The organism is Cerasicoccus frondis, from assembly GCA_031296915.1.
Lineage (GTDB): Bacteria > Verrucomicrobiota > Verrucomicrobiia > Opitutales > Cerasicoccaceae > Cerasicoccus > Cerasicoccus frondis.
Map to the genome: position 1 here is coordinate 115,344 of JAVDPC010000010.1, position 57,671 is coordinate 173,014.

47 protein-coding genes (2 of these 47 cut by a window edge) are annotated in these 57,671 nt (G+C 55.4%); 20 read left to right on the plus strand and 27 right to left on the minus strand.

Going from position 1 to position 57,671, the window contains the following annotated elements:
* The 6 genes from RBB63_RS10310 to RBB63_RS10335 form a co-directional block, all read right to left on the minus strand.
* Positions 1-761 carry the 5' portion of a glycoside hydrolase family 5 protein gene (locus RBB63_RS10310; protein ID WP_309383845.1) on the minus strand. It extends 1,435 nt beyond the left edge of the window, so only the first 761 of its 2,196 coding nucleotides appear in the window; its start codon is at positions 759-761; the stop codon falls past the left edge of the window.
* A gap of 159 nt (positions 762-920) precedes the next feature.
* The gene (locus RBB63_RS10315; RefSeq protein WP_309383847.1) at positions 921-2,054 is read right to left on the minus strand and encodes a glycoside hydrolase family 5 protein; all 1,134 of its coding nucleotides are present in this window, start codon (positions 2,052-2,054) and stop codon (positions 921-923) included.
* Positions 2,051-3,811: an SGNH/GDSL hydrolase family protein gene (locus RBB63_RS10320; protein ID WP_309383849.1), complete on the minus strand. Its 1,761-nt coding sequence runs from the start codon at positions 3,809-3,811 to the stop codon at positions 2,051-2,053. Before RBB63_RS10320 ends, RBB63_RS10315 begins: the two co-directional genes overlap by 4 nt.
* Positions 3,812-3,929: 118 nt before the next feature.
* Positions 3,930-6,569 carry a hybrid sensor histidine kinase/response regulator gene (locus RBB63_RS10325; RefSeq protein ID WP_309383851.1) on the minus strand — a complete coding sequence of 880 codons (2,640 nt, stop codon included), beginning with the start codon at positions 6,567-6,569 and terminating at the stop codon, positions 3,930-3,932.
* The gene (locus RBB63_RS10330) at positions 6,562-6,984 is read right to left on the minus strand and encodes a response regulator (protein WP_309383853.1); all 423 of its coding nucleotides are present in this window, start codon (positions 6,982-6,984) and stop codon (positions 6,562-6,564) included. The genes RBB63_RS10325 and RBB63_RS10330 overlap by 8 nt, the downstream gene beginning before the upstream one ends.
* Positions 6,985-7,017: 33 nt before the next feature.
* Positions 7,018-9,444, minus strand: a complete 2,427-nt coding sequence (locus RBB63_RS10335; protein WP_309383855.1) for a sensor histidine kinase — start codon at positions 9,442-9,444, stop codon at positions 7,018-7,020.
* A gap of 277 nt (positions 9,445-9,721) precedes the next feature.
* Here RBB63_RS10335 and RBB63_RS10340 point away from each other — a divergent pair, with 277 nt between their 5' ends.
* Positions 9,722-10,363 carry a response regulator gene (locus RBB63_RS10340; RefSeq protein ID WP_309383857.1) on the plus strand — a complete coding sequence of 214 codons (642 nt, stop codon included), beginning with the start codon at positions 9,722-9,724 and terminating at the stop codon, positions 10,361-10,363.
* 48 nt (positions 10,364-10,411) lie between these two features.
* On the opposite strand, the gene RBB63_RS10345 is transcribed toward RBB63_RS10340, so the two are convergent.
* Positions 10,412-10,906, minus strand: a complete 495-nt coding sequence (locus tag RBB63_RS10345) for a S24/S26 family peptidase (protein WP_309383859.1) — start codon at positions 10,904-10,906, stop codon at positions 10,412-10,414.
* Positions 10,907-11,189: 283 nt separating this feature from the next.
* Between RBB63_RS10345 and RBB63_RS10350 the strand changes: the two genes are divergently transcribed.
* Positions 11,190-11,585: a S24/S26 family peptidase gene (locus RBB63_RS10350; protein ID WP_309383861.1), complete on the plus strand. Its 396-nt coding sequence runs from the start codon at positions 11,190-11,192 to the stop codon at positions 11,583-11,585.
* A gap of 7 nt (positions 11,586-11,592) precedes the next feature.
* Here the strand turns inward: RBB63_RS10350 and RBB63_RS10355 are convergent, their stop codons facing one another.
* The 17 genes from RBB63_RS10355 to RBB63_RS10435 form a co-directional block, all read right to left on the minus strand.
* Complete coding sequence (locus RBB63_RS10355; RefSeq protein WP_309383866.1) at positions 11,593-12,705, minus strand: polysaccharide biosynthesis/export family protein; 1,113 nt, start codon at positions 12,703-12,705, stop codon at positions 11,593-11,595.
* Positions 12,705-13,667 (minus strand): polysaccharide biosynthesis/export family protein, encoded by a 963-nt coding sequence (locus RBB63_RS10360; protein ID WP_309383868.1) that lies wholly within the window; start codon positions 13,665-13,667, stop codon positions 12,705-12,707. The genes RBB63_RS10355 and RBB63_RS10360 overlap by 1 nt, the downstream gene beginning before the upstream one ends.
* Entirely contained in the window at positions 13,667-15,634 is a 1,968-nt protein-coding gene (locus tag RBB63_RS10365) for a GumC family protein (RefSeq protein ID WP_309383870.1), read from the minus strand. Before RBB63_RS10365 ends, RBB63_RS10360 begins: the two co-directional genes overlap by 1 nt.
* 39 nt (positions 15,635-15,673) lie before the next feature.
* The gene (locus tag RBB63_RS10370; protein ID WP_309383872.1) at positions 15,674-16,813 is read right to left on the minus strand and encodes a glycosyltransferase family 4 protein; all 1,140 of its coding nucleotides are present in this window, start codon (positions 16,811-16,813) and stop codon (positions 15,674-15,676) included.
* A complete protein-coding gene (locus RBB63_RS10375) occupies positions 16,810-18,138 on the minus strand; it encodes a glycosyltransferase family 4 protein (RefSeq protein WP_309383874.1) in 1,329 nt (442 codons plus the stop codon). Before RBB63_RS10375 ends, RBB63_RS10370 begins: the two co-directional genes overlap by 4 nt.
* A 26-nt stretch (positions 18,139-18,164) precedes the next feature.
* Entirely contained in the window at positions 18,165-19,667 is a 1,503-nt protein-coding gene (locus tag RBB63_RS10380) for a hypothetical protein (protein WP_309383876.1), read from the minus strand.
* Positions 19,655-20,251 carry an exosortase-associated EpsI family protein gene (locus RBB63_RS10385; RefSeq protein WP_309383878.1) on the minus strand — a complete coding sequence of 199 codons (597 nt, stop codon included), beginning with the start codon at positions 20,249-20,251 and terminating at the stop codon, positions 19,655-19,657. The genes RBB63_RS10380 and RBB63_RS10385 overlap by 13 nt, the downstream gene beginning before the upstream one ends.
* Entirely contained in the window at positions 20,248-20,727 is a 480-nt protein-coding gene (locus RBB63_RS10390) for a hypothetical protein (RefSeq protein ID WP_309383880.1), read from the minus strand. Before RBB63_RS10390 ends, RBB63_RS10385 begins: the two co-directional genes overlap by 4 nt.
* Positions 20,724-21,527 (minus strand): archaeosortase/exosortase family protein, encoded by an 804-nt coding sequence (locus RBB63_RS10395; protein ID WP_309383882.1) that lies wholly within the window; start codon positions 21,525-21,527, stop codon positions 20,724-20,726. Before RBB63_RS10395 ends, RBB63_RS10390 begins: the two co-directional genes overlap by 4 nt.
* A complete protein-coding gene (locus RBB63_RS10400; RefSeq protein WP_309383884.1) occupies positions 21,524-23,422 on the minus strand; it encodes a tetratricopeptide repeat protein in 1,899 nt (632 codons plus the stop codon). The genes RBB63_RS10395 and RBB63_RS10400 overlap by 4 nt, the downstream gene beginning before the upstream one ends.
* 88 nt (positions 23,423-23,510) lie before the next feature.
* Positions 23,511-24,320: a DUF4114 domain-containing protein gene (locus RBB63_RS10405; RefSeq protein ID WP_309383886.1), complete on the minus strand. Its 810-nt coding sequence runs from the start codon at positions 24,318-24,320 to the stop codon at positions 23,511-23,513.
* Between the two features lie 59 nt (positions 24,321-24,379).
* On the minus strand, positions 24,380-25,891 hold the full coding sequence (locus tag RBB63_RS10410) for a lipopolysaccharide biosynthesis protein (protein WP_309383888.1): 1,512 nt from the start codon (positions 25,889-25,891) through the stop codon (positions 24,380-24,382).
* Positions 25,884-27,068: a glycosyltransferase family 4 protein gene (locus RBB63_RS10415; protein ID WP_309383890.1), complete on the minus strand. Its 1,185-nt coding sequence runs from the start codon at positions 27,066-27,068 to the stop codon at positions 25,884-25,886. The genes RBB63_RS10410 and RBB63_RS10415 overlap by 8 nt, the downstream gene beginning before the upstream one ends.
* Positions 27,010-28,461, minus strand: coding sequence for a WecB/TagA/CpsF family glycosyltransferase (locus tag RBB63_RS10420; RefSeq protein WP_309383893.1), 1,452 nt, complete (start codon positions 28,459-28,461; stop codon positions 27,010-27,012). The genes RBB63_RS10415 and RBB63_RS10420 overlap by 59 nt, the downstream gene beginning before the upstream one ends.
* Positions 28,458-29,672: a glycosyltransferase family 4 protein gene (locus tag RBB63_RS10425; RefSeq protein WP_309383895.1), complete on the minus strand. Its 1,215-nt coding sequence runs from the start codon at positions 29,670-29,672 to the stop codon at positions 28,458-28,460. Before RBB63_RS10425 ends, RBB63_RS10420 begins: the two co-directional genes overlap by 4 nt.
* A 4-nt stretch (positions 29,673-29,676) precedes the next feature.
* Positions 29,677-30,768, minus strand: a complete 1,092-nt coding sequence (locus tag RBB63_RS10430; RefSeq protein WP_309383897.1) for a hypothetical protein — start codon at positions 30,766-30,768, stop codon at positions 29,677-29,679.
* A gap of 4 nt (positions 30,769-30,772) precedes the next feature.
* Complete coding sequence (locus RBB63_RS10435; RefSeq protein WP_309383899.1) at positions 30,773-31,084, minus strand: STAS domain-containing protein; 312 nt, start codon at positions 31,082-31,084, stop codon at positions 30,773-30,775.
* A 95-nt stretch (positions 31,085-31,179) separates the two neighbouring features.
* Here RBB63_RS10435 and RBB63_RS10440 point away from each other — a divergent pair, with 95 nt between their 5' ends.
* The 14 genes from RBB63_RS10440 to RBB63_RS10505 all read left to right on the plus strand — a co-directional run bounded on the left by RBB63_RS10440 (position 31,180) and on the right by RBB63_RS10505 (position 50,611).
* Entirely contained in the window at positions 31,180-31,908 is a 729-nt protein-coding gene (locus tag RBB63_RS10440) for a sugar transferase (RefSeq protein ID WP_309383901.1), read from the plus strand.
* A complete protein-coding gene (locus tag RBB63_RS10445) occupies positions 31,909-33,060 on the plus strand; it encodes a hypothetical protein (RefSeq protein WP_309383903.1) in 1,152 nt (383 codons plus the stop codon).
* Entirely contained in the window at positions 33,057-33,590 is a 534-nt protein-coding gene (locus RBB63_RS10450) for a heme NO-binding domain-containing protein (RefSeq protein WP_309383905.1), read from the plus strand. Before RBB63_RS10445 ends, RBB63_RS10450 begins: the two co-directional genes overlap by 4 nt.
* A 10-nt stretch (positions 33,591-33,600) precedes the next feature.
* Entirely contained in the window at positions 33,601-36,009 is a 2,409-nt protein-coding gene (locus RBB63_RS10455) for a PAS domain S-box protein (protein ID WP_309383907.1), read from the plus strand.
* 2 nt (positions 36,010-36,011) lie between these two features.
* On the plus strand, positions 36,012-37,112 hold the full coding sequence (locus RBB63_RS10460; RefSeq protein ID WP_309383909.1) for a sensor histidine kinase: 1,101 nt from the start codon (positions 36,012-36,014) through the stop codon (positions 37,110-37,112).
* Position 37,113: 1 nt separating this feature from the next.
* Positions 37,114-38,829 carry a SpoIIE family protein phosphatase gene (locus RBB63_RS10465; protein WP_309383912.1) on the plus strand — a complete coding sequence of 572 codons (1,716 nt, stop codon included), beginning with the start codon at positions 37,114-37,116 and terminating at the stop codon, positions 38,827-38,829.
* A gap of 2 nt (positions 38,830-38,831) precedes the next feature.
* On the plus strand, positions 38,832-39,200 hold the full coding sequence (locus RBB63_RS10470; RefSeq protein ID WP_309383914.1) for a response regulator: 369 nt from the start codon (positions 38,832-38,834) through the stop codon (positions 39,198-39,200).
* On the plus strand, positions 39,197-40,345 hold the full coding sequence (locus RBB63_RS10475) for an alkaline phosphatase family protein (RefSeq protein ID WP_309383916.1): 1,149 nt from the start codon (positions 39,197-39,199) through the stop codon (positions 40,343-40,345). Before RBB63_RS10470 ends, RBB63_RS10475 begins: the two co-directional genes overlap by 4 nt.
* A 3-nt stretch (positions 40,346-40,348) precedes the next feature.
* Complete coding sequence (locus RBB63_RS10480; protein ID WP_309383918.1) at positions 40,349-41,947, plus strand: DHHA2 domain-containing protein; 1,599 nt, start codon at positions 40,349-40,351, stop codon at positions 41,945-41,947.
* Positions 41,944-43,191 (plus strand): glycosyltransferase family 4 protein, encoded by a 1,248-nt coding sequence (locus RBB63_RS10485; protein ID WP_309383920.1) that lies wholly within the window; start codon positions 41,944-41,946, stop codon positions 43,189-43,191. Before RBB63_RS10480 ends, RBB63_RS10485 begins: the two co-directional genes overlap by 4 nt.
* Entirely contained in the window at positions 43,188-44,078 is an 891-nt protein-coding gene (locus tag RBB63_RS10490; protein WP_309383922.1) for a glycosyltransferase, read from the plus strand. The genes RBB63_RS10485 and RBB63_RS10490 overlap by 4 nt, the downstream gene beginning before the upstream one ends.
* Positions 44,075-45,316: a glycosyltransferase family 4 protein gene (locus tag RBB63_RS10495; protein WP_309383924.1), complete on the plus strand. Its 1,242-nt coding sequence runs from the start codon at positions 44,075-44,077 to the stop codon at positions 45,314-45,316. The genes RBB63_RS10490 and RBB63_RS10495 overlap by 4 nt, the downstream gene beginning before the upstream one ends.
* A gap of 484 nt (positions 45,317-45,800) precedes the next feature.
* A complete protein-coding gene (locus RBB63_RS10500) occupies positions 45,801-49,019 on the plus strand; it encodes a HEAT repeat domain-containing protein (protein WP_309383926.1) in 3,219 nt (1,072 codons plus the stop codon).
* A 674-nt stretch (positions 49,020-49,693) separates the two neighbouring features.
* Positions 49,694-50,611 carry an HU family DNA-binding protein gene (locus RBB63_RS10505; protein ID WP_309383928.1) on the plus strand — a complete coding sequence of 306 codons (918 nt, stop codon included), beginning with the start codon at positions 49,694-49,696 and terminating at the stop codon, positions 50,609-50,611.
* Between the two features lie 178 nt (positions 50,612-50,789).
* On the opposite strand, the gene RBB63_RS10510 is transcribed toward RBB63_RS10505, so the two are convergent.
* Entirely contained in the window at positions 50,790-52,256 is a 1,467-nt protein-coding gene (locus tag RBB63_RS10510; RefSeq protein WP_309383930.1) for a leucine-rich repeat domain-containing protein, read from the minus strand.
* A gap of 345 nt (positions 52,257-52,601) precedes the next feature.
* On the opposite strand from RBB63_RS10510, the gene RBB63_RS10515 reads away from it, so the two are divergent.
* Together RBB63_RS10515 and RBB63_RS10520 are read left to right on the plus strand one after the other, a co-directional pair.
* The gene (locus RBB63_RS10515; protein WP_309383932.1) at positions 52,602-53,210 is read left to right on the plus strand and encodes an RES family NAD+ phosphorylase; all 609 of its coding nucleotides are present in this window, start codon (positions 52,602-52,604) and stop codon (positions 53,208-53,210) included.
* A gap of 57 nt (positions 53,211-53,267) precedes the next feature.
* A complete protein-coding gene (locus tag RBB63_RS10520; RefSeq protein ID WP_309383934.1) occupies positions 53,268-53,708 on the plus strand; it encodes a hypothetical protein in 441 nt (146 codons plus the stop codon).
* A 101-nt stretch (positions 53,709-53,809) separates the two neighbouring features.
* Here RBB63_RS10520 and RBB63_RS10525 read toward each other — a convergent pair whose 3' ends face one another.
* On the minus strand, positions 53,810-54,574 hold the full coding sequence (locus tag RBB63_RS10525) for a hydroxypyruvate isomerase family protein (RefSeq protein ID WP_309383936.1): 765 nt from the start codon (positions 54,572-54,574) through the stop codon (positions 53,810-53,812).
* A 382-nt stretch (positions 54,575-54,956) separates the two neighbouring features.
* On the opposite strand from RBB63_RS10525, the gene RBB63_RS10530 reads away from it, so the two are divergent.
* Positions 54,957-55,910 carry a metallophosphoesterase gene (locus tag RBB63_RS10530; RefSeq protein WP_309383938.1) on the plus strand — a complete coding sequence of 318 codons (954 nt, stop codon included), beginning with the start codon at positions 54,957-54,959 and terminating at the stop codon, positions 55,908-55,910.
* A 19-nt stretch (positions 55,911-55,929) separates the two neighbouring features.
* Here RBB63_RS10530 and RBB63_RS10535 read toward each other — a convergent pair whose 3' ends face one another.
* Positions 55,930-56,706 (minus strand): hypothetical protein, encoded by a 777-nt coding sequence (locus RBB63_RS10535; RefSeq protein WP_309383940.1) that lies wholly within the window; start codon positions 56,704-56,706, stop codon positions 55,930-55,932.
* A 119-nt stretch (positions 56,707-56,825) separates the two neighbouring features.
* Between RBB63_RS10535 and RBB63_RS10540 the strand changes: the two genes are divergently transcribed.
* Positions 56,826-57,671: the 5' portion of a LacI family DNA-binding transcriptional regulator gene (locus RBB63_RS10540; protein ID WP_309383942.1), read on the plus strand. It continues 216 nt past the right edge of the window; 846 of the gene's 1,062 nt are visible here — the first part of the coding sequence; it begins with the start codon at positions 56,826-56,828; the stop codon falls past the right edge of the window.

Genomic DNA, 57,671 nt, shown 5'->3' on the forward strand with positions numbered 1-57,671 from the left:
AGGCGCAGGTAATGATTCCCCCCCTCTTCGACAATGTTCTTTTTGCCAGACCAGCGTCCTTCAAAATCCCAGCCTGGAATCAACGATCCGGTTTCCGACAATAGCCTGTCAGCCTTAGCTTGGCGACCAGCCATTTTTTCCTGATCCTTGCGCGCACGCTCAAGCTTAGCCTGCTCCGCAGCAGCGCGCAGCTCCTCTGCGTCTGTTGGCATCAGCACGATGTCGTCCAGATCATAAGTGCCCGCGTTCACCAGGAAAAGACTCGGCATGAATTTCAACGTGACAGCATCCGCGGGCACCAAAAAACATGTCTTCTTTTCCACCCATCCATCGGTGTCCTTGCGCGTATTGGGAGCCCTGGGAGTTGGGGCCACCTTCGTGCGCGAAGCGTCCATGAACTCCATCATGATGCGTGCATCGTACCAGGATTTTTCACCAACTTGCAGCCCGGAGATGCGTTGCTTCCAAGTCATCTCGATCGCCTCAACGCCAGGCGGTATCTCAATCTCCTGATAGAGCATGACAGTTTCGCCTGGCTGCTGGCTTTGCATGCGGATAAAGTGGTTGCCATCCTCGACTTCCCAACTACCGCCAGTCTTCAGGCGAGCCCAACCATCGGGCCAACCGTCCAGATTGGCGTCGACTTCGAGATCGGAGTTTGCGACGAGTGGCGTTGCGCTCGTTTGCGCGGAGGCGTTGTTCGCCCACAGAGCGCAACTCGCAAGTAACAGCGACAGGGTTTGAGATAACTGCTTCTTCATACCAATGGGGGATTTAAGCTGATGCGGCCATAATAGGTTGGTGACCGATACGAAAGTTATAACACAGGGAAGATGTTCGCAAACGACAAGATATCGGCAGCGCAATATGTTGCGTGTAAAGTTCTACAGTTCATACTTTGCATTGCAGAGTTAGAATCATTAGCGCAACTCCTTCACTTCAAATTGCTCACCCGCCAGGGCTCGTTTGGCGAAGGCGCCCCAGAACGGAGTTGGTTCGTACTGCCAGTTGTTCAGCATCACCGGCGTAGCCCAAGTATGAAATGACCAGCCAGTCCAGTTCAGCCGGTATTTCTGAATAACACCCAGCATGTCAGGAACCCAAGTGTAAGGATCCTCTTGATCTTCGTGCGGAATGAAATCCATCTTAAGCGTGTCGGCGCCAACTTCGCCGACAAAGAGCGGATAGTGTTCAGCGGCGTCAATGAACGCTTCCTGCCAACCGGTTTTCCAATTGTAGATATGCGTCGAATACATGATGCCGTTGCCATCGGGATCATCCAGCGCATAGCCCTTCAAAATCCCCGATAGATCATACGACCACTGCAATGCGCCTGCGATGATGATGTTCTTCGCGCCTGTTGCGCGTATGGCGTCGACCAACTTTTGCATGCCAGGTGATTCAAAACCGCGATTGGCGCGCACCGTTTCCTCGTCCAAGAACCCCGCCTCGTTCACCTTGGCGTTTGGGTCGGCGACAAAGCCGCCATTACGCCACACTTCCCAAGAGATGTCGTGCGGCTCGTTGATGATATCGAACAGCACGGCCGGGTTGTCTTGATAAAGCGTTGCCAGCTCTTGCCAAAATGGCAGGTGCTCCGACTTAACCGCACGAAAGCGATGGTGATCGAGCACGATGTAAGCGCCGCGATTAGACGTAGCCTGCACCACGGAATCCACGAGCGCACGATACGCCAAGCCACCATCCGTTTGCCCCTTGCCACGACCATACCAAAACTCATCTTTGATCGGGATGCGCACGACGTTCGCATTCCAATCTTCAATCGCGACAATAGCGGAGTTAGTCACGCCATGGCCAACGGGCGTGATTTCCAAGCCCGGAATTGCTACGCCCTGCAGCCAAACTTCGTTGCCTTCAGGATCAGTCAGGCGGTTTCCCGTGACCTTGAGTTCGGCCGGCCAGTTCTCCGGTTGCGGCGCCTCAGGAGGCGGATTCGTCGGGTAATTCCGATCGATGTTTTCCGTGGAGCGAGCAGAGCTATTCACAGCGGTGATGAGGATCAGGTAAACAGCAAGCGATTGGACAATCCTCATGACTGCGTCACCTCAAGCTTGAGAAAACAGGGGCTGTCCGTCGGCATCTTGATACGCCACTGGCGAAGCTCCGCACTGCCGTCGCCATCCGGGTCTACATCAATCACTTCCTCAAAAACGGTTGAATCATCCGGTGATAAAACTGACCACGAGCCCACGGTTAAATCATAGCTGCGCAACACGGCGTATTGCAAGTCCGATGCGGTTTGGTTCACGCGGTAAGCAAGCGTGACCCATGGACCATCCGGCGTATCCAAGTCAAAATTAAATGCGGCTGCCTGGCCGGCCAAATTGCTGAGCGGCGAGAGGTCCAGACCATATGCAAGCAGGTTTTCCACACCGTCTCCATTGGCGTCGCCAGTTGGGCTTGAGTCGGCGCCGCCCCAATCAATGCTATCGACCCAGTCGGTGTAACTGAAGGTTTCACTGGCATTCAAAATAGCCTCAAACGCTGCGCGCAGCGGAACCGCCGCGAGCTCATTGCCTGTCCGGCTCAGGTGAGTTCCATCACTCGTCGCGTAGTCGTTGGCGCCAGTGGAGATCCAGTAATGATCATCAGTCGGGTCCGCAACGGCCGTCAGCGTATCTACAAGAACATCGATTTTCCCTTCGCTCAAAGCAGTCGCCAAATAGCCATTAAAAATATCGCGCTTTTCGCCATCTCCCCAACCAGAGTTAGGTGTCTGATCTTCCTTACTGACCCAGTTGTAGCTCTCCGAGCCCGTGCGCGGCAAGAGGTTTGTCCGCAGCACTTTCTCCACACCGGCGTCACGCGCCAGTTGCCAGATCGCCTGAACATTGGTGTAGAGCTGGTCCACGTTGCCGGTGCCGCCTGAGCCGATATCATTTGTGCCGTATTCTTCCACAACGACATTGGCGAACTCCAGGAATTCGCCACGCATCGCGTGAGAGTTAACGAAGGTATTCGCCGACTCTCCGTGACGCGCCAAGTTCAGCATGCCAACGGTGTCCGTACCCTCAAGATTCGTCGCCGCACGGTTGAAATAGCCGTTGCCCGCCAGAACCGGAGTCGGATTCGTCGCGTCACCCGTGCCATGCAGAATGCTGTCTCCCAGCCCGATTACCGACAGATAGCCAGGCTCCGTGTAGCGCCCGCCAAACATCACGGCCAAGCCATTCGTGCGCTGATTCTTATCAGTGATGTTGGGCACCGTCATCGCTTCATCAACATTGCCCGGGTCGTTGGCTGGATCATAAAAAATGAACTTCGAGCCACTGTAGGTCGTGTAAACGCCAAGACATGCCTTGCCATCCACGGTCGGGACGCTGCCCTTCACGTGCAACCAAAATACCTCGTCGCGCTGTGGCGCGCCACCCGTCCAAACTGAGGAGTCAATGGGGTCCGCCATGTAGTAAGGCTGCGCCACGCCGCCGAGCATCGTGAGCTCGCGTTCGCCGGAAAAAGTCAGTGGCACGACCTGGCTATCGCTCGCACGTTCAAGCCAAGCGTATTCGATCGTCACGTCACTGCTGCTGATGACTTCGCCGCTATAGCCAACCGCCCAATTCATGAAGGCAATGTCGATCTCGGAAACAGGCCCGCCAAGCTGATGAGGCGAGCGCTGCCAAAAAGCAGTGTTGGTGGAGCCCGGCGAATACGTGAAAGGCGACATGCGGCTGTTCGTGCCAACGACGCGAATCGGCTCAACAGCATGAACGGACATCGCAACGCTAAGAGTGAAACAAGTAACCAGCGCCAAGCCAACGCGGCGAAAATTGGAGTATTGAAAAAACATGGGGTCTAAATCACAAAAGTCCAGTATGCGAAACTAGTTGCGCCAAGCCCATCCATTGCTTGCGCAATATATTGCGTAAGCAGTTAAATCTAACTGCGATCAGGGAGCGTCTTCTTAATTAAGCAGTTACATTAAGGGAAGCTCTTCCCGGCCCGCTGGCCAAAGCGCGGGCTACCACGGCACTGAGCTTTTCTATGCCAACCGGCTTAGGCAACAGATCGAGAATATGCGCCTCACGGGCAATTTCAGGCGTGAGCGTTGCCGAGTAACCAGTCGTCAACACGATGCGCTGTCCCGGAAATTTCTTGAGAATGCATTGCGATAGCTCCAAGCCAGTCATACCCGGCATCGTTTGATCGGAGATGATCAAGTCAAACGTCTCTCCGGATTCACAAACCATTTGGAGCGCCTGTTTCGGGTCGTTGGAAATGGTGACCCGATAGCCCAGAATCTCCAATGCTTCCTTGCCTAATGCTGCCAGGAGCACTTCGTCGTCGACGAATAAAATATGCTCCCCGTGCCCCCTGGCTCCATTAACTGATTTCGGTTCTGCGGCATCCAGCTTCATCGTGTGAACGGGAAAATAGAGGTGAAAAGTCGTGCCTGCTCCGAACTCACTATCGACGGTGATGGCGCCATCATGGCTCTCCATGATGCCATGCACCATGGCCAGCCCCAAGCCAGTGCCTTCGCCCGGACTCTTGGTCGTGTAGAATGGCTCAAAAATACGCTCGATCGTTTCCGAATTCATTCCGCAGCCGGTGTCGCTAATCGAAACATGAATGTAGTCTCCCGGCTGCAACCGCACATGAACATTGGATATTTCGCGCCCGATACTCTGCATGCTTAAACAAAAGCTTAGCTTGCCAGCGCGACCGCTCATGGCGTGCATAGCGTTAGTTGCTAGATTTAGAATGATTTGTTGAACCTGCTCCTGATTGGCCAAAACGCCCGGGGCCGTTTCATCAATCCAGGACTCGATGGCGATGGTGGACGGTATGGTCGCGCGCAGTAGATGAATCGATTCTGTCAACGGCTCTTGCAGCCGAATAGTCGAACGGGTTTCCGGTTGCTTGCGGGAAAATGTCAGGATCTTTTCGATGAGAGCGCTCGCCCTCTCCGAAGCTTTTAAGACCGTAGCCAAGTCCTGCGTAATGGAGGGGTCGCTGGAGCGCCGATGCGCCAGTTCCGCATAGCCACGTATCGCCGCCATGATGTTATTAAAATCATGTGCAATGCCCCCGGCCAGAGTGCCAATGGCCTCCATCTTCTGAGCTTGCCGCAGTTGCGCCTCTAAGCTGACCCGCTCCTCAATGTTGCGCATGACCAGGAGCAAACCCACCGGATCGCCAGACTCGCTACGATTCAAGTGCAATGAACATTCCAGCCAAATGCTTTCCCCAGCTTTGGTTAATAGCTTGCGCTCGATGCACTGCGCCTCGCCCTGCAGCGCCTTCTTCAGCGCATTGGTTAGATCTGCATCATGATCCACCCCAAAAACCCTGAGGAAGTGAGTGCCCACCCGCTCATCACTGGACCAACCAAACATGCCCGTCGCGCCTTGACTCCAGTATTGTATTGTCCAATCAAGATCCAGCGTGATGATCGCATCTTCCAGCCGGGAAATGATTTCCGCATCCCGGCGTAGTTGGTTTTCAATTTTCTTCCGCTCAGAGATATCCTGTACGATGGCCACGAAGATGCTTTTCCCATTGGATAAAACATGCCCGATACTCACTTCTACCGGATAAGTTTCCCCACTCTTAGTTAGGTGATCGGACTCAAATTTCGCGCGTTTATTCTCGATCATCGTGGCGGCCAGCTCACCCCAATTTTCCGGCGTCACGATTCGATCATAATCCCAAACATGCAGGTTCAGCATCTCCTCACGGGTATAGCCCAGACGCTGACAGCACATTTGATTACAATCCAGAACCATGCCGGTCTCCACATCCACGAACTCCACCGACTCCTCTGAGTGATCAATCAATTTGCGGAATAAAACCAGCTCCTGCTCAAAACGTTTACGCGCAGTGATATCACGCAGCGTCAGCAAGTGGGCAGGCAGATTATCCCATTCCGTTTCCGCCGTCTTGACTTCGGCATACCGGGGCTCTCCCAGCCGATCAGGAAGCGTGATCACTGACGAGTCGCTCCAGTTGTCCATAAATGGGCTACCGATTAAAGTAGATAACTCTTTGAGGAAAAAGTCTGAGGCCGCTGGGTTGGCAAACTGCACCACATTTTGCTCATCCACCACGATCATGGCGTCTTCACTGACATTAATCAGTTCGCGAATTCGCGTCTCACTTTCACTCAGGCGACGGCTCGTTTCACCCAGCTCCAACGCCAATTGACGCAACTCAGTCGAGATGCGATGTCGCTCAACCGCATAGCGAATCGAACGAACCAACAATGAACTCTGAAACTCGCCCTTAACCAAATAATCCTGCGCCCCATAGCGCATCGCGCGGATACCCGCATTTTCATCATCCAAACCGGTAAGCACCAGCAACGGGATGTCAGGGGCTGTTTCGATGATGCTTTGAAAGCTACGCTCCCCCTGAGAATCCGGCAACCCCAAGTCCAACAGTATCGCGCCAAAGGTCTTTGTTCGCAGCAACTCAATACACTCTGCCATGCTACGCGCTTCCTCCAACACAAAGCTGACCTCTATCGCTTCCGAGAGCAGCTCTCGAATAATGAGCCGATCCGTGGGATTATCCTCTACCAGCAGCACTGCGATTTTGTTACTCATGATCGGGTAGCTCAACGAGGTTCCACCAAAAATTAAGCAGGGTATTAAAAGCGGCGACGCAGCGATCGAAGTTCGAAGGCTTAACCAGATAACAATTGGCGTGAAGCTTGTAGGCGCTTTCGATGTCATCCGGCGCATCCGAAGTGCTGAAAACAATGACCGGTATGGTCTTCAATAATTCCACTGACTTGATCTCAGCCAGCACCTCTCGGCCATTCTTTCGGGGCAAATTCAAGTCCAGCAAAATACAATCGGGCCTGGGACATCCGTTGAAACCATCCTCCTGGCTCAAATACTTGAGCGCCGCTTCACCATCTTCCACCACGTGCAGCGAATGATCGATCTCAATCTTTTTCAACGCCTCTCGCGCCAAGAGAATATCCGTTGGATTATCTTCAACGAGTAAAATATTCATGGGTTTCAGTTTGATCATGCTGCAAGGTATTTCTTAGTGTGAACGATACGACTGGTAGCGGTTTTCATTGTGTTCTAGCTCAGGCTGTCCTGGCATGCGTACCGTTTGGCCGATGTCTCGTAAGGTAAAGTGAAAGGCGCAGCCTTCTCCCTCCTGCGACTCGACCCAGATTTGTCCACCATGCCGTTGGATAATCCGCTTACACAGCGCTAGCCCTATTCCCGTTCCGGGATAGAGCTCACGATTGTGCAAGCGTTGGAAAATCACAAAGATGCGATCAAAATACTCCGGACGAATTCCAATCCCGTTATCCGTAACCGTTATTTCCCAATGCGACTCATGACGCTGGGCGCTGATGTGGACCCGAGGCGTGCTTTGCGAGAATTTCAACGCATTCGACAAGAGGTTTTGAAACACCTGACTCAGTTGAGTGTAATCCCCAAATACCTCAGGCAATCCCTCTTGGGTAATTTCCGCATGACTTTCCTCTATGGCAGTCGCCAAATTCAGCTTCGCGTCAGACACGAGATCACCGAGAGAGAGCGACTGAAACTCACGACTTCTCGTGCCCACCCGGGAATAAGAAAGCAAATCGCGAATCAATCGCTGCATGCGTGACACATTACCCACCGTATGGTCGATGAATTCCTTACCCCCATCATCCAGCTTATCTCGATAACGGCGCGCAAGCAACTGGACACAGCCATCGATGCCCCGCAACGGCTCCTGCAAGTCATGCGAGGCAATGTAGGCAAACTGCTCCAAGTCGGCGTTGGAACGCGCTAACTCCTCCGCCTGCCGGGCCAGCACCGCTGATGACCGGACACGCTCGGTCACATCGGCGCGAATAGCGACATACTGTCGGGGACGCCCATCATCATCCAGAAAAGGCACTATCGTGGTGTCCACCCAATAATGCTCGCCGTCTTTAGCGCGGTTACGAATTTCTCCACGCCAGACCTCACCTTGGGAAATAGTTCCCCACAAGTCTTTGAAAAACTCTTTGGAATGGCAGCCGGAATTCAAGATCCGGTGGTCCTGACCAATAAGCTCCTCACGACTGTATTTTGAAATGGTGCAAAACTTCTCATTAACATAGGTGATGCGCCCGCGCGCATCAGTCATCGCAACAATCGCATGCTCATCCAACGCCGCCTTGAAATCGATCAAATCGCGCGACGCCACATCCCTCTCGATTTGAAGCTGATGCAAGTGCGTCATGTCCCGCGCAATCAAGGAGAGCCCCAATTGCTTCCCATTTGAATCATCAACTGCTGAAATCGTGATGGATACATCAATTAGTTTGCCATCTTTTTGCGCCAGCGTCACTTCCAAGCCTGACACAGTCTCCCCGGCCCGCGCCTTTGGCAACCACTCCTGGTGCAGCTTCTCAACGGAAATGATTTCCCGCAGCGGCTGATTCATCGCCTCACTGGCAGGAACGCCGAAGACGACTTCGGCGCCTTTATTCCAAACCGTAATTCGATTCTGCTGATTCAAACTGACGATTGCATCTTTGGCTCCAGTAACAATCGCCGCCAATAATGCATTATGCGCTTCCGATGATTGCAGCAGCTCATTCCGCTCCAACAATTCCGCGTGAATTTGGTTTTTCTTTTTAGCAGTATACCAAACAATGACGAAGAGTGTCATCGTATTCGACACCACGAAAAGGTTAAGCGCCATAACGAACCCAATCAATTCTGCCTGGATCGCCATCATCAAAAGCCACTCCGAACAAAGCGGCGCCAAAATCATGAGTGGTATAATGGTGCGCGCGCTTTGCCCCCCCAGCAACGGTGAAGTTAGTTGCTTCATGAAGCCTGCCCCAGGTTCGAGAAGCAATATAGCCACACCGACCAACAGAAATAGGAGCGCAGTATTCAACGCCAATGAACGAAACCAACCCAGATCATAAAGGGACGCTGGCTCAACAACATAGCTGACCAGAGCGATCAAAGAGAGGAGCAGGACCATGAAGGCCAGCGTCTGCATCACAAGAACTCGGCGACAAGTTTTCAGGTTTATCACGAGCAATGCGCAACCGACCAAGCACAAGCCCAGAGCTGTTGCTGCGGACATCCGACCTGGATGATACGGAAGTGCTGTATCTGGATCGCGAATTAACAATTCATCGATGCCTAAATTAACATCCGCCACATACTCAATGAGAGTTAAAAGCGACATCAGCAGCACAGCTGACGCGGTACTAATGGCAAGCGATTTTGCCCATGCATGACGCTCGACCAGTTGCCGAGACCAGATCGAAAGACCCGCCAAAACGAAGCCAATCGCTGTATTCACCTTCATGGTCTCAAGGCCCGGGATTAGGCTTTTTATACCATCAACATCTAGTATCCATCCAATCAGCACCACCAGGGGAAGCACCATAGAAACTACCGCCAAAAGACATACAGCAGCGTGACAAGCAGGCCTGTTTCGCTTCATCGAAGCTTCCATGTATAACTTTTAAAATGGGCACTTGCCTTTTTCAATTAAATTTAGTATTGAAAAGCCAATTTTATCAGTAATCAATATCATCTACAACGCGCATCCACTAGCCAATCGACCATGCTAAGGACCTAGTTCTCCGTAGAGCAGCCTCACTCAGGCGCCGCGAAAATACCCTTAAAATCAAGGGCATTTTGGGCGTTTTTTTATTAAATTTCGCCTGTTCCCCCTCAGAGAGGGCAGACTAGAATTGCATTGCATAAATAGAATAACTACTCTTTTGGCCATGAAACGCATAGTCGTTGTTGAAGATCAGCTTATCCTTAGAGAATTCATCGTCCGGCTCATCGTTGAAAGCCCGATGCTGGAGCTAGTAGCTGAGACTGGTGATGGTCTGGAAGGTTATCAACTGATTCTGAAACACCAACCTGACGTCGTGGTTCTGGACATCATGTTGCCGGGACTCAACGGCATCAGCATTATGCAGAAAATAAAGCGTGAAATGCCTGACATACATGTTTTGGGGTTTTCGGCTTTCCAAAACCGCAACATGGTCCGCCAAATGATGGAGTGTGGCGCGACGGGGCTTGTGCAAAAATCGGAAAGCTTGCAAATCCTGGAAACTGCAATCAACACCGTTGTCCAGGGGCAGACATTCTACAGCCCAAACATCTCAGCGATGCTGCGCGACATCATGCTCTATCCCGAGCAAGGGGACAGTCCTGAGTCCTTATCCACTCGCGAGCGCGAGGTGCTGCAACTCGTTGCCGAAAGCCACAGTAATAAAGAAATCGCCGCCAAGCTGGGCATCAGCGTCAAGACCGCAGAGACACATCGTAACCGCATCATTGCCAAACTAAACATTCACGACACTGCAGGCTTAACACGGTTTGCCATCGTGCATGGGCTCATCGACCCGAGCGCCTAGCGGCGTGGAATCTAATTCTAGGGAGTATGCCTAATGATCGGATGCGGATTAGCGGCTTTTACCAATAACGGTAGGCAGACCCAACTGCTTGGCGTAAGCCATGCCCTGCGCATCGGCGCCGGCAGAATTCAACACTCCGAAGATCACGCCTTCGTAAGCGCTCGCCGTCATGATTTCAGGGTCTTCAGAAAAATTGTTTGCCCCCTGAGTCACCCAGCCCTGGCCTTCAAGACGCACCAGCCAGTGTCCCACCAAATCGCCGTCCGCATCGCGAAATACCGCCATCATGCCGGGCTTGAGTTTTTGAAAGGGCGTCGGGGAAACCAGCAGGACCGAGCTCGATCCGTAGTAGGGGTCCATTGACACGCCCTTGCCCAGCATAACCATCCAGCTCTGATTGTGCTGGGCGGCTTGCAACGCATCGTCAATGGCGCGCACCATAGGAACGTCTGTTTTGATGTTTGCTGAAAGATAGCGTCCCTCAGCAGCGCTGGCGACAAAGGTTAAAAGTGCGATCAACAAGGAGATGGCTGGTGTTTTCATGATAACTCATGATCTCACCGATTCACGTTTTGGGATATTAGGTCGGATATGTCATTTCCCCTATCCCTTCATTGAATTGCACAAATTGAGACACTGAATCGCACCGGTTCAGTTCACTGAATGCCAGAACGCGCTCCACTGAATCAAAACGAGCGCAGCCTGTATCTTTTTCAGGTCCGCACTGTATTATTTTCCGATCATGCTGAATGTTGTTTATCTTTAGCCATGCCGACTTTAGGATTTCAAAATCACTAAAGTCCCGACAATCATCACAGCAGCAAGCATGCTGCTATCCGGTTGTGAATACCGGGAGACCGCCCCGACGGCACAAGCTCCCGTCTCCGGTGAGTCTTTTCGCGATTCCGCCAAAGCAGCGCGTATTGTTGAGCGCCAGGAGGCGGGACGAACCAGCGCTCCGGGCGGGGGAACGTCCATGGCCCCACTCTATGGCGACAATGTATACTTCGTCATTGAGCCCATCGAGTTTGACGAACTGCAGCCCGGCATGCTAGTGGCGTATGACAGCATCAATGGCCAACGCATTGTCCATCAGCTCGTCTCCAAAGAAGGCGACTACTGGTCGGTGAAGGGCATCAACAACCCCCATGAAGACAGCGATTATGTAACCCGCCAAAATCTGATTGGCGTGGTCTACGGCGCCTTCCACGCCGAAGATTGAATTTGCCTTATTGGCTAGCTGCGGGCGCCGCCGGAGCTGCCGCGGGCGCCCCCGTGCTAACCGGCACCGAAACCGTGGCGCCAGTATCAAGCCCCGCCACACGGGAACCTTCATTGATCGCAATGGCTTGCGCCGCACTGCGCACCACCTGTTTCAAGTAGTCGTAGGCAGTCGCCCATGGATTCTGCGGAATCCAAACAATGTCAAACGGTTCCAGCCGCACGTCTGGCGCCTTACCCGTCATGATCGCTGCAAAATCCACCACCGCGACCTGTGGCTCACGCAACGAACCGCGCACGATGACCACCTGCGAAAGATACGCCTTTTCCGCCGGTCCCAGGCCATAGGCGATACACTCAGCAAGCGTCAGCTCATCCTTATAGGAAACCGCCTTGGGCTGGTTGACCTTGCCTAACAGCAACACGGAACTCGCCTGCGCCGATGGCAGATAAATGTAGTCGTTGTGTTGTAAGTAAATATTCTGGCTCATGTCTCCGTCCCGGATGAGCTTGGTAAAATCCACCGGCAACACTTCCCCGTCGCGGATCACAATACTGTGCCCCAAATCCGCCAGTTCTTCAGTTGACCCCGAAAAGCGCGCGCTGAACAACCCGCCCGCCATAGCAATGGATTCAATCAGCGTCGTAGGCTGTCGTAGCGGGTACAGGCCGGGGCTGTAAACACGGCCCAGCATCCAGTAGCGCCGACTCTTGACCTCGACCAGCGTGATGTTAACCACGGGCTCGGCATAATCCCTCGCGAGCGCTTGCCCCAACGCATCACTCAGCTCCTGCACCGTTTTGCCCTCCGCCTTCACGCCGCCAGCCAAGTTATAATAAACCATGCCATCCGGCATAATAAACGTTCGCGCCAAGGTGCCTGGAATCTCCGCGACTTCGATCTCCAGAATGTCCCCTGGTCCAAGGCGATAGGGCGCTGTCGACGGTTTCAACATTGCGGGGGTAATCTCGACTTCCGGCTCGATCGTTTCGAAGTCCGCCGTTTCAGAGAGATTGACCGGCGGCGCGTAGGCGTCGAAGGTCGGCTCCGGCGCCTGCAGACACCCGCTCAAGACCAGCGAGAGCGTCAGCAGTAAAACTGTCAGGTAACGGGCGAGCATCAGGGGTTAATGATATGCGGTGTGTGAGTATTGACCAGACTCACGGCAGCGCTCGTGATGAAGGCGCGAATCGCGAGGTCTGTTAACTCTTCCAGCTCGGCGGTCGGGCGTTCCGAGACATAAATGATATCCTTCGGCTTCAAACGAAAATCCTTCGCGCGGCCAGATAAAATGTCAGCCACGTTGACCTCGAAAACCTCTGGTTCTGTCAGGCTTCCCCGCACCACAATAACGCGATGCACCCAAGCCTTCGGCGAGTAGCCCAATCGCCGGGTCAACGCGGTGACGATGGTGGCGTTAGGCGTAAAGCTCTGCACGCCGGGTTGGCCAACAGCGCCAAAAACATAGTATTCGTTCGTAATGTTTGAGGCGATGTAAATGTAGTCATTAGGCTCGATGCCGATGTTTTGGTTCATGTCGCCTTCGAGAAACAGCTTTTGAAAATCCACATCCATACGCTGGTCTCCACGCACGACAAACGAACGCTCCATGTCCGCCAATTCAATGGTGTTCTGCTCAAATAAACCAACCTCCACGCCACCTGCTCGAGCCACGGCTTCAACCAGCGTTAACGGACGGTCGAGCGTAAACACGCCGCGTTTCATCACTTTTCCCATGATGGAGTAGCGCTTGCTGCCAACCTCCTCCGGCGTAATGATTACCCGCGGATTGCGGAAGTTCGCGCTCAAGCGTTTTTCAAACAGTAAGCGCGCCTGGTCGATTGACAGTCCGTTAACATCGACATTCGTGGCCTGCAGGTAGCTGATCGTTCCATCGGGCGCAATACGAATGCCCGGACGATCCAGCTCCGGTCGGCCGTAAAACGAGAAGTTAATCACGTCGCCCGGGCCCAACTCGTAACGCTCACGCCAAGACGTCATTGCCTCCCCCGCCTCCACCGAATCCTCAGCATTCACGAAGGAAAGCGCAACCCACAAGAAGATGATCAACGCAACTCGCATTAGCCAGGATTTGCCGATGGTTTCTTTCGCAACAGCGAGCCAAGAACGAGGCCTAATGCTTCACAGCCAGCCGCTAGCGGATTGGGAGCCGGATGGCGCACCAGGATCAACCCATCTGGCTGATGAAGCGTGTTGGCGTAGAGCCGCATATCGTTCTTCAGCTTGCCTAGTGCGGCGCCCTCATCGACCAAACAGAGCCAATGGCCCACCTGCTCCAGAATAGGAATAATCGCCGGGTACGGGTCGCCATGCAAACGCAACACAACTGGCCCCAGTCGCAAATTTTCCCGCGCCCACACGCACCAATCTTCCACTTCGCGCCAGTGCATCAGTTGCCCCGGCGCGGCGCCCAGGTCGCCTGGCTGCTGACTCAGATCCAGCACTTTTAACGGCGTGTCATCGGCATCCGCCAGTTGAAACAGCGTGCGCCAAAATGGCGTCTCTGCCGGAGCGTCAGCGTGCGTCGTGACAATCACCAGATAGCCGTCACGTTGCAGGCGGATTAAATCAGTCAGCCAAAACGCATTTAACTGCGTGCGCCAGGATTCCGTGTCATTAAGCGGCAAATCTAGTTTGGGCAATGCCTTCGCCGCAATCGCATAGCCTAGAGGAAACTTCGGCGCGGGGTTCCGTATTTCCAAAAACAACGCAATGACCAGTCCAAGGAAAGCGCCGCCGCCAAAGCCCGCCACCGCCAGTAGCAACGCTTGTTTCCGATTCACCACCACGCTGACATCCCCCGGTGAAGGTTTTTGAAACACCTCCCAATAGCCTGGCGCATTTTCCGCAAAAATACGGGCTTCCTGCAAACGACTGTTGAGCAGTTCGAAAGCGCGACGCAGTTGATCCCGCTCCTGCAAAAGCTCACTGTAGCGGAGGATTTGACGCGGCAGATGCTGAAGCTTCGCGCGTTGATCTTTAAGCAAACGCTCATACTCCTGAGTCCGCTGTTGCAGTTGCAGACGCTCGTTGCGCACTTGGATAATTTCCAGGTAAAGCTGGTTGCCTAACGGCGTCCCTGTAAACCGGCGTAAATCATCACCCGGATCGGCCGCCTCTTCCTTTAGTTTCTCTTCCAGATATTGGATCTCGTAGAGCTTTTCTTTCACGAGTGGATTGGAGTCCGTATAACGACCACGCAGCTGGGCCAATCCTTCTTTGGATGATTTCAATTGATCTGAAATCGGGCTTAGCGCCTGAAGTTCCTCCGTCAATGCCTTCAGTTGCTCCGTCTTCGTTGTCAGCAATATGCGCGCATCCTCAAGCTGCAATTCCAAGCCAGCCAAGGCGCGCAGCGAAGCCTCCAGTTGCTTGTCCCCGTCCAGATAATCGTTGTCCGAAGAAAAGGTTAGCAACCGCTGATTGACCGTCTCCAAGTCGCGCGCCAAGTCGTTGCTTTCTTCTTCAAGCAACTCCCGCATGGCGAGCGATTCACGCCGCTGCAAACCAATCGTATAGTGGATAATTTCGTCGGCCCAAAGCTCGACAATCTCGATGGCTGCTTCACCACTCTCGGCGCTGTGAACAGTAATGTAGAAAAAGTCTGTACCCTCCAATTGATCGATTTCCACAGACTTCTTCAGCTCTTCCGGATCCAGACCGAGCGACGTGGCGGTTTTAAAAATGGCTTCATTCGCCAGCAAAGTGGAGCGCAGGCTGCGGTCGTTTAATTGCCGTGGACGAAAGGCGTCCCCCTGCTCGCCCGCCTTGATAACCGACGGCACCGGCTTTTTAATTAACTGCAACGAAACCGAATAGGTTTGGCTATTCCACATCCCTCCCACCAGAAATCCTCCAATGCATAAAACAATCGCCAATCCAACCGGCCAGTAGATGCGCAGTAAAAACGCATAAACCCAACGCAGTGGATCAAACCCAAGCGGGAACTGAAAGCCGGAATCCGCCAAACCGGACTTCTCCGCGCTGGCGCTAGCTGCCGGCTTGGAACCCATGGGTGTTTCACTCATATCAGATCAATACAGGTGTATTTTTATCGCGCCTCGCGTTCAAGGTAATTCTCGCAGCAAGGTCTCGACAAAGCGATCTTCAAATTGTTGCAGCGTATGGTTTTCCAGAACCCGCTGACGCTGCTTTCGAACCAGTTCTCCCGAGCCGACCGTTATGGATTTCAGCGCCCGAACCAGCCCTTCTTCGCTCCCCTGCGGAAACCGCCACTCCGTGGGCAGAAAGTCATGCATGCCATCGTTGTCCGAACCAACCACGGGCACGCCACACGCCGCCGCCTCCAGCATCACCAGCGGAAAGCCTTCAAAGCGCGACGGGATGATCAAGCAATCCAACGCCGGATAAAGCGTTTCTGGATGCTTTTCCCAAGCGCGCAGAATGATCCGCTCCGTCAATCCGACTTCAGTAATAATGTTCTGCAAACGCGCGTAGTCCGGTCCGTCACCCACAATAAGCAGCTTGGCGGCAGCGAGTTCTCCCGACCATCGACTCATCGCACGCACGAGGAATTCCTGCTGCTTCTGGTTAAACTCCACACGCCCGCAAACGCCAAAAAGCAAGCCATCGGGCAAGCCTTGTTCTTGCCGTAATTGCGCCGCATCACGCGGCGTGAATCGCTCGGTGTCGATCCCGTTTTCAACGATATGAATCGGCGCGGTGGCGCCACGATCGCGAAGCATGTCGGCAATGCACTGGCTGATCGTCATCCAGGAGTCCGGGGCGCGAAACAAATAGCCAGTGGTTAGGTCACGCAGCGCGCCCAGCTTGGCGCCCATCTGCTCCATCGTATGCGCGACGGGGATATAACTCATCACGCGATGCTCGGACTTTTTCGCCGCCAACAACGCCATGGAGCTGTCTTCAATTTCTCCTTGCAGGCAGACAATTAAATCCGGCGCCAACTCAGCGAACAAGCGCACCAAGTCATCGAACGATTTTCCGTTCACATGATTGCGCAGCGCCTGAAATTTCTTGGTGACCGCCGGCGAGTAACGAACCTCCAGTTTTCCGCCTGCCTTCTGGATCGCCTCCGTGTGCGCAAAGAGCCGCTCGTTCTTCGGGTTGAGCACCAGCGTAGTCTTAAATTCCGGGCGACGGTTCGCCGCCGCCACGCCACGCATCGCCATAAACTGATGCCCGCCAAAATCCGGATTATCGTCGTAAAATACGATGTGCTTCATGCCTGCATTTCCTCCGGGTTAAAGGCGAAAGCGAATTCAGGTCGTTCTCTGCGACCGAGCGCCCAATCATAAACTCCGCGAATCTGTTGCGCCTTTGCCTGCCAAGTGAAGTGCGCACGCACGAAGTCGCAGGCACGGGCGCCAGTCTCGCGAACCAAGGCCGGCTGAGCGGCCAGCTCGGTCAACTTCTGCGTAAAGCCCTCCCGTAAAGTTTCGACAGAATCGAAGGGCACTCGCCAACCGCAATCATCGGGCACGAGCTCTGTCGGTCCGGCATAATCTGCGACTACGGGCGCCAGCCCCAGCGCCATGGCTTCCAGCACCACGCCTCCACCAAACTCGCGCACACTGGGAAAAGCGAAGACATCAGCTTCGCGCAATCGGGCGTGTAATTTTTCATGAGCAATCCACCCGGGCAACGTAACGACCTGCTCTAACTCATTTTCTGCAACGAGTTCTTTTAAGCGCCCCATCTCAGCGCCATCCCCGATAATGTCCAGTGTCGCACATCGCTTTTTCAGCAGAGGCAATGCCGCTTCCAATAGCGTCACCGCGCCTTTGTAGGGGACCAGCCGTCCCACAAAGGCCAAGCGCAGCACATCACTCGCCGGACGATCTTTATCCGGCATCGGAAAGCGTTCGGGATCGATCGCGTTTTCCGGCACATAAATCGCCTTGCGCCGCCGTTCGCCTGTCGTAACGACTTCACCGTAGGTGTGGCCGGAGGCCAGCAAGAGCGCCGCAGCGCGATCACGCGTTCCTTGCAAGTCGGGCGTGAATCTGTAGAGCCCACGCACGTAGCTAAGCCATTCCCTTTCCTGGCGACGAATTGCATCAAACCCAACTGGCCACGGGACGCCGCCATTCAATGGTCCGATGATCAGCGGCACGCCAATTTTTTGTAATCGTTTTGCAATCGGGCTCGCTGTCGTTGGACTGAGCGGCGTCACTCGGTGCACCAAATCAAACTCGCGCGCCTTAAGTGGGCCTTCGAGTTGGCGCCAGAGCTTCCGCTCAAACACTGGATAAGCCACATTGTAAAAGGCAGAGTAAATGGTCCAGCCAAGCGACTCTCCGCCGCGCAAGAACTTGGCGACTTTAAACGCCATGCCTTGCATACGACGGTTGTCTACCGGGATGAGTCGCTCGGCTGGAAAACCTGCTTCTAAAATTGAATCCTTGTTGCGCAGTTCGGTCGCCAGTTGCACATCGGCAACATCCAGCAAGGCGCGCGTCAACGAGTAGCCAATCAACGCCACACTGGTCAGTTGCGGGTTGGCTGCTTCCGCGATAACGAGGACGCGAGGCAATTTGGAATCAGACATGGTTTGGCGGTAAAGTTGATTTCAGGTTAACGACGACGCGGAAATTCCTTGGTGCGCGTTGCCGCTTCGAGGAAACGCGGACGACGACGCTGAGGCGCATGTGATTGTTGACTGGCAAGGGACACGTGCTGCGTCGAGCGGCGTTTGCCATCCCATGTTGCTGGCAAATACCCCTGTCGACGCCAGATCTCGATGCGCATCAAAATACCCACCATCAACATCCAGGTGGAGAGATTTTTCGTCTGCGTCAGCACCCGCTCCAATTGACTGTGAAGATAGGTAATCGCAAACGCCACGCCAATGCCAAGGCACAGGAAACCCAGCATCGATTTCCGATAATGCCACACGCCACGCAGGCACCAGTAAAGCGTCGTCAGTTCAAACAAAATAAACGCCGCGAAGGCCAGGTAACCAGTCTCGGCCAGAATCAGCCAGTAATGACTTTCGGTCAGCGGATTGGCGTAGTAATGCTCCGCTACAATCGTGTGCCCGCGGTTCGCATTCCAAGCCTCCAGCAGCTTGCTGTATTGGGGACCCTCGGGGCGGCTGTTCGCAATGCCAAAGCTGTTCCATCCGATGCCAACGAACGAGTCCTCCAGCATCGCTTTGGACTGCTGGTTGAGAATCCAGCGCAGATCATTTTCCGGCCCGGTGTCCTCGGAGGATTCAAAGCGATTCACCAGTGTATCCATGGCCAGTAAAAGCACGATGCTGCCCGCAGAGCCCATCAGCAGCAGCACGCCCATTCGCTTGGGGGTAATGCCGCGCAGGAAGCTGGCGCCCAAGAGCAGAATCGATCCCATGCCAATCGCCGCCAGCGATGCGCGTGAAACCGAAAAAACAATGCTCAAACCCGCCGCGCCAAACCCAACGAAATACCATAACGAATCGCGGAAGCGCAGGTCTTTCGCCAGGGACACCGCCAACAACGGCAACGCCACGAAGTAGCACCACATCGCCATCGGGTTCTGGTGCTCAAACCAAGCCGGAATTTGATAACGCCCCTCAAGGTAGCGCATCTTGATGCAGACCAGCACATTCACCACCAACGCCGCGGCAAAACCACGCAGCATCCACAAAATGTCTTCCTCGTCTTCAATCGCCAGGCACACGCCCATCGCGATCAAAAACACCATGGCAAATTTGAACGCCGCCATCAGCCCATACAGTGGTTCGAAGGCGGTGAAAAGCGACAGGCATCCCGCAAAAATATAGAGTGAGTATGCAAACACACCTGGCAGCCGTAGCAGGGGTTTTCGCCCCTTCGACGCGGCAGCCAAAATCAACCCCACACCGATCATCCAGAGCATGTTAAACTCGAAGCCTTTCGTGTGCCCGCGATACCAATCAATCGAGTAAAGCATCAACGTAAAGTTCCCCGGCGGCCGCACCATCAACAACGCCATGACCACCAGAACCAAGCGACGCCAAAGCTTGTTTTGATTCACCAGATAGGCCACGATTAACGGGATGACGCTCATGCCGATCAGGATGATCATGGTCTTGATCAGCAACTTTACGATTTCCATGGATCGAGCGCCTCCAGGATGGTTAAGGTTGCCGGATCGTCGAGCGACTGGTCGCCCAGTGATTGCACCACGATCAAGATCGGCTCTTCGCCACCAGCGCCAAAGGTTAGCCGACGCCAAGTCGCTTTAGCCCAATAATTCATAGGCGACACAAACCAACCCTCTGGCGTGCTGAACCAATACATGGCGCGCCGTTGCTCGCCGTCGCGCTCCAGTGTTAGCGATTGCACTTCGCCTTGCCCTGTAGTTAAAGACTGCTCACTGACGATGCGCCAGCCCGCGCCGATAAAGCAATAGCGTGGATCATGCACTGCATGGCGATTGAGCGAACCATCGATCGCCGAATACAAAAAAGGCGCCCCGCCCTGTGGCAGAACAATTTTCTTAACCGCGAAAGCCTCCCCCAACAACTCACGTTCCTGCGCCGTCAATGGAGTCGCCTGCGATGTAAAATTCGCCCCACCCTCCGGTATGCCAAGCAGTTGATCCATCGCGTTCGTTGACGGCGTCAATTCGACGATTAACGCCACGATGAGCGTTACTCCGCAGATGAGCCACAGCAGTCGCGTTTGCCATTGCTTCATGCCCGGGCTCCTTTCCACCAACGGAAAGAAAGACCCAAGCTAAAAACCAACAGCATACAGCGCAATGCCCAGCCGTTGACTGGTAAATCTTTAGCCAGCCAGCCAGTGGCCGGCAACCAGGATAGCATGCCTGCAAGCCACATCCATTTCCAGACATTGCCGGACACCTGCCCCCCCAGGGCCAGGGCAAGCGCCACATGCCGCGCAACATTGAGAGAGCCTAGAATGCCCACCAAGCACGCCAGCAGCGACAACGCTAACAGGAGAAAATCCGGCTGCCAGTTTTGCCGTCGCCAGCTTCGTAGAGCGACCCATAGCAGTGGCCCTAACCAAGCGATAAAAATGAAAACGCCACCGCGCGCATAGACATCTGCCCGCCAGATTTCGGGTAAGTTCGACGCCGCCAATCCACAGATAATCAGCGCGATCAAGGCAGGCGCCCATTGAGCCATCTTTGCCCTTTGCGCGCTGCTCATACAAAGCGCCTTTCACTCGCCGCAGGTTGTAAAGCGCGCGCCAAGGCTACGCAGCCAACAAACATGACGCCCAGCACCAGCAGGGCGCCCCAAGTATGAAAAAATCCGCTCGCAAACTGACTCCCCCAAGTCAGCGCAACGCCAGAGATCACACAAATGCGAATCGTATTCGCCAACCAGGCCAACGGAAAGAGCAGCGCCAGAAAAATCCAAAACCTCGACCGGCCGCCAAGAAAAACAAGCCCTACGGCCGCACCCGTAAGCATAAGCGCAGGCAGCAAATTCATGCCAGCACAGGCGGGTTCGATGGCGACCGGCAAGCCCTGAATGTCAAGCAACGTCCCCTCGCGGCGAATGGAAAAGCCCAGACCGGCAAAAAACTGCTCGGACACCCAAGCGCCGCTCAAGCGAAAATACCAGCCCAACGCCCCAAAGTCGGACGCAATCCATGGAAATGAAAACAGCGCAAGCGTGGACCAGGCTCCGGGTTGTTTCGGCCCACGCCAAAATGCCCGTATCCAGGCCAGCAGCAAAAGCGTCCAGCCCAACGCAACCGCCAACAGATACTCGGCCAGCAGACCTATTGCATAAAGCATCACTGCCAACGCCAACCAGCCAGCCCCGATTGGCTCAGCACGCTCCCGCAATGTCCAGGGACGGCCCAGCCAATAGGCCAACAGTAGCCCAATTAGCAATGGCCAGCTACTGTCAGTCGGCAAACGCAACACCATCGGCCGACTCCAGGCGATCAACAAGAACACGGCCAACGCGGCGCCCAACACGAGCATGCGATTTTTCATGGCTTCGCCTCCGCTTGCGCAATCGCATTCAGGTTTCGATAAAACGACGGCTCATCTGGATTCTCCAGAATGAGCGCCTGAGTCAGCTCGCGCGCACGCTGCCAGTTCTCCTCCTGGTAGGCCATGCGTGACAGAAAAAGTTTGGCGTCCATCGAGTCTTCCTGGATCGACTCATAAATCGCACTTGCCTGGGCAAGATTTCCTCTCGACAACGCCAGTCGCGCACGCATTTCAGAGCCAACTGTAGACTTCGCCCACTGCGGTTGTTGCTCAACCAACGCTTGAACTTTAGCCCAGTCGTTCTCTGTTGCATAGTAAACCGAGAGCAAGGTGGCGGCTCGCTCCGCCGCAGCCGCGTCACTGGATGTCAGCAAAGATTCCCAAAGCGCCACAGCTTCGGTAGGCTGATCGGACAGCCACAGTAAATCCGCGCGTAACAACTGTGTCGTCGGCTCTTCGCCCACAGACTCAAGACGTGCGAGCGCTGCGGAAACGGACTGTAGCTGCCGCTGCGCTTGCGCCTGACCATAGCCGTACCATTCGGGCTGCCCAGACTCAATCTGATCAAAGTTCACCGCTGCCCGAAGCCATCCTTCAGCCAAAAAGCATGCGGCCCATGCCGTACGTTCATTGAGGAGTCTTTCCAAACCTGGCGTCACTTCATCATCAGGCATTTTGGTTAATTGCTGATAAAACTGATGATTGGACGTATCCGCCAACGCGCGTTCAGCCATAACTGGCTCACTGCTTCGCCACAGCAACACCACCGTCAACGCACTTTTAAGCTGTGGCGCCCAGGAACGCTTCGCAAAGGGATCACTGCGTAACAGCATCAAAGCCTGCGTTTCATCCCCCTCTTTGAGCACCTGCAAAAGCCGTAGCCAAAATGTCTCTTGGCGCTGTTGCAGGATACGACTCGCGTAAGGCAGGCTGTCGAAGCTCTCGCTATTCCACCAGACGTCATCCGGTAAATTCGCGAGGTAATGCGCATAGGCCACAAAGGGGCCTTCCATCGGTGGTTCGAGTATGCTTTGGCCCAGTCCTGCAACGCGGCGCCAGAACCATGCCTTGATCCAGAACTCCGGAACCTGTGTCCGGACAAAACCATCGGACCAGGTGTCCACAGCCAGCGCGTATTGCTCACGGCGGCGATAGAACTCCCCCAGTTGGTCCCAGAAAAGCGGCGAGTCCGCCTCCAGCGCCAAGGCGCGCACATAGTCCGCCCGCGCCGCCTGCCATTGTCCAAGGCTTTCCAATATCTGCCCGCGAAACGCCAAGGCCTCCGCATGATCGGGCGCTGCGCGCACGGCCTCATCAATCTGCCGCAAGACCTCACGCGGATCAGTCGTGGAGAGCAAGGCCAAGCGTAACAAACGGTTGGACTCGTGTTGCCCCGTGAATTGATTTTGCTCTAACAGAGACCGCGCTTCTTCGATTTTACCGGATACAATTAAAGCATCGACCTCCAGGAAAATCCATGCCGCCGATGCATCCCGATCAGACTCCCAACGCTCACGAATCTCCGTGTATGTTTTGGCGTTGCGTTCATGGATCGCGACTCGCGCCAGTAGAAGCGCTTCGCTCTCCGATTCAGGAGCCTCGAGCTGGCTATTGCGTAATTGTCGAACGGCGTAGGCGTCACCACGCCCCACAGCTTGCGCGAGCTGCGCTTCGCTCAATTGAGCAAGCCACTCTCCCCGTGACGCCTCATCGGGCAGATGCTCTGCGAGGAGGCGCACTCGCTCGAAGTCCCGATTCTCCCAAGCGCTGGCTAAGTCTTGCTCAGTCTGAAGCTGCATGCGGGCCAAGGCGTGTTCACGCCATAGCCACAGCACCACTCCTCCAGCAGCAAGAACAGTCGCCAACACGATTGCGCGGATGACCAGTTTGGGCATGGCTAAACGCTACATAATCAACCGCCTAAGATCAACTGTGACTTTTTTTATTTTAATGTAGCCACACACATCAGGTCTAAGCTTTACATCACTCAACCGACTGAACAAACGCCAACTCACTTTTCTGGCGACGGGCGGCATACAATACGCCGATCGTAAACAGCGCCACGATGAGCAAGGTCGAAGGTTCCGGATTCGCGAGGTAGGCCACGTTCATTGCGCCAATGTCCACAGCGAACAACAGGTCATTGTAGTCTTTATCACCGCCGCCGTAGAGGTCTTCAAAACCGATCAGTAGATACGGGCTGCCATCCTGGGCCAGGCTAACTGTGTGCACCAAGCCGTCCGCGTTGACCGACGTATCCGTCGACCAAATATCGGAGCCGCCATAGGCGCCGTTAGCAATCAGGAAAAAGTCCAATTGTGTTCCAGCTTCCAGCACGCCAAGGTCGACAAAGTCTCCGGGCATCAAGGGCGCGGACTCCGCACGCCAAGTGTTTACATCGCCATAGGTATAATAGCTGTTGACGCTGGACGCATCGGGGAAAATCAGGAGCGGATCACCGGAATCTATCGAACCGCCATCGGTGTTGTAGCCAAGTGTATTGTGATAGCCTGCACCTTCACCCAAGAAGTATACACGCACCGAAGCATCCGCATGCAAGTATAGCTTGGAGGGGTCCAAACTCACTGTGGATAAATTCGACACCGCCTGCGATTCCCCAAGGTTGGCGTCGATGAAGGTCAGCATGTCAGGCAATACCTCGGATTGGAATTGCGCAGACTGCGCATCCGATCCCGCCTGCATCACCGGGGCAGTAATATCCAAACCGGCTGGACGTGCACTGGACTGCACATCCAACTCCGTTTGTGCGTTTGCTTGAGTGGCAATTGCCAAGATAAGGAGTATTGAGGACTGGTTTTTCATAACGAATAAATTCTATCCATATTTAACGGCTATAAAGTCATTCCCTTAATTAATTTCCGGGAAAACCAGAGCCAGGGGACTCCGGCCAACGCGCCACGCCAAGCCAGCGACCACAAACCGCCACTCTCTGGAAACGGAGCCACGAACAACAACAAGATGAGCACGATGGCAAAACTGCCTAACGGCCAAGCGCTTCCGTCTGCGTGAAACGCCAGGAAGCGCCCCGGCTTCAACTCGACCGCCCGCAGCGTGATTGGCAGAATAAAAAACCAACCGATGAGCGCAGTAGGAATCAATGTGCCCAGAGCAACGCCTAAAATTCCCAAGGGAAAAACCAGAGCAAAGCTCACGGCGACATTCAAAACCGCATCTATAATAGAGAGCCTCAAAAGCGCTTTTTCATGGCCGGTCATCATCAGGATGCGCTTCGTACAACTGTTCGTCAGTTGTGAACTGTAGATTGCTAACAGTAGGGCCTGCCCCACCCAATAAACTTCGTGCGGAACTTCGTCCAAACCCGTCAGGAGCATGATCAAGCCATCCAAATAAACCGCAGACAGAACGTAGGCTGGCGTCACGACAACAAAGGTCAGCCGCGAACTTCGCATAAGTAATTCGCGCAAGCCGGCCTCGTCACCACTGGCTTTCAAATGAGCCGCAGCCGGAGACAGCGCCGCCTGAAGTTGCACGCTGAACAAGTTGAGCATTTCACCCATTTTGAAGCCGGCCTGATAGAGCGCCACCGACGCCACGCCAATGGTTAAACTCAGTACGAGCTGATCGCTCTTCGCCATAATTAGGTTACTGAACGTGATCAAGTATGCGGCGATGGAAAAACTCATCTGCGCCTTCACTGACCGCCATTCGAAAAGCCTTGGCGTCAACGACAGCTCTTTAATCAGGCGGAACGCAAAGATGGCGGCAAAGATGTTCGGTATCAGGCTGGAGATGACGCTAATCGTCATCAACGCCGGGAAAGGCCAGTTTAAGGCCAGGGCGGTTACAATCGCACTGAAGTGAAGGATCGTATTGCCAACGCCGACCCAATTCGCGAGGTCAATGCGTTGTAAGCCACGCAAGACTTCGGGGAAAAGCCCCAACGGAAAAGTCAGCGCCATGCCGATGAAAAAGATGATGTAGGCGCGACTGAACGCGGCCCAGTCATCCGCCGACACCGAGACCGCTTGCATGAAGTAAGGACGCAGCAAAAGGAACGCTACCACAAGGGCAACGGCGAGCCCTACAAAAGTCCAAAAGATCGTCGCCAACAAGCGGTTCAGCCCCGCCATGTCTCCTTGCGCCATTTTCTCCGCTACCGCTTTCTGCGCCGTGAAGCCGAAGCCAAAGTCCAGCAACACGCCGTAACCAAATAACGACCAAAGCAATGACCAGAAGCCAAACGCCTCTTCGCTTAAGCCACTGAACAATTGACGAAAAAGTATTAGACCGAGAATCAACCGGAGCACTACCTGCACGTAGCTGCTCCCGGTATTCGCCCAAAAGCGACGCTTCCATTCGGGCTTGATTACGGGATCAGCCATGGGCGACCTCCCGATACACCGCCTCACATTGCGCCGCCACCTCGTCCCAGCGATACTGCGCCGCCCATTCAATTCCCTGCGCAACGCGTTGGCTACGCTCGTTAGCTTGCATGGCGCCCAGTTGCACCAATGCGCTCGTCATCCCCTCAACAGACATCGGATCAAAGCGCAATGCTGCCGGGCCATTGACTTCACACAAGCTTGTCGCATCCGAGGCCGCCACCAACGAACCGCAGGCCTGCGCCTCAATCACGGGAAAGCCAAAGCCCTCCATCAGAGAAGGAAATACCAATGCTTCAGCCGCGCCATACCACAAAGGCAGCTCATCGTCCTCCACGAAGCCCGCCATGCGAATCGCAGCACTATGCGCCGACGCCTCGATTGTTTCATCAATGACCTCTTTACCATGCCAAGGCGCCCCGCCTAAAACCAAATCCCAATCGAGCCCAGTGGCTTCCCGAAACTGGCTGAAAGCCTGAATCAAGCGCACGTGATTCTTCGCCGGATGCTCGAAACGCGCGATGTAAATCAAGTAGGGCTTATCCAAGCCATGCTTTTTACGAAACGCCTCAACCGTCGCCGCTTTCGGTGGTTGAAATCGCGCGTGGTCGATTCCGTTGGGAATGACCCGCAGGCGCGAAGGCGCAACTTCCAGATAGTGCTGAATGTCCTCTCCCGCCGTCGCGCTTACCGCGATCACGCGATCCATCCGTCGCGCAATCCAGGGCGTCACTTTACGACCAAAGAAGCCGCGCAGCGCATCATATTTATCCGCCATGATGAACGGCGCGCAGTCGTGGATAGTCGCCACCTGCGGCGCCGTGCAGTTGATCAGCATGCGACGGTAGCTCGGAATGTGCACCACATCGTAGCCCCCACGACGAATGATACCTGGCAGCGATGCCTGATGCCATAGTAGATTCAGGACACCACGGCTCGCAGCCGCTGGAATGCTTACCCACTGAGCATCCGGGATTACCGGAAAATGATCACGGTCTGCATCAAGCCCAGCAATGTGTATTTCCAAGCCACGCGCAGCCAGCGCCTCAGTTAATGCAATCACGTAACGACCTACGCCAGACCGCCCGCCTTGTATCATGCCCGCTGACAAGAGAACCTTAATTGCCTGCCTTTCCATCGGAATGTTCCGGCAAAAACTCTTCCAGGCAAAGCACATTCAAGATGCGACGCATGGGCGGAGTTGGCGCTATTATTTTTACACCGCCGCCACGCTCCAGCAAACGACGGCGGGCGACCAACAACGCCGTCACCCCACTGCTATCAATAAATGTGATCTTCGAGCAATCAACCAACAGAAGATACGCGGCTGGCTGACCGTCAATCAGCGAACACAAACGGGCGTTCAATTCGTCTACGTTGGATTTATCATACCATTCAGCCAGTTGAAAATGGAGAACCTCCTCGCCTTTGCTGACCGGTTCGCCAGCCATTAAACCGGCGCTGAATTCCACCTCGGAAGCATAGAACTGAAAGAGCGAATCCAGCCTGACCGCTTTCAGCACATTCATCACCGTATCCGATGGCTTCAACACCGCAAAGACCTGATCCGCCTCCTTCGCTTTCCTCGCTAGCCCAGCCAAGGCGCCCATGCCGCCGCTGTCCATAAACTCAACCCCGCTCAAATCCAGCAGCAGCGGTTGGCTCCAATCCTCAGGTTGCTCAAGTTCGTCCATCGTCGCGCGTTCCACGGAACCGCGCCAACGAATGAGCCGATAGGAGACTTCGGCTGGTGGCTCGTGCGTTGGGGATTCAGGTGCAGGCAAATCTTGGCGACGCTTCGTCAGCAACTGCTTCATCGTCACCCAACCCAGAAAAAGAAAGTCGCGAAAATAACGACTAAACAAACGCTTGGGATTCGTCCCCATTCGCCAAAGCCACTCTAGGCCGGTCGACTGCATCCAGCCAGGCGCCCTCACCTGCTTGCCCGAAACAAAGTCCAGCGAAGCGCCAATGCCAATGCTCAGCGCTGCGCCTGCGCGCTGGTGAAATAAATAGATCCAGTCTTCCTGCTTCGGGCAACCCAGCGCGACCAAAAGTAAATCCGCACCTGACGCCTTAATGCGCTGCACAACGGCTTCATTGTCCCAGTCCTGCACTTTGCCCATTGGCGGTGATTCATACCCGGCAATTTTTAAATTCGGCATGCGCTCGCTCAAGATTTCAGCCACTTCCGCGAGCGTCTGGTCATCACTCCCGAAGAAGTAAACCCGCTTGTTCATCTCAACGCAAATCTCCAGCAATTTCGGCGTAAGATCTGAGCCCGCTACCCGCTCCCGCAATGGGTGCCCCAGAACTTTGGAGATCCAAATCAGGGGCATGCCATCGCAAACCACCCGCTTCGCGTAGAACAATATTTTGCGCAGCGACGCATTTTCATATGCCTGCGCGGCAAAGTCCACATTGGCCGTGACAAAGTAGACTGGACGATTCGCCGTCAAAGCCAAACGACATTCGTCGAGCGCCTCCGACATCGTCAAATCATGAAAGGGCAACCCCAACAACACGGCAATGGGCGGCTCGGCGGGATCTGCGGATTTCGGAGGACTCATGATACGGGCTGTAGAGCGTTTAGTTTCTCGACAAGACGAGCGCCCAGCGCACGCCAAGTATACGCGTTGAGCACCTTACGGCGACCGGCCTTCGCCTGCGAATGCCGCAGTTCGGCGTTACCAGCCAGTTGCAAGCAGGCATTGGCAAAAGCCTCCGCCGAATCAGCCAATGTAATGTCCTGATCCGGCGCAAAATCCAGCCCCTGTGCGCCCAGTGTGGTCGACACCACCGGATTGCCCATTGAGAGCCCCTCGACAATCTTCAACCGCGTGCCTCCGCCAATACGTAATGGCACTACCTGCATCCATGCCTTCTGATAATAGGGGCGCACGTCCGGCACCTCGCCAGCAAATTGGACTCCCGGTCGCGCAGCGTAAGCCATCACCTCATCCGTGGGATTTTTGCCGACCAGAATAAGTCGGTAGTCGGGCAGCCCCTTTAAGATACGCTCATGGATCTCGTCAAAATACCAGCGCATGGCGTCGGTATTCGGCGTGTAGTCCAGGGCGCCGCAAAACAGGGCGCTGGGAAATGCGGTTGGCTGCGGCGGCCAATCGTCGGCGCTAAAGAAATCCGTATTCGCGCCATTAGGGAGGACGAAGACTTTGTCCGGCAAACTCAGGCGTTCGTCCAGAAATTCTTTATCCTCCACCCCACACACGACTTCCAAGTCAATGGCTTCCATCACATGACGCTCGACCTGAGACATTTTCCACAGATTCTCACGCCGCATAAACTTGCCCCACATGGTATCCGGCAAAGTCGCCAACTCTTCCTGCTGAAATAGCCAGTCGACGCGACTACGGTCCATGATCAGTTGGCCATGCCCACAAAAATGCGCGTCAATGTAGGGCCACAAAACAATATCAACCCAGTAGACGATGTCATATTCCTGCCCGGCAATGAAATCGCCCAGGGCTTCATTGACTGCATCCGACCACCAGTGCCGAATAGTCGTGGGCGTCAGGTTCCACACGCGGTCAGTCCAAAACGACGGCCAGGGCGGATGCTGGAATTGGCAAAACTCAACCCGCCCACAAAAACCGGCAAAACGGTCTTTGTGCTGCGCGTCTTCCGCCTCCGACGACAGACAAAAAAGGTCGACGTCATACACGCCAGCCAAATGCTCCGTCAGGTGGTAGACACGCTGGAAGGTGCCCCGTCGTATGGGAAACGGCACATAGGGCAAGATAACCAGCATCCGCTTCATGACGTTAACTGTAATAGCTCCACCAAGTCTCGTAAATATCGGAAATTGATTTTAAATCAGTTTTTTTGATCGGCAGGCATTTGCCAATCTGGTCCAAGTTCGGAACGGGCGAATTCAGTTGCGTCAGCGCACGCATCAGAGCGCCTCGCGGGTAGTCTGACACTGGGTTCAACCAGGCGCCTCGTTTAATACGATCACGCAATGCCAGCAGTAAGCAATGAATTTTTGATTCCTGGGGGAAGAGGCGCTTTGGGCATCGGGCGTAGGCTGTAGCATCCGCAAATGTAGACCCGATGCGTTCACTTTCCACCGCCAAAAACACGGTTAACCAGAGTGCGCGAAGGCGTTCGTTTTGCACGGCAAGATCCAAGTCCGCAGTTGGCTCATGCGGCCTTTGCTTAAAGGCGACTCCCGTTCGGTGAAGCTCGCGAATCTCATCTGTCGCCAAGGGCGAGTCGAGTTGGGCAAACCGCTCACCCCTCACTTCACAGAAGGCGTCATGCTGGCCAGCCATGCACAGCAACGCATCGCCCAAGGAAAGCGCGAGCTTCATGTGTTGCCGATAAATGAAGTCGCGCGCGGCCACGTCATCCAATCGGCAACGCGCGAAGAACAAACCCGATCCACGGTTCCAAAGCAAACGCGTCGCTTCAATCGGCGCGATGAGCTCAGGCTTCATCATAGGCTGCCAGGCAGCCAAGTAATCCTCGGGTCCAACCACGACGCAATGGCCCATCACCAAGTCAAAAAACATCATGGAGCGCTCAGCGCCTTCCAGCTTACTCGGCGCCAGGCATGTCACTTCGACATCGATGCCGAGCGCTTCGCTTTCGACACGCTCATACTCCCTCACCGTGCTCAGTAATTCCGGATCATCCGGCGTGGGTGAAAAGAGGAAATAGTCCAAGTCATTATACAGTCCAGGCTCTACACTCGTCAGGTCTACACCACCTTCGCCACGGCCATACCCCCCACCTAAAATCAATGCTTCAACCGCCAAGCTACTTTGCGATGCAAAGTTTTTCTGAGTACGCGCAACATGAGCGTCCAGTTTCTTCAACAGGGAAGGGTATGTCCCGTTGAAAAAACGACCCATGGCGCTAGCTTTCCAAGGCAAATACGGAGTTGAGTCGGAGCAGCTCCAGAACGCTCATGACCTCTGGATGCACGTTTCTAAGCGCCAACGGGCGGATGTCAGGGTGAAGCGCGTTGTTTAAATGCAGCAATGCGCCTAAGCCCGAGCTGTCAATAAACTCAAGCTGATCACAGTCCACCAGCACCTTCCCATTTTGTGGAAAACGCACCGATTTCAGCTCCTGCTTAAACTCTGCCGCGTTGGCTGCTTCGAGGTGAGATGTCTGCAAACTGAGCACCAGTTCCTCGCCGTGTTGAGATGTTTCAAAAATAGGCATTACAATAGTTAAGGGGTAAAACTAGTAGTAAATCACTATTCTTTCCTTGGCAATGCAAGACTACATATATTTAATACATTAAGGATCAACACGCTATGCCTGACGACGAATTGAATCCCACCCTCAACGAGTTCTGGTCAAGTAACGAAGGACGACTGGAAATCGATAAATGGCGAAAGAAAATGCGTCGCAAAATTTCGCTATGGCGGGCAACCGTTATGCTCAGCGAAACCGGAAAGCGCACACTCGACATACTCGGGTCGGGCGTCGCACTGCTTTGCTTTTCGCCGATATTTGCCGCCACAGCATTACTCATTAAAATAGAAGATCGCGGCCCGATCATCTTCTCACAAACGCGCATTGGGGAAAAAGGACGCGCGTTCCAATGCCTCAAGTTTCGCTCGATGGTCGTCAACGCAGATCAAATTAAAGAGCAGCTCACCGAGCAGAACCAGCACGAGGCGGGAGTGACCTTTAAAATGAAAGACGACCCGCGCATCACGAAAGTCGGCAAATACATTCGCAAGCTATCTATCGACGAATTTCCTCAGTTCTACAATGTATTACGCGGCGACATGTCGCTCGTGGGCCCACGCCCTCCCGTGCCCAAAGAAGTCGCCGAGTACAAGGCCTTCCATCTGCGACGCCTGATGGTCAAACCAGGCATCACCTGCTTGTGGCAAATTGGCGGTCGCGCAGAAATTGATTTCGAGGGACAAGTCCGCCTCGACTTGCAGTACATCACTTCGCAAAGCCTGAAGCAGGACATCCTTATTCTATTAAAGACCGTGCCCGCCGTGATCCTTGGAAAGGGGGCGTATTAAATGAGCGACGCCAAGCCTGATACGTTGACTCTCGTCTGCCCCGACTGGCGCCAACAAGAGTTCCCGCTTCGCTTGCCGGACCCATTTGTCCTCTGGCCCGTAGGCGATCAACCACTGCTTTACCATTGGTTTGACCACGCCTTGGACCAAGGCTTCAAGCACGTCCGCATACTCGCTGCGGATCGCCCCAATCGAGTCAGGGACGCCGTTAAGCAAGCAACGCTTTGGCCGATCACCATTGAGGTCACCACCGTTTCCAAAACAAGCGCACAGGATGGCGAGCTGATGCGCGGGCTCCCGAATCAAAACGCCTTGGTCGCGCCGCAAGATGAGTGGGAGTTGCTCAATTATTGGCAGCACATGGACAACACTTGGCTTGCCTCAGCCAACGATGAAGCGCTCGACGTCAGTTTGTCTGTTGGTCGACTTTGCCGCATTCACCCAACGGCAATATTGAATCCCCCCTACCTGATTGGCGATCACGTCGCGGTGGGGCCTGGCGCAGTCATCGGCCCCAACGCAATCCTGGGCAATGACTCACTCGTGGCCGAAAACACCATTGTCCGCAATGCCCGCGTCATGCCCCATACATTCCTGGGCGCACACTTGACGCTGGAGAATGCCGTCTTGTTCGGACGTGTGCTCTATAATAGTAAGCACAAAGCGCGTGTTGAACGCATTGAGTCGTTCATTGCCGACTCCATCACACCAACGGCAACGCGGACTCCGTGGAAGGAGCGCATAACCGCCTTTGGTTGGTGGCTCCGCTTTCGCCTGCGGCTTTGCCTGGGCTTGCCAGAAAACTCACCGCAGATTTCGCGCAATGACCAACGCTATCCCGGGCTCGCCCAAGCGCCCCTCTGGGCCGCGCGTCTGCCACGGCTTTGGGCAGCCGCCTGCGGACGTATGCGGCTGTTCGGCCCTCTGCCCCGCTCAGACGAGCAATTGGAATCCCTGCCCCCCGAGTGGCAAGCCATCCTCCGCGACGCCACGCCAGGCGCCATAGCTTACAGCGATTGCCTGGGCTGCCATGATCCCACCGATCCCTCCGAGGCGCTGCACGCGGTTTATCAAATCACGCATCCGGAGCAAACCAACCCGCAGTGTCGCTATTTTCTACAACAGCTAACCCATCAACAAGGACCCGTATGAAAGGCATGGTATTCACCGAACTACTCGACATGGTCGAAGACAAATTTGGCATCGATATGGTGGACTCGATTCTTGAGGACGCCGACTTGCCGGTCTCGCACGGCGCTTACACCGCAGTAGGCACCTACCCCCACGAAGAAATTGTCTCCATCGTCATGCAGCTCAGCAAGCATTCCGGCCTACCGCCGGACGCCTTGCTAAAGGTTTTTGGCGAGCATTTGTTTGCGCGTTTTCATGGTGCCTATCCGCAGTTCTTCAGTGGTTCCACCAGCTCGTTTGATTTCCTGCAGAACATCGACCAATACATCCACGTCGAAGTGCGCAAGCTCTACCCGGACGCCGAATTGCCCGCCTTTGACTGTGAGCGCAACGGCAACCAACTGAAAATGGTCTACACCTCCACGCGACACATGGAGTCATTCGCCGAAGGGTTGATCCGAGGATGCCTGAGCCACTTTGGCGAGGAGGCCGATATTACCTGTGAGTCTGTCGACGACAATACTTCCATTTTCAACGTCACGCTGCGCTAGAAAACGACCGATGAGCGATGAAGCCGACAAATGGAAGAAGCGCTTTGAGCGCGAACGGCAAGCCCGCAAGGTCGCCGAGCGCCTGCTCGAAGACAAAGCGCTTTCGCTCTACGAAAAGAATGTCGAACTCGAAAAGATCAGCGCCAAGCTTGCCAAAACCGTCGAGCGCCGCGACGAGGAGCTGCGCTATTCAAATACAAAACTGCGTGAGGAAGAAGAGCGACTCGCGTCACTCGCCCAAACATTCCCCGGCATTATATTTCAATGGTTCGAACGAAGTAATGGTGAGTGCGGCTTTTATTACCTAAGCCATCGGTGCGAAGAAATCTTTGGGTTCTCCGTGAAAGACGCGATTCGCGATTGGCGCACCATGCAAATACACCCGGAGGACATCGCGGGATGGCGCGATTCGCTCAAGTTTTCGCTACTGACGATGAGCGATTGGCGTTTCATTGGTCGACTCATTGCGCCATCGGGAGAAATCAAGTGGTGGCAAGGCGATAGCAAACCACAACGCGTTTCGAAAGACGAAGTTGTGTTTAACGGCGTGGTGCTCGACATAACACACCAGAAAAAAGCCGAGGCGCAAATCCGCCGCCTTTCCATGGTCGCCAGCAAAACGATCAATGGCGTCGTCATTACCGATGAAACCGGGCGCGTGATGTGGATCAATGACGCCTTCGAAAAAATCACCGGTTATTCCAAACAAGAAATGCTTGGCCGCAAGCCGGGAGAATTACTACAGGGTCCGCACACCAATAGCGACACCGTTAAGATGATCGGGGAAAAACTTCGCCAAAAAGAACCCCTGACCGCTGAACTGCTAAACTACCACAAGAACGGCACGACCTACTGGTTACGCTTGGATATAAACCCCTTGTTCGATGACAAGGGCGAGCTCACGAATTTCATTGGCATCGAGACCGACATTACGAAGCACAAGGAAACGGAAACCGCGCTCAAACTCGCGTCTGAACATGCTCGCGAAGCCGCCGAGGAAGCAAACAAAGCGAACCAAGCCAAAAGTCGCTTCCTCGCCAGCATGAGCCACGAAATCCGCACGCCGCTCAATGGCGTCTTAGGCTACACGCAGGTTCTGGGCATGCGTAATGATTTACCCCAAGACGCTGCGGACATGATCGCCTCGATTGGGCGTAGCGGCGAACACCTACTGCACTTGATCAACGACATTCTCGACCTCTCAAAAATCGAAGCGGGCAAGTATCAAATCAAAGACGCTGACGTCCTGCTCCAGGAGCTGCTGCAAGACCTCGATGACATGTTTCAACCAAACGCCGCACTGAAAGGCATCGAGTATTCCGTGGAAGCCTGGGACTTTGAAGCCGAAACTGTGGTCACAACGCCGTTCTACTTTCGCGCAGACGACCGTGCAGTGCGACAAGTGCTGCTCAACCTCGCCGGCAACGCGATCAAGTTCACCCGCGAAGGCAAGGTCAGCATCCGCGCCGGGCTTGACGGCGGAGCGATAAAATTTTCGGTCGAAGACTCCGGACCCGGAATTCCCGAAGAGGATCATCATCGCATATTTGAGTCCTTCGAACAATCGGACCGCGCCGTCAAAAAAGTCGAAGGCACCGGGCTCGGCTTAGCCATTTGCCAAAAACTCGTTGGCCTGATGGAAGGCAGCATTTACCTGGAATCCACCCCCGGCGTGGGTTCCTGCTTTTGGTTTGAGATACCCTACATCCAACCACAGGAAGCGCACTCGGAGTACATACCTGCCAAGAAGCTGAAACGTCGACGCTACCTGGGAGATGCGATGCAGGTCCTCGTCGTGGATGACGATGAAAACAGTCGGCGCGTCACGAAGGAACTGATGGCCGCAGCAGGGTTCCAGACATTCTCCGCTGCATCTGGACAAGAAGCGCTGGAACTCCTCAATCGAAATATCCCTGACCTCATTGCCAGCGATTTGCTCATGCCGGAAATGGACGGCTTTGAGCTTTGCTCGCGCATTCAATCAACTCCATCGCTACAGAAGATCCCCATCATCGCAGTCTCCGCCAGCGTCATGCAAAACGAGGAAAACGAAGTGCGCTTGCGGCCTTTTTCCGCCTTTGTCCCCAAGCCAGTCAAAGCCGACGATTTATATGAAAAAGTCGGATCAGTCCTTAAACTACAATGGGAGGATGAAGATGCGACAGGCGCAGCGAACCCAACTGATCCACAAGGCGAGGTCGAGCTACAATTACCAAGCACAACCATTTTGGAAGCACTCCTCAATCTAGCAGAACAAGGCGACATTCTCTCCATTCAATCCGAGGTGGAGCAACTGCGACAGTCAGATGCCGCCTGTCAGGATTTCTATAAACGCCTGGAAGGCCTCGCCGCCAACTTCCAAAGCCAGGCGCTGGAAGACATCCTCGTAGAGTCTCTCGCCAAATCTCAAACCCACTAGCCATGAGTTCCGACTCGCCAGCAACACTTCTCGTCGTCGACGACAACCCAACCAACCTGGCAGTGGTGTGCGCGCACTTAACCAAGTCCGGCTACCGCATGCTCACAGCCGAGAACGCAGTCAGCGCCCTACGGAGACTCGACCGCGTGCAGCCCGACGTCATGCTGCTTGACGTGATGATGCCCGACATGGACGGCTTCCACCTGGCAATGGAAATTCGTAAGCGTGAGGACTACTGCGGCCAACCCATCATCTTCATGACGGCGCTCGATGACATGGAAAGCAAGCTCAAGGGCTTTGCCTCGGGCGGCGTGGATTACATCACCAAGCCCATCCAGCATGAGGAATTAATTGTCCGCGTGAAAACCCACCTGGAAGTTCATCGTCTGCGTGAAGAGCTCAGCCGGGAAAACCAGCGCAAAGACGAGTTGATCCAGGAACTGGAGGCGTATGACATGACTGTCGCGCACGATTTAAAAAATCCCATCGGCGGCATTGCGAGCGCAGTCGAAACGTTTGACCTCATCGACGATCTGACCGGCACGGAAGCGCGCGAAATTATTGAAATGATCAAGCTTGGCTCGGCGCATTGCCAGCAGATCATCAATGGGCTGCTGTCATTTGCCCGACTGCGCAAAGGCCACGCAAAGCGCACAGAAGTCGAGATGGAAGCCTTGGTCCGGCAGAGCATCGAATCACTGAGCCCCATGATCGACGTGTACAATGCAAGCATAACGATCGAAGGTCATTTGCCACCGGCCTTTGGATTTGCGCCTTGGCTCACCGAAGTATGGTCCAACCTGATCAGCAACGCGATCAAGTATGGCGGTCGACCACCGGTCATAAGCATTTCCGGGGAAGCCATTGGCAAGAAGGTTTGCTATAAAGTAATAGACAATGGCCACGGCCTCCCCGAAAACCGAGACGAACTCTTCAAGCCGTTTTCCCGGGGCTCCAGCACTTACACCGAAGGCACAGGCTTGGGTTTGTCGATTGTCGAGCGCATCCTTCGCCGACTGGATGGCTCCATCATCGCCGAGGACCAGCCCGAGGGCGGCGCTGTCTTAACCTTCTATCTGCCGCAAGCTGATCATGCATCATAAAATGCCGCCAGTCCAACAAAGCGAAAGCATCAGCCTGCAACGACACAGGCTTCCGGCAAATATCGTTTTCCTGCCTGCGGTGCGCGCGCAGTTCATGGCGTTTCTGGAATCTTTGGACTTGCCGCCCGCAGAACTGAGCGGATGGAAACTCACCTTCACCGAACTACTCACCAATGCAATACTCCACGGCGCTCAATCCGACGCACATAAAGAAGTAGCTGTCGAGTGGTCACTGAACGCTGGCTCGATCGTGCTGGGCGTTCAAGACCCAGGACCAGGCCCCGGCACGACGCATTCCGGAGCAGCCGCCCTGCCCGCCGATCTCAATCAGGAGCACGGTCGAGGCCGCTACCTCGTGCATTCCTTTGTCGACTCATTTCAGGAGTGGCGAGGCGCCCCGCAGGGTTATCGCATCGAGGTCAGCAAGCTTAGCCTTGCCGGTGAAGGGCTCGCACCACCTTCTGCGGAAATGGAAGCAGTTCTCGCGGAACTGTCCGCCAGCTACGAGGGCCTGGCCGCATTTTATCAGCTGAGTGAATCGCTGGTCTTGTCGCATTCATTAAATAACTTTCTATCGCAAAGCTTGCCCAATGTCCGCGACAGCATCGACTTGGACTACCTGCGCCTATACGTCGACTCAAGCGTCCCGGCCTTCATCAAAGATCAACTCAATGACGTGCATGAAGCCGTCATGGGTGAGGATATCTCACCGGCCCTCCGTCAGTTGCTTGAGCCGAAAACGGAGCTCGTCTGGGAAGACGAAACTCAGCGACAGGCTTTGGGTGCAGACATTCCGCCATTGAGTGAGCTTAGCTCCGGTTGCCTTTTGCCAGTAACCTCCGATGCAAAGTTTTTCGGCATGCTGGCAGCAGGCCGTCGAGATCGCCATAAGCGCATTGCCTCTTCACAAGTGAACAACCTGCGCACCTTTGCCGACATCTTTGGCATTTCCATAGGCAATTACATTTCGACCACCATTCGACGCGAAGCGGAGAAGGATTTGCGCGAGTTTGAGATCGCCGCCGAAATCCAGCAGCACCTCTTACCGGTGCGTCAGCCCAAGCATCCGCTTAAGCGTGAAGTCCGCATTTTTCAACGCGTCGCACAAAATGTCGCTGGCGACTTTGCGGAGTACTGTCTGGACCGCCTGGGCAATCACTACGTGACAATCATCGACGTCATGGGCAAAGGGGTCTCGGCCGCCTTGTTGGGCATCATCTATCGCGCAGCGTTTAACCTGATGCTCGACAACCCCATGCCACTCCCGGTGATGCTCCAACGCATCGGCCGCATCCTCAACCACATGCTCGGCGACCTCACCATGTTCATCACGGTGACCATCCTCCGCTGGAGTGACGAGGTCGACATGATCGAGCATGTCAACGCCGGCCACTGCCCCACAATCAGGATATCGCAAACCGGTGAGATCACCGAGTTCGAACCTTCCGGACCGCCCATCGGCCTACTCGCCAACTTCACATACACCTCCGATCAAATCCCCATGCAGCCGGGGGATCGCATCGCCCTGGTTTCCGACGGTTGTTATGAATGGCGTTGTGAATCAAAACTCTTTGGCTGGGATAACCTAATAAACCTAATCAAATGCGGAAACCATGAGCATGGCGCCGGCTTATGGAGTGACCTTGCCAAACTCATGGACCGCGAATGCTGCCGCGATGAGCCCAGCGACGACATCACCCTTGTATACATCAAATAGACATGAGCGAAATAATTGTAGTTGATGACGACATTACGATGATCCGTCTCGTGCAGCTCCACTTGCGGCGCACGAAGATCAAAGGTCACTTTTTTCAAACTGGTGGGCAGTGCCTCAAAGTCGCCGAGCAAATCAAGCCCGACCTTGCGCTGCTCGACTACGACCTCCCGGACATGAAAGGCACGGAAATCATGGCGGCGCTGCGCGAATTACCCGGCAATGAAAACCTGCCCGTGCTCATCTTCACCGCGCGCACCAGCAGCGAGCTCCTGCCTACGATCAAAGAGTCCGGCGCCAGCGATGTCCTCTCCAAACCCTTCAGCCCAACCAACCTCATTCGCAAAATCGAAAGCCTCCTGCCCAAAGAGTGAAACCGCGCGTTGACATCTTCATCTTTGCAGACGCCCTCGGTTGGAAGCTGGCCGATGAGCGAAGCTTCCTCGTTGATCTGTTTCCCGTCCGCAATCCCTGTCAGACGCTCTTTGGTTATTCATCGACTTGCGATCCCACGATCCTCACCGGGGAACTGCCTTGTAAGCACGGGCACTTTTCTTTCTTTGTCAAAGCCAACGGCGAATCGCCGTTCAAGCCGCTGGGCGCGCTAGGCTTTCTGCCACAGAAGATCGCGGGCCACCACCGCGTGCGCAACAAGGTCAGCCGCTTCGTTGCTCAGCGCATGGGCTACACCGGCTACTTCCAGCTCTACAGCGTGCCTTTCAACCGCCTGCCCTACCTCGACTACACCGAGAAGAAAGACATCTATGAACCGGGCGGCATCATCGGCGGACAGACCAACATCTTCCAGCGCTGGCAAGACTCCGGCAAACCGTGGATGCGCTCCGACTGGCGCGCCGGCGACGCCGCCAACATCGCGCAGGCCAAACAAGCCATGGCCCAGGGCGACGTCGAACTCGCCTATCTCTTCACCGCCGGGCTCGACGCCACGATGCACAAATACGGCCCCGCTGGCGCGGAAGTCGACGCCGCCTTTGATCAATTTGCCAACCACCTGCGCGAGCTCCACACCATCGCATCGCAGAACTATCGCGAAGTGCGCCTGCATTTATTCAGTGACCACGGCATGGCCGATGTCACCGCCACCAGCGACATGTACCAACGCTGGCGCGAGGTCGACCTGCGCTACGGCGAGGACTACATTGCGGTGTGGGATTCCACCATGGTGCGCTTCTGGTTCGAGCACGACCGCGCGCGCGAAGTCACGGAAGCCTGGCTCAGCCAGCAGTCCGAAGGCGATATCGTGACCGATGCGCAACTGGCGATCGGGGGCTGCTTGTTCCCCGACCGGCGCTACGGCGAACTTTTCTACCTACTCAAACCCGGCACGCTTTTCGTGCCGTCGTTCATGAACATGGGCTTCGTGAAAGGCATGCATGGCTACGACCCCAGCCATCCCGACAGCACCGCCTGTTGGCTCGCCTCCCACGAAACCAAGCCGGTGCAGCAACTGACAGACATCTTCCCCGTCATGCTTCACGCCGCCAACCCCAAAACATAAACCGTGAATAATCTATACGTAACCGGACACAAAAACCCCGACACCGATTCCCTCGTGTCGGCGCATGTCTTTGCCTGGATGCTCGGCCAGGAAAGTGGCGCACCCCCCGGCCTGCCCCTCCGCCTTGGCGAACCCAACCCCCAAAGCGCATGGCTATTTGCCGAAGCGGGCGAGCCTTTGCCCGAACTCCGCGAAGATTGCCGCCCGACCATTTTGGAAGCCTGCGTATCGGCCCCGACCATCTCCCCCAATGCCCCGTTGAGCGCCGCGCTGCGGCTGCTGCGCGAGAGTCATTCGCCGCTGGTTGTCGTCACCGATGAGCACGGCATCCAGGGCATCATCAGCGAACGCATGCCGCGCGTCACCTACTTGCTCAGCGCCAACGTCGAGGACATGCTCGGCACGCTGCTTCAGTGGGAGCACCTCGTGCAAAGCCTGCCGCTTAAGCCCGTCAACCACACGCCTCTGCGCAGCGAGCCCACCGGGATGAAGTTCATCAGCGGCGCTCCGGCCACCGCCAACGACATCCTCGTGACCGGCCCCATGCCGGAAAACCCGCAGGCATTGCTCGATCAAAAACCCGCCGCCATCATCATTGTGGGCCCAATCCATTGCCCGGCGCTGGAGGAGCAAACGGACGTGCCCGTATTTGCCTACCACGGCAGCGCCTTCGCCTTCTGCGCCAGCCTCGGCGGCTGCATTCCCTGCTGCAATGCTCTGGAGACTAAATTCGTTACTATCCATGCCGATGAAATCCTATCCGAATGCCGCGGCTTCATCGCCGACACCGAGTTTGGCCTGCTTGTCATCGACGACGCCGGGCAACTCTGTGGCCTCGTAACGCCCCAACAACTGGTCGCGGCGCCACGCCCCAAGGTCGCGCTGGTCGACCACTTCGAGCGCGCCCAAAGCATCAGGGGCCTTGAAGAAGCCGAGATCCTCGCCATCATCGACCACCACCGTATCGGCGACATCGAGACGAGCGAACCTGTCGATATCGACTGCCGGATCTGGGGCTCCACGGCCAGCATTCTCTTTGCCCGTTGTCGGGAAAGCGGACTCGCCGTTCCCCCATCCAAAGCCAAGCTCTTGCTCGGCGCCCTCATCTCCGACACGCTGCTCTTGCAGTCTCCCACCACTCGCGAGCAAGACCGCCGCATCGCCAACGAACTGGCCGCCATTGCGGGCGTCGACCTGCAAACCTTCGGCCTCGACGTGCTGCGTCACAACGACCACCTCCTGACCGCCAAGGCAAGCTCCCTCGTCAGGGCCGACTGCAAAGCCTTCACCCACGGCAAGCGTCACTTCCTCGCCGCACAGATTGAAACCGTTGACCTCGCGGCACTCTCCGATGAGCGCGCCCGGGAGTTGGAAGCTTCACTGGAGGCGCAACTCGCCCTGGAAGACTTCGCCATGCTGATGATCACCGATGTGCTCAAGCAAGTCAGCCGCATCAGCGTGCTTTGCCATGACCCCATCTGGCGGCGCAAGCTCATCCCGCAAAATGCGGAAACGATCAACGGTCACGTCTGGCTGGCTGAAGGCTTCGTCTCGCGCAAAAAGCAACTCATCCCCTACGTCCTCAGCCAGCTCAACTCATGAACGCGCGCACGATCATCCATGTCCCCCGACGCTTCGCCCTGGATGAATGGGGCGGCACGGAATCGGTGATCTACAACCTCTGCCGCCAACAACGCGCAACGGGTTGGAATCCGGAAATCCACACCTCACGCGCCCTCGCATCCACACCTGCCGAGACCTGGCGTGACATCCCCATCCGCCGCTACCCCTACGTTTACCCATTCTTCGGACTCAGCGCGGAGGAGAAACATGCGCTCGATAAAAAAGGCGGCAACCTGCTCTCCCTCCCCCTCCTCTCGAGTCTCGCGCGCCGCAGTGATGTGCGCATCTACCACGCCCACGTTACCAAACGCATGGGCGCCACGGTCCGCACCGCCGCGCGCCTGCGCAAAAAGCCGTTTGTCGTCACGTTGCATGGCAACATCTTCGATGTGCCCCAAGACGAGGCGCAGTCCCTCGTCTCTGCACAGGAGGGCCACTTCGAGTGGGGCCGTCCGTTTGGTCTCTTGTTCGGCAGTCGGCATTTGCTCGAACGCGCCGACGCCGTGATCTGCGTGGGCCACTCGGAATACGAGGCCGCCCGCCAACGACTCCCCGCCGACCGCGTCTGCTACCTGCCTAACGGCGTCGAGCCCGACAACCTCTCCGGCGGCGACCGCATCGCTGCGCGGCAACGCCTCGGTTTCGGCCCCCACGATTTCATCTTCGGCTGCATCAGCCGCCTCGACCCACAGAAAAATCAGCAACTGCTCATCGAAGCATGGGCCCGGGTGCGCCAGCAAAACCCGAACGCCCGCCTCTTGCTTTGCGGTCCCGCGACCAACGCCGCCTACGCCGATGAATTACAAATGCAAATCGACAGCTCGGGCTATGCTTTCGACGTGCGCCTGCTCCCACCGGTCGAAGTCGAGAGCGCCGAACACCGTGACCTGCTCGCCGCGCTCGACTGCTTTGTCCTCCCCTCGCGGCATGAGCCCTTTGGCATCGTGGTGCTCGAAGCCTGGGCCACGCAAACGCCCGTTATCGCTTCGACGGTCGGCGGATTACAGCGACTCGTTATCCACGAGAAGACCGGACTGCATTTCCCCAGTGGCGACGCCGAGGCGCTGGCCGCGCAGATGAAGCGCCTCATCGACGAGCCCGGCCTCGCATCATCCCTTGCCGCTGCGGGCAACGCCGAAGTCCACGCGCACTACACTTGGCATACCATCGCCGCCCAACAGGAAACCATTTACCAACAAGCAGAGGAGCGCCACCGATCATGAACCAACTGCCAGATTCCATCAGCCTCGTCATGCGATCCTACAACGAAGCATGGGCCATCGGCGACACGCTCAAGGCCGTGTTCGATCAAGATTACCCGGGCAAGATCGAGCTCATCGTCATCGACAGCGCGTCGACCGACGGCTCGCATGAGATCATCCGCCAGTTCGATCCCTACGCCTTTGAAATTCTCGAGCCCGGAACCTACGTGCCCGGCGTGGTGCTCAACCGCGGCATGCAACTGGCCACCAACGAGTGGGTCGTCTACCTGAACAGCGACGCCACGCCCGCCAATCGCCAATGGCTCAGCGAACTGCTCAAAGTCGCCCTCGCGACGCCCAATCTCGGCTCCGCGTTCAGCCGTCAAATTCCACGCGGCGATTGCCAGGCCGTCTTCGCGCACGACTACGATCGCTGCTTCGGCCCCAACCGCGAAAGCGTCAACTGGCCGAACTTCTTCAGCATGGTCAGTTGCATCACGTCAAAGACAATCTGGCGGGAGTTCCCCTTCCGCGAAGATCTTCAATACGCCGAGGACGACGAGTGGTCGCGCCGCATGAAAGACGGTGGACGCGAAATTGTTCTCGCCGAGAAATCCATCGCCATCCACTCGCACAATTACACGCTGGCGCAGTCCTACAAACGCGCGCGAGGCGACGCCGTTGCCGTCTCCAAAGCCGGGCACGCCAACCCCGTTGGCAACAAGCCGAAGTTCCTCGTCATGGGCACGGTCAAGGACGCGTTGGCCGACTTTAAATTCTGCCAACGCGAAGGCCGACTCGGCGAATGGCCGCACGCCATCGGTGTCCGCTGGCAGCAGCGCCGCGGACGCGCCGATGGCTACGATGCCGGCGCCGCCGAACGAACCGCCAACCAGCAGCCGTCATGAAGATACTGACCATCAGCAATCTCTACCCCCCGCACCACGTGGGTGGCTACGAAGTGCGTTGCCAGCAAGTCATGGATCGGCTGCGCGGGCGCGGGCACGAGGTCCACGTTCTCACGTCCAACCACGCCAAACCAGGCGTCACCGAGCCTGACCCGCCCGGCATTGAGCGCGCGTTGCGCATTCACGGATTCTTCGGACACCCATGGCTGCCCATGCACCAGTTGCTTGAGCTGGAGCGCGAGAACCACGCCACGCTCATCGCAGCGATAAAGCGCGTGCAGCCCGACGTCATTCACGTGTGGAACATGGGCGGCATTTCCAAGTCGCTCCTCCACCGCCTCGAGGATGGAAGCATCCCCGTCGTTTACGACATCTCCGACCACTGGATCGCGCGCAGCCTCAAGGGCGACGTCTGGCTCGACTGGTGGAACCGCCGCGCACGCGGTGGGTCGGGACTCCTCCGCATGCTCGCCGAACTGCTTGCCCAGCGCCGCAAGTTCGACCGCGACGCGCCGACTTACCCAGTTGAACGCATCGCCTGGAAGCACATCTATTTTTGCAGCGCCTTCCTGCGCCAACTCACGCTCGATGCTGGCTATAAAGTTGGCCATGGCAGCGTGATTTACTGCGGCGTGGAGACGGCGAAGTTTGAACACAAAACAGACTACAGCCAATTCAAGCGTCTGCTCTTTGTCGGTCGTCTCAGCGAAGACAAAGATCCGCTGACTGCGATTCGCGGCGTGGCTAAAGCCCGCGCGCATGGCCTCGATGTCACACTCGATCTCTACGGCAAGGGTGACCCGGAATACGTTCAGCAACTCCACGATGCCTGCGCGGACTTAAAGCTCGGCGACGCCGTCCAATTCAAGTCCTGCACGCCCGAGGAAATGCGCCGCGTTTATTCGCAATACGACGCGCTGCTCTTCACCAGCAACTGGGGCGAACCCTTTGCGCTGACGCCACTGGAAGCCATGGCCGCGCGCCTGCCGGTGATCCTCGTTCCCGACGGCGGCGATGTCGAGCTCGGCCGCGACGGCGAAAACTGCGTCCTAGCTGAAGCCGCCAATCCAGAATCCATTGCCAGTGGCATTCAACGCCTTCACGCCAGCGCTACACTTCGCCAGCAAATAGCCGAAAACGCTGGCGCCGAAGTCGACGCGCAATACGACCTCAAGCCCATCAGCGAACAGATCGAAACCTTCCTCGCAAACGCCATAGAGGCATACCGCGCCAGGTAGGCAAAAGCTGGTTCAAAAATGGAACCCGGCGCCTGTCCCGCTAAGCGGTGATCCCGATCGGGCTTGTTTCATCCAGCGGGTTGACGGAGAGGCAACAGCAAGCCCAGTCGGGACAACGGGTTCCACCTCCTTCCCGCTCTTCCCGATCTTCCTGTTTAAAAAACATCCCTGCCCCTCTCTCTCCACCGCCAATTTCGCCGTAACGGGCCACTACCATAACTGAGTTAACGTTGATAACTCCGCCCAATACCCTGGTGACTCCGTAGCCCGCACAGGCAATTACGATGCAGACAACGATTTACTTTGCATCGCAAAGCTCAGTTTCACTCCGTCTGCGCTTAATGTTTAGATCAGACGTTGCAGTCTCGACAGCATCTAAATAAGTCGTCCCATAAATCATTATTTGAGCTGTCACCCAATCTTCACCCTTACTCAGAGGGAATTAAATTTGACACCGAATAATTATTCAATGCAGTGAACGGATATGATCTACTGCGCATCCTTACGGAATATAATTGGCGTACTCATCCAGGCGTCACTCTGGACGATGATCCTGTCGGGCTGTGGCCAAGAACCATCCGCCGAATCAGACGCCAGCAAAGGAGGAAAGCCAAGTGCGAAGTCTGCTTCTTCTGCATTATCCAGTATAGATGACGCCATCGACACTGTGCTGAAAGACTTGGATGGCGATGATCGAAGCCGCTTAAAAAAATCCTACCGTCAATGGGCGAGCGACCCCAACATACACCAGGATATCATCATACAAGAACGCGGCTGGCGAGAGTTCGCGAAGAAAGACCAAAGCATTGCTCGTTTTCCTGCTGATATCGCCGCAGCCGCCATTTCCCACGAAATACCGATTGAGCGCACCATCAACGATCGTCAGCCCAAGGGATTCAATACGCAGACGCTGGGCCTCATGGCATTGTGGAATAACGCGGATAGCCTCAATGAAAGCGATGTAGAGCGCGCGTTGCCAGCCCTCGTAGACATACTAGGATCCGAGTATGAGTGCGAATACGGGACCAACGAAAAGGTGAAGCATGCTGACCTGGCGCAGGCTGTCCTTCTTGAAATGAGTGACAAGTCAACATCCGCAGTGGTCAATTTGCTATTACAACAGGACCTGCCTACGCCCAAGGCCATCCACGTATTGAGCACAATCAAGCCCTCGAATGCGCAAGACATGGCTAAGCTCAAAACACTGTATAATGGGACCGATAACATCGAGATCCGCGTTGCGATTCTGGAAGCAGCCGAACGAGGCAACTCGGTAGAATTCATGAAGGAGATTTATCTTCAACAAGATCCCGTAACCAGCGGTCTAGCCGGTCATGCTCTTTTGATGCAGAGGAATCAGGATTATAGCCCCATCTGGAGCGAAGCCTTGCAGCAGGAAAAAGTAGAACGCCATGTCGCCAATATGGCGGCAGCGGGATTGAAAAAGAATCCTACGGCGGAGTCCGCGCCTTTGGTCAATGTCGCCATGCGCTCAGCCCGATCAGACGAGTCCATGGATATGGCTCGCATCTATATTTTTAAGGAATTGCTGACCTATGAGGACATCGCCGCGGACATTCCGATTAACTACTCAGGCATCAGCGATAATCGTGATCGCGAACAACACATCAAGACAATCTACGAGAATGGCGGAGAGGCTAGCTTGGACTTCCTCAAGTATGTTGCCAAATACGACCCCAGTCCCGATGTTCGCGATAAAGCGCTTACGTTCTTCGCGGACGCGACCAACACTCCAAAAGAAAGCATTCAATTGGAGGCGCAACCCATTACCCAGCTGGATTTTGATTTAGCGCTGAATGCAAGCCGCCGTTTTGATTATGGTCACGGTGAAATAGACTTCCAGGTTAGTTACACTCCCTATCCTGGTAAGGACATCGCTGAGCGACTTCCCGAGCAGCAGGCCGAGTATGCCTCATTCCTTACTGAGGCGCTTGCCTCGCCCATTCCCTACGACCGACGCGGCGCCATCATGCTCGCAGGCTCGCTATCCAACGAATCTCACGTGCCCGCATTGGCAGAGCTCTACCTCGAAGAGCGGACCATGAATGATGACCGGATGCAACGAGCAGTGATCGACGCACTGGCTAATACCGGAAGCCCGCAAGCGACTGAATTTGTGTGCCAGTGGATTCGCGATTACGGCAAGGAAGGCTATTCAGATTTTGATACGTACTTTGATGCCCGCGATGGCGATGCTGATCATCGCTACTTGCTTGAGTTGATGCTCGAGCCCGAACACAAAGAAATTGCCAATCGCTTATTTGACGGCTCTCAACAATTGCGCGCCGACTTCTTTGTCGATCAGGGTGGCGCCTTTCCCACAGCTGCGCTGATTACCCAGAGTTTAATTTGGGAGCCGGCGCCTGGACAGCAGATCTATGCTCACATTCTTGGTCACTGGAAAGCCGAGGACATCACGAGTGAAGCACTGGGCCGAGTCGACAACTCTCTTCAAGCTGAATGGGTTCAGCCGGACAGCATGATTAACGCTCTAATGCGGGTCGTTAACGACAGCCCCAACGAAACTGTATTTACTGTGCTGAATGCGCTGAATGAGCCCGGGAATCGAGATTACTTTGCGGCAGGCATTCAGGCGGCAAGTCCTGATGTAAAGGAGGCCTTCGGGACGGCTCTACGCAAACGTCTAGGCGTCGCCCCTCACGACCCCGACGATGTCGGAATGCATCGTAAACTGCTACAAACCCTGATATTAGTTTACCCGGACCCCGCAGCTTATCAGGCTGAATTGGAGGCCTCCGTAGTGAGTTTCGACCAACGCTGGCCCGCCTGGAAGAAAACGCCCAACAGCCAGCTTTTCATCCAGGACATGGTCTCCCTAACCAGTGAACCAACCGTCGAAGCGATTGTTGCTTACATTGGTGATGAATCGACGCCGAAGAGCAAACGGTCGGCCGCGTACCAAACCCTGCAGAAGATGGGCAATCTCGGATTTGATGGAATGTTCCGTCTCATGGAACATGAGAATCCGGATATCCGCAAGCAGGCGATTAAAAACGCCCTGAGTTCCACCGACCCTGAGATGTTTGCGCGTAAGTTCGCGATCTTTGATGAAGATGACAAGGAGATGGTTAAAGCCATGAATTTCAGCAAGACTTACCTCGACGACGGCGACATGAACGAGGTGCTTCCCACGCTCATTGCGGATTCTGATCAGCGGCGCTTCATCTATTTACTGGACTGGATGAGCAATGGAAAGCTGCTCGGTCGGGACGACGCCTGCATTGAAATTTATCAAGCGACCTTCAACCGCTGGGATGACATGACGCCAGAGCAGCAAACTCAATTCGTCAACCATCTGACTAAGTACCCGTATCGATTCCGCAAAGCAGATGATACCGTTGAAGCCTTCGACGTCGTTCTGGATCCGCGGCTGCCTCCCGAAGCACTGAAGAAACTCACTAAAGCTCTCATGCACTCAGACATCGAGCGCAACCCGGAGCATGTCGCACTTTATTTCAAGGTGGTAAACGATCCCGAAGCCACCGAGACGCTTCTGGAATTGGCTGATGACCGATGGTTCTACGAGTTAACGCCCGAAGCATTTGAACTCTACCTCAAGGAGATGGAAGCGTTGTCCGAACGCATGCCCGATCAGCAGCCGACAATCACCCAAGCCGTAGCGAAGGTAACCCAGGAAGTGCAAAGGCGCAGCGTAAAATAAGAACTGTATTCTCACAGGCTTCCAGTCTGCCACGCTCAAGCCGCCTTGCTGGACACGAAAAATCACTGCGGCCTGATCGGCCAAGTTAGCTGAAAAGTGGTTTCAGCTGAAACCAAATGGCAATCCGCAACCCCCACTTCGCGGACACACAATAGCGCGGACCGATTCCAGCTATTCGCATCATTCGCTCAAGCAAGGTCGCGCCTGTTATCCCTAACGGGCACAGCGATTGCCTCAACGTCATCAGGATGAAACTTCCCGCTAGGGATCGCCGCTGAGCGGGACAGATAACGGGACGCTACCCAACTGGTTCAATAAAACCAAACCACACAACCACTAGCGGCTTGCCTGGAGACTGCGCTCTACCTCCACTCCACCTCCTTCCCGCTCTCTCCGATCTTCCTGTTTAAAAAAACATCCCTGCCCCACTACGCCACCGCAGCGACTTGCGTCGCCTGCCGTGGGCTAAGTCGAATGGCAAGCGTCGCCCTTCCCCCACCAAACGGCGGCGACAAAGCGCCGCCCTCCACCAATCCACCGCCCTTTTTCCTTTAATCTTTTTCCTTTTTCCTCCTTGGCATTCGCCAAGGCTTACTGCATAATATTTCACTGATAATTCAACCACCCAGAATCTCTACACTTCCACACCTCCCAACCTCAACACCACTACAACAATGCCATCACTCAACTATTACCTAACTCCCTTTGCCCCAAGCGCTAAAGACAAGGACTCGCGACCGAAATACATCGCGCGGCCTGCGCGCAGCGGCGTCATGAACGATCAACAGCTCGCCCGGCTCATTGCCGAGCGCTGCACGCTAACCGAGGCCGACATCCACGCCACGCTGATCGAGCTGCGCCTACACATCCTGCGGACCGTCGCTGAGGGAGGGCGCGTCAACCTGCAAGGCCTCGTCGAGTTCTACCCGAAGCTACGCGGCACCTTTGACGATCTGGACGAGCGCCGCGATCCCAAGCGCCACAAGATCAACATCGGCGCACGCCCCTGCAAGTCCCTCAACAAGGAGCTCAGCCGCCAGCAAATCAGCTGGCGACGCGTCCCCGGGCCCGATGAAACAGCCATCATCTACCAGGTGCGCGACACGCGCAGCGGCGAGCTCAACGCCACGCTCTCCCCCGGCGGGCCGGTGGGCCTCAGCGGCGTGCGGCTCAAGTTCAGCGAGTCGCGCCCCGACGAAGGCGTCTTCCTGATCCCCGTCCGCCAACCGAACGGCAGTCAAAAGGCAACCCCTAGCGCCCAAACCGCGACAAAGGCCGCCAATTCCACCCGCCAAGCCGCCCTTCCCCGCGAGATCCGCATGAACCACTACTTCGGCGTCCGCCCGAAGGAAGTCTGGTTCCTCGCCCCGGACGACCTCCCCGCCGGCCAATACGAACTGGAGCTCCGCACCCGCTCCCGCGGCGGCGAACACCTCCTCCGCGAACGTTGCCAACACCGCCTTACCTGCCCTGAGCTTGTCGAACGGGCCAGTGACTACCTTTCCGAAGACACTTGCCCTGAAGTTGTCGGAGTGTCCGATACCACCGCCACCGTGATCCCGACGCCCACACCGGAGCGAATTCCCGCCTAAGTATCGCCGACTGCGCGACCAAGTGTCGCCGACTGTCAATCGAAGCGTCGCCGACTCTTCCTAGAAGTGTCGCCGACGCTTTTTCACGTACCCCTACTGGGTTTGGTCACAACCCTTACCTTGTTTGGGTCTGAAACATGGGTAGGGTTGGGTCTGAACCAAGTAGAGTCTCTCGAAATCAGCCCTGCTCCAAAAGCTTCCGCACGGGCTTCTCATATTCTGGAGTGACTTGGATCTTCGATGGATAGACCCAAACAATGAACTCCTCCTCAACTCCATCTGACTGAAAATAAATAATCCAGTCTTCCTTGGAATTTGAGAGAACCCGTTGAATCCCTGTTATAATCTGAGGAAAGTCTTTCGAAGCACGTTCACTATACAACACCACCGTGCGTGAACGAGCGCCACCCCATCGGAACGGAATCTCGTAGTCGTCACCGAGATCAAGACCAAGTTTCTCTACTTCTTCTTCGATTTTACCATCGAGCCAATCCAACTCTGAGCCAAGCATCTCAACATTCACATCAGAAGCTATTGCATTGAAGCTCTCCTTAGTGTCATAGAAATCAAACGTCTCCTGATCAACAACCTCCAGTTGAAGTGAAGGTGAATATCTCGGAGTTGAAGCACGAAAATCGATATCCCATGAAGGAAGTGAGGCTTGAAATTCTTCAAGGTCTCTAGGCTCAGATCCACTACATTTGACTCCTATTTCTCGCAATGAAGGCAATTGTTTAAGAGGACTAAGATCGATGCCTCTCGCTTCGGTGCTAATCGAAAGGTCGCAAAGAAGAGACAACCCTGCAATTGGCACAAGTGAGCCTACCCGAGAATTCAAAATATTAACATGAGTAAGATTCTTAGCTCCACGTAATGGTTCCAGTGAATCGAATTCACCTTCCAGATTAACCAAATTCTCTAGCTTCGAATACCGTTCCAAACCACTCAAACTATTGACGTCAGCACTCCTGATAACTCGAAGTTCTGGCATCTCAGGAAAGCCCTCAAATGACTCAAAGGTTTCACCTCCTAACTCAAGTTTACGCAGCGAGGGCAATGTCGAAACGTCTTTTAATGCAGGAATTTGATCATTTGAAATGGAGAGTTCCCGTAATTGAGGAAGCTTTTGAAGAAACGACAGATCCTTAATTGGAGTATCCGAAACATCCAGTATCTCAAGGCTAAAGCATCCCCCAAGGGGCGAGAGTTCCTCTATTGGATTCGCTCGCAGATTAAGCCTCTTAAGCTTTGGGCATGCAACTAAAGTAGAGACATCAGATACCTCGTTGTTCGTTAAAATTAATTCAGATAAATCTGTTAGGAATTGTATCGCAGTTAAATCTCGAACAGGTCGATCATCACTACGCAGTCTCTGAAAACTAAGCCAAGACAGCTTTTCCAATTCTTCTGCTGCAGGACGAACAAATTCCTTAGAGAAATGTGGCTCATAACCTGGACTATGACGCGCATCACCACGCTCACTCCAATCATCCCAATAGTTTGGATCAAAGTTAGAACGAACTCGCTCAATCAACAACTCGACGGTATAGATCGCATCAAGACTGAGATCTGGAGATAAAGCATAATCCGAAAAACTTGTTGCTGTCATATCTTCTGATGGTGAAGAAATCAAAATGTGGGGCATACATATCGTAAGGAATACAAATATACTCCTGATAATGAAATGATCGGCTAAACTAAAAGTCCTCATTGCACGCACTCTAAATGCTAAATCACAGGGTTACTAATCAAGAGAATCATATCAACAATTCTTCTCATTTAAATCGTCCCTCCTAGGCATACTTCTCGATGACTTTCATCTGGCTCAGTGCAAGAATCTCAACCTAAGAAATTTCGAGTCATCAAGAGAGACGGTGATCGGCTATGTTGTAGTCGATGGCTATTCGCATGGCATCCCTCTGGGCCAGGCGCATTCAGTTGCAGGTCGCTGACCTCAAAGTCAGACTGGACTTATAATCAAATCGATCAAATGGTCATGGTGAAACATATGACTCCCCATCTGCAGTTTGATGAATTGAAGCGACAGGCCAAGGTATCGATCAAGCCACACATTTCGCGATGGGAGCGTTCTGCATACCGCTGCGTCGAACCCCGATGGGCAAGGCCGGAATATCTCGTGTCCGGAGAAGGAACGATGGCCCATGGTGGGCGATGGATGGCCAAGGGCATCACCCAAGTCGCTTACGCATCCGTTACCGAGAACATCGCCTTGAAAGAAGCGAGTCACAACTTCACTCGATATGGCATCAAGCCCCGGCAAAAACCTCGCCTGATCGTTGAGCTGGAAATCAGAATTTCTCGCATGGTTGTATTGCGAGATCTGCTCAAAGCCATGCCATGGCCAGACTTGAATGAGCTCCTGGTCGAAGAGTGGGAGCCAATCAATGAGCGGGGCAAAGAAACGCTGTCGCAAGCACTGGGGCGGGCATTGTTCGAGCTAGGCGTTGAAGGATGCCTCATTCCTTCCGTTCGTGACCGTCGCGGCAACAACTTAATTTTGTTCCCGAAGAATCTGCGCAAGGACAGTCGCATTGAGATCGTCGGCGAGAATGAGCTGGAACGCTGGATTGCAAAATAACATGCAAAAGTGCATGTATTTCTTGCATTACTGTATCATTTCAGCTTTAGTAAAGCCATGAAGACCAAGCGGCAGACCAAGGCGAAAAAGGTCGCCAAGAAAAAGACATCCACACGGGCCAGCTCCAAGCCCGCAGCCAATCGGCAGGCAGCAAGACTCGCTCTAGAGCCAGTCGGAACGTTTGAGGTAAAGGAGTTTTGCCAACGCTACCAACTAGTGCGTCCCGACCTAACCCGACTGACGGGGTATTCTCTGCGTGCGGTGGATCAGTGGGCTACCGGCAAGGCGCCAGCCAAACCGGCGAACAAACAACTGGCCGAGCTGGTCCGCCTCTTTGACGCTTTATCTGACCTGATGGTCTCTAAAGATGTCGGCCCCTGGCTCAAGGCGTCCAATGAAGCCTTTGGTAACTCTACTCCCCTTCAAGTCATCGAGCGTGGTGAGGCTGATCGCATCTGGCGCATGATTTACCAATTAGAAACGGGCGAGCCGTCGTAGCCGACTCGATCGATTTTAATTGCAGGGCAACGCTCTCTCGACCCCGCAATTTGCATGTTCGCGAACATCGACGGCGATATCGAAATGAAACGGGACGATACTCAAGCACCCCGGCATAGCTCATACGCAGCTTGCAGTTCCTGAACAGGATCGCCGGTGGGGATGAACTCGTGGCCGATGTAGCCGGTGTAGCCGGTTTGCGCGATGGCGCGGATGATGGCCGGGTAGTTGAGTTCCTGGTCTGCGCCGATGGGGCCGCGACCGGGGTTGCCGGCGGTGTGGTAGTGGGCGATGTGCGCGTGGTGCTCGCTGATGGTTCGGATGATGTCGCCCTCCATGATCTGCATGTGGTAAATGTCGTAGAGGAGCTTGACGCTGGGTGAGTCGACGCGCTGGCAAAGCGTGGCGCCCCAATCGGTGTGGTCGCATTGGTAGTCGGGGTGCTCGACCTTGCTGTTCAGCAGTTCCATGATCAGCGTGACGCCCGCCTGCTCGGCGATGAGCACGACCCGCTCAAGGAGTTTCGCACAGTTGTCCAAGCCGGCAGCGTCACTGAGCCCGCCGCGGTTGCCGGAGAAGCAAATCAGATTGGGAATACCGAATGCGGCAGCCTGATCGATATTCGCGCGGAGTTCATTTTCAATGCGGGCGGCGTTTTCCGGTCGGTTCATGCCCGATGCGATCGAAGTGTGCCCGACAATGCTGACGATGGTCAAGCCGGCGTCACGCGCCATTGGCCACAGCTTCGGCTCGATGAGTTCAACGCCGGCATAGCCGATGCGGGCAGCAGCTTGCAACAGCTCGGAGGCCGCGACGCCCTTGTTCGCGAAGCACCACCAGGAAAAAGATTGTTTCACTGTGCTCATGTCGAGATCAGGTTCAGGATTACGAGTTGAAGAGAAGGCTCAGCGCTTGGGCGTAGTCACGGTTAGGCAGGGGCACGCCGCCACGCACGACTCCAGAGTGAAGGCGTGCAACTGGAACCCCTCAAGTAATAAGTAGTCATCCCCAACGGGCGAGCAAAACATCCACGTGACTGCCCCTCTTCGTTCGCGCGATGGCACGCATCGCATTTGGGGCGAGTGCGACCAGAATGCCCAGCCCGCTCAATCAATGCCGCCTTGCGCTGCATCCGACCTTATTCCCACCTGATTCGGCCAAGTTCGATGAAGAACACTCCCAAAGAGGCAACCGGATAAACTGCATTTAAACTTAACAAGCACTGACTTTTAGCGCTGACTAGGGGGCATGAAGCGGGAGTCTCTGCCGGAGAAGTTTGCGATGCTGGAGCGGCGCCTGGGGCGGGAGTTGCTCGGGCAACGGCTAATGCGCCAAGCGTCACATTGGGCCCGGGTTTCGCATCAGGGCGAAGGCGCCTTTAAACTGCAGAAGTATATCCCCATCGATGACCTCGCGCTGCTGGGGTTGACGCTGACCGGCCTGCGGGGGCGCGCCCGGCGCAACATCCATGCGCACGAGATCGTGGAGCAAACCTGGGAGCTCCCACGCCTGCCCCGCGCCTTTGATGGCTTTCGCCTCCTGCAGCTGACGGACCTGCATATCGACATCGATGCGAGGTTGGCCGCAACCATCGCGGCCAAGGTCCGCGCAACACCCCACGACGCCTGCGTGATCACCGGCGACTACCGCAACTCCACTGACGATGACTACGGCCCGTCGATGCGGCTCATGGCGCCCATTCTGGAGGCGATCCATGCGCAGCGTTGGGGCATCCTCGGCAACCATGATTTCATTGAGCAAGTCTGGGCGCTCGAAGCGGCGGGCCTGCCCATCCTGCTCAACGAGGCGAGCGCCATCACGCGGGGCGACGAGCAGCTGTGGATTGCCGGCGTCGACGATCAGCACTTCTACGGCACGGCGGACTTCGCGGCGGCGCGCCGAGGCGTGCCCGAGGGCGCGTGCTGCATTCTGCTTTGCCATTCCCCTGAGTTTCACACCGAGGCCGCGCAGCATGACTACGATTTAATGCTCAGCGGCCACACCCATGCGGGCCAGATCTGTCTGCCGGGCGGACGCCATGTCATTTGCCCGGTTAAGGACCTCAGCCGCGAGTACATCCGTGGTCGTTGGCAAAGCGACAAGTTGCAGGGCTACACCTCCCGCGGCACCGGCGCCTGCGGCATCCCTGCCCGCCTCAACTGCCCACCGGAAATCACGGTGCACGTGTTGCGGCGCGCTTAAGAAATTTAACCACCTCAGCTCACTTCGCGGACCTGCGACGCAGCAAGCCAAGCAGCACCGCACAGCCCAGCATCGCGGCGTAGGCGCCGGGCTCAGGAATCACGGTGAGCGTGTCGGTGCGCGTCAGGTTATCGAAATAAAGCGTGTTGTCGTCCGCTGTGTTTGAGCGAATGAGGAACGAAGTCGGCGAAGCCGAACCCGTCGTGGCAAAGACGCCCGCAGAGATGATCGATGAGGAAACCGTGTCATAGAAATAAAGCGCCGTTTCGCCATCCTGCAATGTAGCGCCAGTGCCGCTGATCGTCTGCGCGCTGCCGGAGCCGTTGTAAACGAGGTAGGTCGTGTAAGCGCGGTCCACCTGCAGCGTAGGCAGCGAGCCCGACACTTGCGAGGTGTTCGTTATCAGCGACAACGCGCCGTCGTCCAAGATCCAGCCGACGAAGGTCTTCGTGCCATTCACATCGCCCGAGCCGAGCCCGAAGCGCACGACGTCGGTTTGGCTGGTCGTGGGCTCCAGCATGTCGAAGCTCCAAGTCATTAGGCTGGATGATGAGTCCACGCGCACAAACGACGAACCGCCATCCAGATAACCGTACTGGTTGGGCGAGCCAAATGGCGTCGCGGTCGTCTGGTCGGCAATGCCGATCTGGTTGTAGATTTTACCGCCGCCGCTGAAGTTCTGGTCATTGCCCAAGGGATAGGATTCAAAGTCGTCAAAATAGATGACCGTGGCGCTCAGGGAGCTCAAAGACAGGCAAGCGGCCAAGGCCGCAGAGGAGTATTGTCGAATATTCATAAGGGTAAGTCTGGGGTTAATTCATTTAATGGCATCCACTCTAATCAACGCGTCGCCGTGGGCAATCGCCTCGCTTTTAAACGCGTTGAATTGAGCTGGCCAAAAGGCCGCAGCGCCACATGCTTAATCTCCTGATGGCGGACATGCCCCCTCCCCCAACCCTCCGTGAGTTATCCCAAATCCTGGGCGTTAGCCCGGCGACGGTCTCCCTCGCGCTCCGCAATGATCCCCGCGTTGCAGCCCAAACGCGCGAGCGCGTCGCCGCCGCCGCGCAGGAGCATGGTTACCGGATCAACCCCGCCATTGCCTCGCTGATGTCGCAAGTCCGCTCAACGCGCCGGGTCGCCTATCAGGAAACCATCGGCTGGCTGAACTTCTGGGAGCGGCCCGACATTTACCAAAAGACGGGCGTCGAATTTCAACTCCTCATGTGGCAAGGCGCGCTCAGGCGCGCGGAAGAGCTTGGCTACACCCTCGACAGCATTTGGATGCGCGAGGAGCAGATGACGCAGCGCCGCGCCACCGACATCCTGCACGCGCGCGGCATTCGCGGCATCCTCATCCCACCGCTGCCGGAGTCCGCCGACCTGCCCGAGATCGAGTGGTCCAGCTTTTGCGCGATCACCATGTCTTACACGATGAGCAACCCGCATCTGGACCGCATCCTGCCAGACCACTTCAGCAACATGCAAATCATCCTGCGCAACCTGCAGACGCGGGGCTATCAGCGGCCCGGCTTGCTGATGCCCGAAGGCTACGACGCCCGCAGCGACCACCGCTGCATGGCGGCCTACGCGCACATGCAGCAAGCGCTCCCCCAGGCCAATCGCATCCCTGCGCACACCTGCCACCCAACAAAAATCGAGCCCGCCACCATCGCCTGGCTGAACAAACATCGCCCCGACGCCGTCATCACCATGGGCACGTTGAAAGGCATCCGCCAGGTGCCTGGTCTGCCGAAAAAA

Excerpts from the sequence above, each read along its gene's own strand:
- RBB63_RS10430 (WP_309383897.1), bottom strand. The coding sequence starts at position 30,768 with ATGGGTCGTTTTTTCAACGGGACATACCCTTCCCTGTTGAAGAAACTG.
- RBB63_RS10530 (WP_309383938.1), top strand. The coding sequence starts at position 54,957 with ATGAAGCGGGAGTCTCTGCCGGAGAAGTTTGCGATGCTGGAGCGGCGC.
- RBB63_RS10495 (WP_309383924.1), top strand. The coding sequence starts at position 44,075 with ATGAAGATACTGACCATCAGCAATCTCTACCCCCCGCACCACGTGGGT.
- RBB63_RS10385 (WP_309383878.1), bottom strand. The coding sequence starts at position 20,251 with ATGAAGCAATGGCAAACGCGACTGCTGTGGCTCATCTGCGGAGTAACG.
- RBB63_RS10515 (WP_309383932.1), top strand. The coding sequence starts at position 52,602 with ATGGTCATGGTGAAACATATGACTCCCCATCTGCAGTTTGATGAATTG.
- RBB63_RS10460 (WP_309383909.1), top strand. The coding sequence starts at position 36,012 with ATGAGTTCCGACTCGCCAGCAACACTTCTCGTCGTCGACGACAACCCA.
- RBB63_RS10520 (WP_309383934.1), top strand. The coding sequence starts at position 53,268 with ATGAAGACCAAGCGGCAGACCAAGGCGAAAAAGGTCGCCAAGAAAAAG.
- RBB63_RS10535 (WP_309383940.1), bottom strand. The coding sequence starts at position 56,706 with ATGAATATTCGACAATACTCCTCTGCGGCCTTGGCCGCTTGCCTGTCT.
- RBB63_RS10455 (WP_309383907.1), top strand. The coding sequence starts at position 33,601 with ATGAGCGATGAAGCCGACAAATGGAAGAAGCGCTTTGAGCGCGAACGG.
- RBB63_RS10370 (WP_309383872.1), bottom strand. The coding sequence starts at position 16,813 with ATGAAGCACATCGTATTTTACGACGATAATCCGGATTTTGGCGGGCAT.
- RBB63_RS10390 (WP_309383880.1), bottom strand. The coding sequence starts at position 20,727 with ATGAGCAGCGCGCAAAGGGCAAAGATGGCTCAATGGGCGCCTGCCTTG.
- RBB63_RS10375 (WP_309383874.1), bottom strand. The coding sequence starts at position 18,138 with ATGTCTGATTCCAAATTGCCTCGCGTCCTCGTTATCGCGGAAGCAGCC.
- RBB63_RS10410 (WP_309383888.1), bottom strand. The coding sequence starts at position 25,891 with ATGGCTGATCCCGTAATCAAGCCCGAATGGAAGCGTCGCTTTTGGGCG.
- RBB63_RS10510 (WP_309383930.1), bottom strand. The coding sequence starts at position 52,256 with ATGCCCCACATTTTGATTTCTTCACCATCAGAAGATATGACAGCAACA.
- RBB63_RS10470 (WP_309383914.1), top strand. The coding sequence starts at position 38,832 with ATGAGCGAAATAATTGTAGTTGATGACGACATTACGATGATCCGTCTC.
- RBB63_RS10360 (WP_309383868.1), bottom strand. The coding sequence starts at position 13,667 with ATGCGAGTTGCGTTGATCATCTTCTTGTGGGTTGCGCTTTCCTTCGTG.
- RBB63_RS10505 (WP_309383928.1), top strand. The coding sequence starts at position 49,694 with ATGCCATCACTCAACTATTACCTAACTCCCTTTGCCCCAAGCGCTAAA.
- RBB63_RS10485 (WP_309383920.1), top strand. The coding sequence starts at position 41,944 with ATGAACGCGCGCACGATCATCCATGTCCCCCGACGCTTCGCCCTGGAT.
- RBB63_RS10420 (WP_309383893.1), bottom strand. The coding sequence starts at position 28,461 with ATGAGTCCTCCGAAATCCGCAGATCCCGCCGAGCCGCCCATTGCCGTG.
- RBB63_RS10320 (WP_309383849.1), bottom strand. The coding sequence starts at position 3,811 with ATGTTTTTTCAATACTCCAATTTTCGCCGCGTTGGCTTGGCGCTGGTT.
- RBB63_RS10440 (WP_309383901.1), top strand. The coding sequence starts at position 31,180 with ATGCCTGACGACGAATTGAATCCCACCCTCAACGAGTTCTGGTCAAGT.
- RBB63_RS10340 (WP_309383857.1), top strand. The coding sequence starts at position 9,722 with ATGAAACGCATAGTCGTTGTTGAAGATCAGCTTATCCTTAGAGAATTC.
- RBB63_RS10350 (WP_309383861.1), top strand. The coding sequence starts at position 11,190 with ATGCTGCTATCCGGTTGTGAATACCGGGAGACCGCCCCGACGGCACAA.
- RBB63_RS10445 (WP_309383903.1), top strand. The coding sequence starts at position 31,909 with ATGAGCGACGCCAAGCCTGATACGTTGACTCTCGTCTGCCCCGACTGG.
- RBB63_RS10395 (WP_309383882.1), bottom strand. The coding sequence starts at position 21,527 with ATGAAAAATCGCATGCTCGTGTTGGGCGCCGCGTTGGCCGTGTTCTTG.
- RBB63_RS10400 (WP_309383884.1), bottom strand. The coding sequence starts at position 23,422 with ATGCCCAAACTGGTCATCCGCGCAATCGTGTTGGCGACTGTTCTTGCT.
- RBB63_RS10500 (WP_309383926.1), top strand. The coding sequence starts at position 45,801 with ATGATCTACTGCGCATCCTTACGGAATATAATTGGCGTACTCATCCAG.
- RBB63_RS10435 (WP_309383899.1), bottom strand. The coding sequence starts at position 31,084 with ATGCCTATTTTTGAAACATCTCAACACGGCGAGGAACTGGTGCTCAGT.
- RBB63_RS10425 (WP_309383895.1), bottom strand. The coding sequence starts at position 29,672 with ATGAAGCGGATGCTGGTTATCTTGCCCTATGTGCCGTTTCCCATACGA.
- RBB63_RS10525 (WP_309383936.1), bottom strand. The coding sequence starts at position 54,574 with ATGAGCACAGTGAAACAATCTTTTTCCTGGTGGTGCTTCGCGAACAAG.
- RBB63_RS10330 (WP_309383853.1), bottom strand. The coding sequence starts at position 6,984 with ATGAATATTTTACTCGTTGAAGATAATCCAACGGATATTCTCTTGGCG.
- RBB63_RS10335 (WP_309383855.1), bottom strand. The coding sequence starts at position 9,444 with ATGGAAGCTTCGATGAAGCGAAACAGGCCTGCTTGTCACGCTGCTGTA.
- RBB63_RS10315 (WP_309383847.1), bottom strand. The coding sequence starts at position 2,054 with ATGAGGATTGTCCAATCGCTTGCTGTTTACCTGATCCTCATCACCGCT.
- RBB63_RS10450 (WP_309383905.1), top strand. The coding sequence starts at position 33,057 with ATGAAAGGCATGGTATTCACCGAACTACTCGACATGGTCGAAGACAAA.
- RBB63_RS10325 (WP_309383851.1), bottom strand. The coding sequence starts at position 6,569 with ATGAGTAACAAAATCGCAGTGCTGCTGGTAGAGGATAATCCCACGGAT.
- RBB63_RS10345 (WP_309383859.1), bottom strand. The coding sequence starts at position 10,906 with ATGAAAACACCAGCCATCTCCTTGTTGATCGCACTTTTAACCTTTGTC.
- RBB63_RS10365 (WP_309383870.1), bottom strand. The coding sequence starts at position 15,634 with ATGAGTGAAACACCCATGGGTTCCAAGCCGGCAGCTAGCGCCAGCGCG.
- RBB63_RS10355 (WP_309383866.1), bottom strand. The coding sequence starts at position 12,705 with ATGCTCGCCCGTTACCTGACAGTTTTACTGCTGACGCTCTCGCTGGTC.
- RBB63_RS10380 (WP_309383876.1), bottom strand. The coding sequence starts at position 19,667 with ATGGAAATCGTAAAGTTGCTGATCAAGACCATGATCATCCTGATCGGC.
- RBB63_RS10415 (WP_309383890.1), bottom strand. The coding sequence starts at position 27,068 with ATGTGCTTTGCCTGGAAGAGTTTTTGCCGGAACATTCCGATGGAAAGG.
- RBB63_RS10490 (WP_309383922.1), top strand. The coding sequence starts at position 43,188 with ATGAACCAACTGCCAGATTCCATCAGCCTCGTCATGCGATCCTACAAC.
- RBB63_RS10465 (WP_309383912.1), top strand. The coding sequence starts at position 37,114 with ATGCCGCCAGTCCAACAAAGCGAAAGCATCAGCCTGCAACGACACAGG.